The following is a 55,502-nucleotide window of genomic DNA, read 5'->3' as shown; positions in this document are numbered from 1 at the left end:
TCAATCGAGATGTTGTACATCGCGCGGTTGCTTGGCCCAGAATTGAACAGGGCGACTCCAACGCCGGAGACCGATCCAATGTTTCCCACTACTGCTAGACCCGTGACGGTGATGTCGTGCGAATCCGCAGTGTCGGATTGAATGATGAAAACATCATCGCCGCCACAGTTCAGGCGCAGGTCCGAAAGCGTTCCGAACGAACTATCCGTTATATGCAGAGCGTCGGTCGCACTACGGATGGCGGGATTATAAACCTCGATATTCTGGACGCTGAAAGTGGTCACCAACTGGATTCGCACGGACCATACGACTGATTGTGCGCTGTAGATGTTGTTAATGCTAACCCCGGTGCAATTGTAGAACCAGAGGTTCATCCCCAGGGCCTGAGTGGCAATAGCGGCCTGGTTGCCGTCGAGGCCAAAATCGGCAACCGAAATATTCGATGAAGCCGCTGCAAAACTCGTGGTGACGAGAACGCCGGTGCTGGCGTCCTTGGTCTTCAGCTTCGACACGTACATGCCGCAGCCAGTGAGATTCACATTGCTTTGGAGCAAGATGCCATAGGCGTTGCCGCCGCTCGTTCCTCCATTTCCAATGATCGATGTACCGGCCGCCAGTTTGACCTCGCCGCCCCCCAGGAAATTGGCCAGGGAAATCGCAGCGTTGATCGCGGCTTGGTCGTCGGTAACGCCGTCTGCGACCTGTCCAAACCACTTTGCCTGCAAAGGTCCGGTGTAGGTTCTGACCCAGGCTCCAGCCGTCGCAGCTATCGCAGTGGCCTTCACATAGACGCCCTGCCGCGTATCGGTCGCTATCTGGGTTGAGAAGTTGCCCGAGGTCCAAATGAAGGTGCCGCCTACACCGGCCGCATTCACGATTGCTACGGTGTCCTTTGTCGTATCGAGCGCCTGAAGCGCGGCGATATTGGCGACATAAACCGGAAGCGAGAAGTTAAGGCGCCCAGACCCGGCGTTGTTCGCGTTCCACCCGCCATTTGCAATCGGAAGGATGCCGGTGCCGGCGAACGTATCGAAGCCCGAGGCGCGCGTCACACTGGCCCAAGAGGTCAGGTCACTGTCAAGCGGCTGATAGGCGGCAGCGGCGGCGGCAGTCGTCAGGTAGGAGGATGGGACAACTGCCGACCACAATGCCAGATTGGCGCTATAGGCTTGCACCGATACGCCGATCGCCGCCGACACTCGCGCATCGGCCGCAGTCGAGAAATCCGAGATTGTGGCGGCAAGCTGGGTGCCAGTATGGTTTGCCCGGCTGAGCAGATAGGCGTCTGAACTGTTCGCGGTCGCGCCGTTCGCGACATTGATCAGCGTTCTGACCTGTGAAGCTGACAATTCCTCTGTTACGCCGTCGCCAGCAGATACGCGGCCAAGCATGGTTGCCGTGGCCTGCACAAGCGCATGCTCATCGTTCCAGTTCGACGGCTGGACAATAGTCGGGTCGCCGACATCGGGGATGGCCGACTGAAATTTGTGTTTTAGCGATATCGTCATTGTGCCGGCACCGCCGTCTGCGAGGTGAACGTGCGACCGTCAGGAGCCGTGATGGTCTTGGGTGCGGTGAGCGCCTGGGTTACGCCCTGCATGAACTGCGCCAGCTGACCGACCAGCGCCTGGTTCTGCTTCGTCATCTCTCCGACAATATCGGCATCAGACACGGGCGGAGCGGCAGCCGGCTCGATGTCAGGAAGGCCGACCTTGATGCGCGCCAACGTGCGATCATCACGGCGGGACGCTGCTTCAGCCGCATACTTCGCGTTGTCAGCCCGCAGCTTTGCCGCCGCGTCGAGCTGCCGGCTCTGAATGTCCGCCGATTTCTCCTGCATCGTGAGAGCGTGCTCTTGAGTCTTCATTTGAAGGTGCTGCGCATGCGACTGCGCTTCAGCTTGTGATTTGGCCTCCAATGCCTGTATCTCGGCTTGCGCCTTGACCATGGCCGGATCTGGGGGCGGTGGCGGCTTCGGCTGCTGGGCCATTACCTTCATGTTGTCGGCAAACTCATCAATCGCGGCGTCCATCGTGCGACCGACACGGAACGGAGCGATTGCGAACTTGAGCAATTCGGCAGCGAAAGGAGCTGTCTCTGGCCTTGCCTGCACCATTGGGCCGAGCTGGGCCAGGACGCCGGCCAGAGCTGTCAGAAATTCCGCCCGGCTCTGCTTTTCAGCCTGTTCGTCGGGCTGGATGGTGCTGTCGGTCTCGATGTCGAGACTGAACGACCGGATACGCTGGTCGCGTAGGAATTCCATCACCTGATCGATCGTGACCGTCGCCTTCAGGTCGTCGATCTGCTTGCTGAAGCCTTGGACCTGCTGCTGCGCCTGGTCCATGACCTGCTTGGCAGCATCGGGGTTCTGTCGCGCCATCTGCTGGACTTCGGGGTCCGTTTGCGCATGTTGCAGTTCGGCGACCACCTGCCTGGCCTGGTTCTCCAGCCCCTTGACCGCTTTCGCCACCTCCGCGTCGGTCTGCAATTCCATCAGGCTCATTTCCAACAAGGTCTTTTGCTGGAAATTCTCGGCCATGATCTCGGCGACGATGCGCACCGTGTCGAGCGCGATGCGGACGAGCTCATTCTGCCGATCGCGGATTCGGACGGAGCCGTACTGTGTCTTGATCTGCTGCGCGCCCAAGGTCTCGTTGGGGTTGGTGGTACCCCGCATGATGTCGGAAAGGCCGCTGATCTGATAGATATCGTCGATCAACTGCTTTCGAAGCTGAATGAGCTGGGTGATGGTCTGCACCACCATATCCAGCGGTAGCCACAGAACCATGTCCTTCGCCGACCCGTTGCCGGTGGCGGCCCAATTGCTCACCGGCACCATGGTCTGGCGGTCGTTCGTCGACTTCAGCGCCGCCTCTACTGCATCGCCGATTTCGCCCGCGCCGGCAGGATAGAAGCCACGAACCCGCAAGGCATCGGTCAAAGCCGAAATGCGGTTCGTGATCTCGTTCACTTCCTCGATTTGGTCCTTGTAGAACAGGTAATCGGGAACTGGGATCAGGCTATTGCGCTGCACCGTGCCGAAGGCTGGGCGCGGGCACGGAAAGAAGCCTTCAAGCGTCAGGTGAGGCGCGCCCTCGTCCAACACGACGTCGACGCCAGGCGAGATCCACACGACCTTGTTTTCAGACTTTGACCAAAGCTCCCAGACGCGCGCCTTCAGCTTGCCGTCGCTATTGTTCTTGTCGTCCTTTCGCCTAGCGAATTCGGCATCCTGATATGCCTTGCCTGACGTCGCGCTGAAGCGCTTGCGCATCTCTTTGCGCGTCATCCAGGCGCCGCCGGCCACCCAGTCGACTTCCTTCCATTCGCGCGCCGGATCGTGCACGAAGTCGCGGCGGTTCTTGTGCTCGATACACACCTTTTCGGTGTAATCGTTGTCCTTGCTCTTCGTCTCGTACCGGACCCACATGCAGCCACGGGCGAGGATGGCGAGGTCATCGCGGACCTGCCGCATAACGCTGTCGATGTCCTCACGCTGAAGTGCGACAGATGCCGCACGCTCGAGCATTTCCGACGACGTGCGCGGAATCGGGCTGCGATCCTGAAACCGGGGCACGATCACCGGGACAGGAGGCCGGGAATACATGGTCGGCTTCAGGACTTCGACATTGGCCCAGAATATCTGAAACTGCCGATCGCGCGTGGCGCTGGCCAGCCTCGCCATGTCGGCATACTGCTTTTCGATGTTGGTGCAGCGCTCCTGATAGTCGGAATAGCCGGCCTTTTCCTGATCGGTGATGAGCTTCAGCCAGCCCTTTGACGACTTCAGCTTGGTAGAAGGGTCGAAATCGTCGCCGTCGCCGGCTTCGATCTCGTCGCTGTTGTCGGCGGCATCGGTCATATGGATATCCTTCGGGAGCCGCTGGACGGCTCAGGAGGCGTGGGAAGAGCAATCTGGCCTTGCGGCACCTGCGGAGGCGGAACCTTCGTCTTGCTCGCCCATGGCCGTGACGTGCACGCATATCGGGTCTCATCGGCAGCGTGGTCTTCCTGCTTGGTGTCCAGATCTTCCGGGTTCGTCTCGTCGTGCTGAAGCGCCGGCAGCGTCCGGATGGTGTGAATGCAGTTTTCGAAGATCACCAGCATTGGCCGGCCGTCTTCATCACCTGTCAGCCGGCCGCGAAGCTGATCCCAGCCGCCCATTGCACCACGGCGCGCCACGCGCGCGTTATCAGCCCGCCTGAACGTGGACCCATTGGAGCCGGTGGTGCCTCTTGCCATCCGCTCGGCGATCGATGGGCCGCCGTCCTGGCTGAAGGCTGCAGGATCCAGCACGCCGTAAACGATGATGTCGTCGTGATCCTTTTCACGGACACCCGCGCCGACCGCCTCGGCATGCATCTTCAGCCCGACATCGGGCATGAACTTGCCGTTGACGTCGACCTTGACCCCATACCATTCGCGATACTTGACCAGCGCACCACGGGGCAGGACAAGGCCAGGAGCGATGATCGTGTCATCGGAGGCCACCGCATACCAGCCGAAGGCGAAAGGCTTTGCGCTGCCCCAGTCCCCTGCCCTGAACCTTATCCAGTGGTCAGGAATCGCAAACGGCTTCACCACATGCCGCCGACGCTCGAAATTGTCAAAATATGCGCCCTCGACGATATCCCAGTCGCCATGACGCATGGCCTTGACCAAGCTGGCAGAGCCGAGACCATGCAGGCGATCCTCATACAGTGGATCGTTGTCGTTCATGCTCGGGTTGTCTTCCAGCCTGGCCGGAATGAACTGCCGCAGCATGCCACCTTCCTCACGGGATGCGCGGTAGATCTCGAATTCGGTGGCCCCCTCAATGAACGTCGTCTTGACGAACTGGTGGCCAACACCGCCCGGATTGGCGCCGCACAAGATGCGCGGGAACTTGCCCTTGTACTTCGCCGGCACCGATATGCCGACCATGCGGACGCGACCGCGCAAATACCGATAAATCTTCTCGGTAAAGTGCGTCAGTTCGTCGATCAGCAGCACATGGATTTCAGCGCCCTGATATTTGAACCGGTCCTTCTCGTTGAAGCAGTGGCAGAGATAGATTTTCGAGCCGTTCCAGAACCGAATTTCATTCTCGATGATGGTGACGAACCCGCATTGCACCCAGCCGGCCAGCAGTTCGCGAAAGCCGCTCGGGCCTTCCATGTGGTTCTTGATCAGATCCTCATGGATGCGCCGGAAGAGATAGACCTGAAGGCCAGGGATTTCGGAGCACCAGAGGATGGCAGCGGCGCGCATCAGATGCGATTTGCCGCCACCGGCCGCGCCACCGAATAGGGCTTCGGTTGCCTCAGTATTGAACGCTATGCCCTGCTTGGCATGCAGGTCGAGGTCAAGAACCGCTGCGGATCGTGACATTGACCACGGGGGTGAGAGGCAGCGGTTCGCCGTCCTTGCCTGTCAGTTCGTTCTTGTCGGCCAAGCCCAGTTCACGGGCGATGATGTTGGCGTTCAGCAGGTCAGCCGATGCACCTTCGAACTTCTGGGTGCGGATGATTTCCTCAACCTGAGACGTGATGTACTGGAAATCTTCGCGCTTGCAGTACTCTGCCCACGTCATCCGGCCGATATCTAGGAAGATGCAGAGCCCGGAAATGGTCATCGCGCGCATCTTGGCGATGTCCTTGACCGTCACGTCGCCCTGGTAGGCGAAGGGCTTGGCCTCATAGAGCGGATTGGCGTCCACCCATTCGAAATACTCGCAACAGGCCGTCCATAGCTTTTCCGGATCAATGAAGATCGGGGAGCGCCCATGTGAGCTGCGGACCTTCCAGAACTGGTTTCCCTTTGGTGCTGGCATCGGTGGTCTCCCCGGTCTGAGCGGGTGCGAGAATTTAACAATCGTGCTGCGCTTTCAAAAAATTGCGCAAATGTGAAAGCAGGTGCCGCGTGAACTGGCCGACTGTTCTGTTTCGGACATGCACTTGCGAGACCTGCGCTTCAGTGATTTGGTGCTGGCTTTCACGGGGGAAGCGATGGCAAATCCGGAAACAACCTGCGAGATGACCGTCCTTCACCGAGAGGAAGGGGGACGAGGGGTGCCGGTGCATTCTCGGCTGTTTTACAAACCCGACGAATTCCTCATGGCAGCACAGCTTTGGGTCGATCTCGGCTACGATGTGCACGTCCACTGGACGCAAGTCCCGGAAGATGACGCCATCCTTGCTCAGCTGAAAGGGATCGGTGTGGTTACGCGCCCTTGATCGCCGGACGCTTCTAGACTTGCGCTACCGTCGTCAGCACAGAAGCGAGGGCGTTATTGTTCGCGGTCTGCTTCGTGGCAAGATCCGCGACTTGGCTCTGAGCCGTGGCGAGGTCATTGGTCGCCGTCTGAAGCTGGGCGGTCAGCGCGGCGTTGTCGGCCGTGAGCTTTTCCACCTGCGCCGCGAGCGTGACCGACGAGCCAAATTCAGAGACGGCCTCTTGGGCGAGCGTGGCACTGAGATCGATCTGCTTCGAAAGCGTGGCAAGGTCATCGACGATGGACATGAGGGATTTCCTTCTCTTGGGACCGAGGCGGTGGAAGAGGTTCGAGAGTATCGACATGGGGCAACGCCCTTCTGTTGTCGGACTTGCCGCCGGTTGGCGTTGGTGATCTGGTGGCCCCTTCAAACTTGGAGGGAAGCATGCCACTCGTGATCGTAGACGGGCCGCCATTCGAGTTGCCGGTGGCCCAAAGCGCTGAGGCAAGGGCGGTAGATACTTGCGTCGAGTTGACGTTTCGGGTCGTCTACGGCGGAGATCCGCACCCTGTGCCTGTCAGAGTCCGAATGACGCCGGGGATAGCTCGAGGACTGGCCGCCCAAATTGCGCCTTGTGCTACTACCGCTGAGGTTTGGGCAAGAAGCCGCGATAGCTAAATCATCACCCCTGTCCGCTGTGAAATCCGCAGACGGCCACTTGGCTCAACAAAAAACCCGCCTGATTTGGCGGGTTCCCGACGCATTTCTGCGAGTGACAATCTATTAGGGTGTTTCGCGTTGAAAGTCAACGCCGATTGCCGCCCAAAAAATTGAAGTGCTGCGCACAAGCGCGAAGATCGGAATTCAGCACCGGGGCCATTTCCCGTTCCTTGGCGCCGTGCTTCATGGCGATTTCTGCCGTGGTCAATCCGGCCACGCAGTAATCGATCAGCCGTCCCGCCGGCACTCGCCCCATTTCCTTCACGAATCCATCCAGCTTGTCGATCGCCGCGACACGACCGTCCGAAATGCTGGTGGCGTAGCCTGAACCGGTGCCGCGAAGGAAATCCGCCGAGCTGGCCAGCGCCACGCCCGCGCGTTCCCACAACACGGCAAGGTGACTGCCGGCATGGAACAGCGCATCCTGACGCTTGCGCCCATATCGCCATTCGAAGGTGCCAGGACGCGACCGGATGGCTTGTGTTTCTGAACGCCCGGCAGAAATGCGGATTTTGACCGCCGTTACCCTGGCGCCGGCCTTGCCGCCGTCGGCACGGCTGAGTTTGGCTATCGCACCGCTTTGCGATTTCCTTCCCGCCTGCCGCTCTTCCGGCGTCGTCCGATATGATGGCGGCTTTCTGCGCTTCGCGTGAAATGGCACTTCGTCGAAGAGCTTCATCTTTCGCGCCATCTAGACCCTCGCTGAATAGTCGAGTTGTTGACGGATCAGGTCGAGAGAGGTGACCGGGACCGCCTCTGCGCGCCCCATACCGGCCAATTCGTCGGCGCGCTCGTTACCTACAGTGCCGGCGTGGCCTTTCACCCATTTGACCTTGACGAACGGCAGTTCGTCCCGGGTCTTGTCGATCAACTTCCACAGATCGAGATTGGCTATCGCCTTGTTCTTCTCGCTGGCATTCTCGCCCTTGCGATTCCAGCCCTTCGCCTTCCAGCCAGGCACCCACTGGTTAAGACCCGTGACTGCATATTGGCTATCGCAGAAGATGACCACCCGTTCGACCGTGGCCGAGGCGGTGACCCAGGCAAGCGCCATCAGCAGACCCGTCAATTCCATCTGATTATTTGTGGCAGTGGCCGTGCCGCCGAACCGGGCATCAATCTCAACGCCGTCTCGATAAACTGCGTATCCCCAACCGCCGACACCTGGGTTTGGTTCACAGCAGCCGTCGCAATAGATCACCAGGGCGTCGGGGGGGGACATCGTGCTGCGCTTCCGGTCTCGTTTGATCCGGCTTCGCCTTCCCTTCTTTTTCGACTGAAAAGGTTGGCCTCGCGTTGGCACCGGGCGCGATGTCGAGGCGCCCGCGCAGATGATGTCTTGCAACCGCTTCAACAAAGGGAATAGCGGCGCCGATCGATCCGCGGGGAATTTGAAACGCTGGTCGCTAAGCTTCTGGACATAAAATGCGGCCTGGCGCTCGCTAACGATCGACTTGACGTCGACGCCTTGAACCTTCAGCCAGTTACGCAGCGGTTCTAGGCCCGCCGGCCAGACGTAGCTCACCCTTTCCGTCCCTGTTTCAAGGAATCTAGTTCGCGCTGGATTGCCTCGATCACACGATAGGCAGCCCCCGGCGTCGAAAGGAAGATCACCATGTCCTCATCCTCATCCCAACCACGCTCTTGCCGAATGACAATCCCATTTGCCGTGTTCGTATAGACTGCAATTGCCCATTGTTCCTGAATGACAACCTCCCTACCGTTCGACCAATCCATTTCCCATTTGGGCTCCTCGGACGCATGAGGCCCATCATTGACAGGCATACGGACACCCGGCGCATCTTTGCCCAAGACCAACACCATCTGCTCTTTTGTTTCGTCCTTCACGCTGCATCTCCATCGTGTTGAGCCGTCGACGATGAGCGCAGCGCGTCGAACACCACCAAGGCGAACTTTTCAATTTGGTCGTTGATGACGTTGCGGTCATGAATGCCCCCGACCTGCAACCGCCCGATTTGCTGGCGAACTGTTGACCGCCAGAAACGGTCGGCCGCAGCTCCGTTTCGCTTTCCCAGAATGTCGATCGTTTCACGCACCAACCGCGCGTTGCGGCACAGGGGAAACGGAACGAGCGATGCCGTTTTGTCTCGGTTGTGTTCCATTTAGCTCGCAACTCCCATCTGGCTGAGTACTTCGTCCCCGTCGCACTGTTCGGCGTCGCCGTTGGCGCTTACGGCACCGTGTCTGCTTTGGACGGAAGGAAGGGATTTCGACGGGAGCGCCACAACGACGCCCGCCGCGCTATTCACCCCCGACAAAATACCGGAAGATTTTTCTGCGAGCGTGAGCGAGCTTGGACCCCGTGAGGGGGCCTCTTGCGACGGGTCGACTGGCACCGATGAGACAAGTGTGTCGCTTTTGGTAGATATACCTACTAGCGACGGACCCGTCTCACGAAAGCGCCGATACCATTGGGCACGCGAAATCCCCTCGGCATCCCACGGGCGACCTTTTGACAGTGAATTTTTGGCCAGCCAGCTTTCGCGAGGTTCAACACCCCGCGCGCGGCGCTTTGCCGTCTGCCTTGCCCTATCACCCGACCGCTTCACGTCCTTGGCAACGCCCTTGCGGACGCGGGCAGAAAAATCGCATGCCCCCATCGTTTTGATTTCGAGCGCCGTCCGTTCCAGCAGGGTCAGGCAAATCTTGCGCGCCGCTTCGTCGGCTTTCATCTGGTAGCGGCGACCGACCAGCATATTGAGAATCGGGCGGATGATGGTTCCCGCCCGCTGCAACGCCCAGGGCGCCCACCGGTGGCACCAGTCGGCCAAGACCTTGTCCAGATCTACCCCAATAGTCAGGCAGTGCGCATTGAGCGAATAGGCGGCAACCTCGATGAAAAGGTCCGCGTCGTCTGTCTCGGGAAGGACCGCGCCGTAACGGGTCGTGATGACCCGTTCTAGCTCGCGAAGCCTGGCGTTGGTGACCATGAACGGCGCGGTTGGCTTTGGCTTGTCGGCCAGGATGCAGCGGCCGACTTTCATCTTGCCCGTTCGGTTGGCGCTGTGCCGCGCCTTGGCTGCGGTAACCTGCATCTAGTGCGCCCTCGCCTTCACGAGGTTCGCTTCCCGCATCGCCTGAACGGCTTGCAAGGCGGTGAGGCCGAAACGTTCTTTGAGTTGAGGCACGACCGGCTTAGAGCGGTCCGCCGAGCCAGTCGCCAGCCAGCTTGCGGCAGCGGCAACCGACGACACGTCAGCCGCCGCGCTCATGCGGCGAGCCCAGCTTCTTCGAGGACGGTCAGGTCCATCTCGCAGCGGTAGACCGAATGGATCCCAGCGAAGGGGCCGCCGTGCGAAACGCGATCCGATGAAATGATGATGCCTCGTTTTCGCAAACAGAGGACAAAATGTGAAACCCTGACACCTGCTGGAAGATCAGCTGTAGTGATGCCCTTTTTGCCGGCATCGATCAGTTTGCGCAGCATCCAGGCATTGCGCCCGTCAAACCGCATTGTCCGACCATCGGGTTCAATGCGTACGGTAAGTGTTGATTTCGCCGGCGCCGAAACAGGATTTGATTGGGCCGGGGGCAAATGGTTTGCTAAGGGGGGCATGTTCAGTCCTTGTGAAATTCTCTTAGGGGAGGATAATTCGAGCGGTTGGACACAGGCTTGGGCGGTGGTCGGCAAACCACCGCTCAAGCCGTTTTACTGCGCAGGCCGAGCCGTTCGGCTATTGGCGCCACCGGAACAACCTTCTTGCCACCTATCTGGATTGTTGCGATGTCGCCCCGCCGCGCCGCGTCGTAACTCGCATTACGAGCAAGGCCGAAAAAGACCTTACCCGCGACGGGGACGGAGACTGTCGCCTGGGTCAAAGCTTCCTGAAGTGTCATGTCTTACCTCATGTTAAACGGCGCGATTTGCACCGAATACTATTGTACGTACTCGAAATGTTTCCTGCAAGAGTTCCGCCGTGGCCTCTTGTGCCTTTTGTGCCGATTTTGTATGTGATTTCTGGGGACGAAGGAAAAATCATGGTCGAAGCACGCGAAAATCGAATACCGATAATGATGTCAGGCGCCGAGTTGAACGCCATTGACGATTGGCGATATGCCAACAGGGTGGCTACCCGCGCCGATGCTGTCCGCCGACTTATGTCAGTGGGGTTGCTCGCGCTCGGAGGGCTTGAAGCTTTTATGGCCAAGGCCAACGCGACAATGGATGATGTTGTCATCGCCGAGCAGGAGATTGAATCATTTCTGAAGCGGCTCCCAGAGGAGCAATCGATATCCAAAGAGCAGGCCTTGGAATTGGCCTATTTCTATTCCGACCTCATCGGCAGAGCCGGCTATGATCAAATCTGGGCACTCTATCGAGCCGGGGCAGATATCTATGAAAAGGTCGACCGTGACTTCACACCCCGGCCACGTAGGTTGCTGTCACGGAATAGCGTCCATGAAATGGTGAGCGGCCTGCTCCGTCGCATGATGGGCAAGCGAACGATGGAGCCAAAACAATGAAGGGCCATATCCGCGAGCGCAGCCCAGGCCATTGGGCAATCATCCTCGATGTCGGCGAGCCGGACCCGAAGACCGGCAAGAAGAAACGGAAATGGCACAGCTTCAAGGGCACGAAGCGCGAGGCTCAAAACGAATGCTCACGGCTGATCACCGCTCTTACGCAGGGCCAGTATGTCGAGCCGACGAAGCAGACCGTCGCTGAATTTCTTGAGGAGTGGTTGACGTTCATCAAGCCCAGTGTCGCGCCAAAGACGCATGAGCGCTACGCCGAGATATGCCGGAAGGGCCTGTCTCCGATCATTGGCACCGTGATCCTTTCCAAGCTGAAGACGGACAGGATTGATGCCGCGTTCAGCACAGCGTTGACCAAGCCGCGCGCGGATCACCGCGTGAAGAAGGGCGCCGAGGCGAGCGAGCCGCTTCCCCCACTGTCGCCCCGCACCGTGCATCATTACCGCCGCGTATTGATCAAGGCGCTGAGCCAGGCCGTTACCTGGGAGCGGTTGACGCGTAATCCCGCCGTAGCGACGACACCGCCCAAGGTCGAGCGTCAAAAGATGTTGGCTTATGACGTTGCTCAGACGGCTACCCTGCTAGAAACCCTTCGTCCTACCCGCATGTTCGTCCCCATCCTACTCGCGGTAACCTGCGGGTTGAGGCGCGGCGAGATCCTTGCGTTGCGCTGGCGTCATGTGGAACTTGGGCACAACCTTCGCCGGTTGTCGATCGTCGAGAGCGCCGAGCAGACCAAGGACGGCATCCGCTACAAAGAGCCGAAGTCAGGCCGAGGCCGCACCGTGGCTTTGTCTGCCAGCACCGTGGCCGAGCTGAAGGCACACAGAGCGCGGCAGGCTGAAGAACAGCTACGCCTTGGACTACGGCCAGACGGTGACAGCTTCGTTGTTGCGCAGGTTGATGGTCAGCCGCTTCAGCCCAGGTCGCTAACGCACGAATGGGTCCGCGTCCTTGGTAAGACAACCCTGCCCCGCATCCGCTTTCACGATCTACGCCACACGCACGCCTCGCAGATGCTATCGGCCGGCATTCACCCAAAGGTTGCCAGCGAGCGCCTGGGGCATTCCTCCATCGGGATCACGCTCGACCTATACTCCCATGTGATGCCAGGAATGCAGGCCGACGCCGCAGAGCAAGTTGACGTGGCGTTGCAGGCGGCTATAAGCAGCGAGCGAAAAGCCAAATAGTTGCAAAGCGCGTAGCAACGGCATTTTCATGCCTTAGCACAATGAGAGATAGCGCTTTGAAATCAATTAGATGGAGGGATGGCCGAGCGGTTTAAGGCACCGGTCTTGAAAACCGGCGTGGGCGCAAGTTCACCGTGGGTTCGAATCCCACTCCCTCCGCCACAACTCTAGTAAAATCAAAAGCTTGAGCCTGTTTTTCAGGTCTTGCCATAACCCATGACACACCGCAAAATCGCCCGCGCTGTCGTGCGTTTGACGAATGCGGGACCGAATGTCTACCGATCGGTCTATGTCGATTGCGCGTTCATGGACGCAGCAGGGAAAGCTGTCCAAGTGGGTAGCGCCCTTGTGTCCAATCTCAGTCCCGGCGAAAAGGCCTTTGGGCACGCAGATGCAGACGCCTCAGCCGTGAGGATTGCGAGTGTCGCGTGCCGGGTCGACCAGACGCAGCCCTAGCAGGCGTGTTGCGTTAAGCTCCTGAAAGGGAGCCGGCTTGCTTGCCCCGTGGATGGAGAGCAATTCGAAACCAGCCCATGTTGCCAAATTACAACCTGTTCGGGGAAAGTGCGCACTTCACCGCTCGCTTACATTCCGTTGCGGCGTTTGTCTGATATATTCAGCCTTCAATGAAGCGTCTACGCGGGGACGGGCAATGAAATACATTTTGGCAGCGGCGTTTCTCAGTGCCACTCTCACGTCGGCAATGGCGGCTGATATTGTGAATGAGCTTCCAGTCGCTTCCACGTATGACTGGACCGGTGCCTATATCGGCGGCCAAATTGGTTATGCGTGGGGCCGTGATCATATTCAGGACGAAATTCTCGGGGGCGGGCTTTCGGATTATTCGGATAGCTTTAGGCTCCGTGGCGTTACCGGAGGTGTTTTTGCCGGCTACAATATGCAGTGGGGCAACATCGTCGGTGGCATCGAAGGCGATATCGAGGCCTCCGGTATTGTCGGCCACAATCCCGACTGGCCGTTCGGCACTGATGACAATACTCATATCGACGCCCAAGGCTCATTGCGCGGCCGCTTGGGCTATGCCTTCGACAATTGGCTACCCTACGTGACCGGCGGTCTGGCCCTCGGGGATATTCACACTAAGTTCGAAGACGGGGCGGCAACGGATTCCCAGTCAAAAGTCAAGGCTGGCTGGACGGTTGGTGCTGGCGTCGCCTATGCCTTTAACAAAAACTGGGTCGGTCAGGTCGAATATCGTTATACCGATTTCGGCAAGGTTACGACGGCCACCACCAACACTGACTCGTCCTTTGTAGAGCACGAAAAACTCAAAACCAACGAGGTCCGAATCGGGATCGCCTACAAGTTCTGAATTGTGCGACGCCCTTCGCACAGCCGCAGCTATTTTCGCTCCTGCTCCGTGCCTTGTCCGTAGCCTCCAGGCCAAGCTCTGCCCGCTTGCCGCCGCGCTTATAGATGAAGAACCATTGACGGCTGCCGCCCTTGCGAACGCGCAGGAAAAGACCGTCGCTGTAGATGCCAGGGTCAACTAGCCGCTTCAAACTGGTGTCGGTGAACTTATGCCGCGCTATTTTCGTGTCCCGTTGCCATAACCGCATACGTGACATTGTTGATTTTATCGGCGTTTACAATGGGTTATGGCCAGTAAAATCAACAGAAGCGGCGGAGAGGCAGCCACTCCCTCCGCCATTTATGCCACCACTCCAGCACAGCTCAGGGCACGCCAGTCACCGCCGATGCCGCACTGATGTCTTGTTTGACGGAGATCGGCCGTTCAAAGCATTCACGCCCGGAAGCGCAGTGTCTCCACAAAATGGGTGAAGGCAGACGAAGCGTGCCGTCGGTGCGGATAATAGAGGTGATAGCCCGGCAGATCGGGCGTAAACCGGCTCAGCACACGTACCAGCCGGCCTCCATCCAAATGATGCTGCACCTGGTCGAGTGGTAAATAGGCGAGGCCGTGACCGTCGAGCGCGGCATCAAGGATCAGGTCGATGGTATTGAAGACGAGCGGCCCGTCGACCTTCACCCGCGTTTCGCGGCCGCCGCGCATCAATCGCCATTTATTCAGTGTGCCGGAAGTCGGCAGCCGCAAATTGATCGCACGATGATCAGTCAGTTGCGCCGGCGAACTCGGAACGGCGTGCGTGCGGAAATAATCCGGCGAGCCGACGATCGCCATCGGGATGTCAGGCCCGATACGCACCGCTATCATGTCTTTCGCCATCTCCCCGCCGAGCCGGACACCAGCGTCGAAGCGATCAGCCACGACATCGGCAAGGCCGTAGTCGACTGTGAGATCCACCGCGATGTCCGGGTTATCCGGCAGCAGCCGCTTCATGGCCGGGACAATGATGGTCTTCGCCGCGTGCTCGACGGTGGTGATACGGATTGTTCCGGTCGGGCGGTCGCGCAATTCGCCTAGCGAGGCGATGGCGGCGTCCAGGTCGTGCAGCATGGGACCAAGCGTCGCGATCAGTCGCTCGCCCGCCTCTGTGGGCGCCATGCTGCGCGTCGTACGCGACAGTAGCCGCATTCCCAGCCGTTCCTCGATCCGCCGCACGATCTGGCTGAGCGCGGATTGCGCCATGCCGAGGCGTTGAGCCGCCTTGGTGAAACTACGTTCCTCGGCAACTACTACAAAGGCCGCCAGATCGGCAATCTCATCCCGCCGCATTCATCATCTCAGTGATAGACCCGATAAGAATTAACCGCCTATTTCATGCAATCTTTCTGCGCTAGATTCTGTTCATTCACAAGGGCGTTCAAAGCAAACGTACCGTTCGCGTTCAACGCGGCGAGCCGCGCGCGCTTCAACGGAAGGAGACTGGAAATGGACAAGATCAGCTTCGCCAATTCGAACAACAAGACGATCACCATGTCGGCGGTGATCAATTTCCCCGCAGGCTTCGACGAGAAACGCAGCTATCCCGCTATCGTCATCTCGCATCCCGGCGGCGGCGTAAAGGAGCAGACGGCTGGCACCTATGCCAAGAAGCTGGCGGAACGAGGGTTCGTCACCATTGCTTTCGACCGCTCCTACCAGGGCGAAAGCGGCGGCGAGCCGCGCCAGCTCGAAAATCCCTACATCAGCACCGAGGACGTCAGCGCCGTCATCGACCACCTGACCACGCTGCCTTACATCGACAAGGACCGCATAGGTGCGATGGGCATCTGCGCTGGTGCGGGTTACACGGCGAACGCCGCGATCCAGGATCGCCGCATCAAGGCCATCGGCACCGTCAGCGCCGTCAACATCGGCTCGATGTTCCGGAACGGCTGGCAGAATACCGTCCGGTCGATCGACGCCTTGCCGCTGGTCGAGGCCGGCTCGAACGCCCGCACCTCGGATGCCAGTGGCGCTGCGGTTGCCACCATGCCGCTCGCGCCGTTGAAAGCAGAGGACGCGCCAAACGAGGAACTGCGTCAGGCCTGGGAGTACTACCACACGCCGCGAGCCGAATGCGCAACCGCACCTGGTTTCGCGACGCTGCGCAGCCTGAATCAGATCATCACTTACGATGCCTACCATATGGCGGATGTCTACCTGACCCAGCCCATACAGATCGTGGCCGGAAGCCTGGCGGGTTCGAAGTGGATGAGCGACGACCTGTTCGACCGCGCCGCCAGCACGGACAAGTCCTTCCATGTCGTCGAGGGCGCCAATCACATGGAACTCTATGACGGCCAGAAATACATCGACGAGGCTGTGTCGGTGCTCGCGCCGTTCTTCCAGCAGAAGCTGAACGCCGCGGATGCCGCGAAGGCCGCAGCGGAGTAACACCGCAAATCCGAACCCCAATCGCCGGGCTGTGCCAGTGCCGAAGCGGCTCCCCGCGGATGAGCGGACAGCCCAGTATTCAGCTAGGAGAGCACTCCATGAAATCCGTCCAAGTCCAAAATCCCGACATGGCCTGGCACATCGCGGCGAACATCTTGTTTCCGCCGGGCTTCGACGAATCAAAGGAATTCCCGACAATCATCAGCGTTCATCCATTCGGCAGTTGCAAGGAGCAGACCTCGGGCAATGTCTACGGCAAGGCGCTCGCCGAGCAGGGCTTCGTCGTTATCGCCTATGACGCTAGCTTCCAGGGCGAATCCGGCGGATCGCCGCGTTGGATCGAGGACCCGACGCAGCGGGTCGAGGATGTCAGCCGTGTCATCGACTATGCGGTGACGCTTCCCTATGTCGATGAAAACCGCATCGGCGTGCTCGGCGTCTGCGGCGGCGGGGGCTATGCGGTGAATGCCACCCTGACCGAAAAGCGCATCAAGGCCGTGGTCAGCATCACCGGCGTGAACATCGGCCGGCTGTTCCGTGAGGGCTTCAGCCAATACGATCCGCTCGGCGCGCTCGAAGCGATGGCGGCGCAACGCACCAAGGAGGTTCGCGGCGGCGAGCTTCAAGTCAATGAGTTGCTGCCCGTCAGTCCGGAGCAAGCCACCAAGAACGGCTTGATCGAGCGGGACGTTTTCGAGGCGACGGACTACTACAAGACGCCGCGCGGCCAAAAGCCGGGTGGTGCGACCAAGATGCTATTCTCACATGCGCAGAAGACGCTCGCCTGGGACGCGTTCGGCTTTGCCGAGACGCTCCTCACGCAGCCTGTCATGGTGGTGGTCGGCCAGAAGGTGGGTGCCTTCGGAGCTTATCGCGACGGCATGGAGATATATGGCCGCGCGACCGGCTCGAAGGACCGTCAACTGGTCTCGCTGGAAGGCTGGTCGCATTACGACCTCTACGACAAGCCCGAGCCGGTGGGCATGGCGCTCGAAAAGCTTATTCCGTTCTTCAGGAAGCATCTGAACGAGCCGGTCGCCGCACGCCGACGCGACGCAGCCGAATAAGCATCCTTGATCGAGGATATCAGCCGGCCCTGCTCGTCCGCCCGGCGAATGGATGGGGCCGGAGATGAACTCTGGTGCCAATGAGCACGTCGCATAGGACAGGCGCGATCGGCCTTCGAGCCTGCTCAAGACAGTTTCATGAGGAGAAGAAAAATGACGAAGGTGCTTATTCTCGGCGCAAGCGGACAAATCGCCCGCCATGCCATCGGGATATTGGCCGACGAGGATGATGTGCGGCTGACGCTGTTCGCCCGCAACGCCGCCAAGCTGGTGGAAGTGCCCGCCAATGCTTCCGTCATCCAGGGCGACGTCCTCGATGCCACGCAACTCGGTGCGGCGGTGAAAGGACAAGACATCGTCTATGCCAACCTGACCGGCGAGGACCTCGATGCACAGGCAAAAAGCGTCATCGCCACGATGCAGGCGGCGGGAGTCAATCGGTTGATCTTCATCCTGTCACTGGGAATTTACGATGAGGTTCCCGGCAAGTTCGGCGAATGGAACAATGCAATGATCGGCGAGGACCTGAAACCCTTCCGCCGCGCCGCCGATGCCATCGAGGCATCGGGGCTGGAATACACCATTATCCGCCCCGCCTGGCTGATGGATGAGAATGAAGTGGACTATGAGCTGACACGGCGCAATGAGCCGTTCAAGGGCACGGTCGTCTCGCGCAAGAGCGTGGCCGATCTGATCGTGAAGATCATCCGCGCGCCGGACCTGCATGTGCGCGGCAATGTCGGCGTCAACAAGCCGGGGACCGACGGCGAGAAGCCCTATTTCATGTAAGGTTGCCGCTATTGTTTAGAAGAGGCAGAACGCTCCTTAACCAGTGAGAACAGGCCCGGCGTCGTGAGCTACCGTCTCCGAAACAGTCAGAAGAGCCTGACAGAGCAGGACAAGCCAGCCGAAAACCAGGTGCGATTTCAATGAGTTCCGGCTGATCTTCAGTTGGCATCTTGGAGGGTTAAGGCATAGACGAGTTCTCATCGCCATCCTGCACGGCCCGCCAGCGATCCGCGGCGATAAGGGCGCGGCGATGGCAAGCCCGCGCGACGCACCAGGCGATTGCTCAGTCGGATTGCTGGGTGCGCTCGGCGATCGCGAATGCCTGCAGGTTCTTGGCCTTACCGATATCCTGATCCGCGTTTGCGATGATCGAAAAGAAGGCCGCCCTCGCAATGTCCTTCTTCGAGGCGTTGGGATGCGCTTTCTGAGCTGCCTTGACAAGCTGCTTGGGAGACATGTCGGGCGTGACGATCCTCATGAGGGTGTCGCCGATCGCACTCATTTCACTTGCGTCCATGGCGGGATGTCCTGTGCTGACCGTAAGGCTACAATAGCAAGGACCATTCGCGGCTGCCAAGATGGTACCTGAAATAGAAAACCCCACCGGCAGGGAACCGGAGGGGTTAGTCCTGGGAGGACGCGGGTCGCGCTGCGTTCGCCAACCGCGCGCTCGCCAGATATCGCCCTGTTGCGACACCTATGTGACAGTGGCGTCCGCCGCTCTCGCATTGCCCCGTTAGAAACATAGTCCCAAAGCCCCAATATCAAGCCTTTGGAAAGGAGAGATGTGGTTCTGTTCAGAAGCCTAGGCGCAGGCCGCGTCGGCGACAGACAAGGCGATAGAGGCGGGTGAATGGATATCTTTGGCATCAAGGCGCTGCTGGTCTGCGCATTGATCTTCATTCCGTTCGAACATCTGTTCGCCGAGCGGCCGCAAAAGATCTTTCGCAAGGGCTTCGACGTCGATCTGATCTATCTGATGTTCAACGCCTTCATCATAAAGGTGGCCATGGTCATGATGGCGGCCGTTGTCCTCCACGTCGCCGCAGTCCTTGTCCCTCAATCGGTGACGCGAGCCGTCAGCGGTCAGCCCGTCTGGCTGCAGGTTGCGGAAATCATCCTGATCACCGACATCGGTGTCTATTGGGCACATCGGGCCTTCCACAAAATCCCCGCGCTTTGGAAGTTCCATGCGGTTCACCACGGCATTGAGGAACTGGACTGGCTCGGCGCTTTCCACTCCCACCCGGTCGACGCGATTGCCACAAAGGCGATATCGCTGACGCCGATCTTTCTCCTCGGGTTTTCCGAGGCCTCGATCGCCGTCTTTTCGATGATCTACTTTGGGCACACGATGCTCGTTCATTCGAACCTGCGGGTTCCGTTCGGCCCCTTAAAGTGGCTGATCGCCAGCCCGCAGTTCCATCGCTGGCACCATGCCAACCAGCGCGAAGCCTATGACAAGAATTTCGCTGGGCAACTGCCCCTCCTCGACGTGCTGTTCGGCACCTACAATGCCACCGGCAACAAGGCGCCGGAAAAGTATGGCGTCGATGATCCGATCCCTGCCAGCTATTTCGGACAGATCGGCTATCCGCTCCGGCCCCGCAGGAAGGTTTCGAACCGAGCAGTGCCGAGCGCCGAGGCCTGACGGCTGACGTCGAGAACGCAGGACCCGTTGCCAATCGACATTGGCGGTGTCGGCTGGTGGCAGCAGACGTTGCATCGCGGGTTGGTTTTTGACGGTGCCAGCAATAATTCTAAGCCTCCACATTTGCCTCGGGGCTTTTTCGGCATGTAACAATGGCTGAAGTGAGCGCGCCTGTGCCGATAAAGCCAAGTTTCATTGGGTACCCCGCGGCGTTGTTTCTCAGGATGGTTGCCCGCCGATCAGCGAGCCCCCTGCTCCAGCCGGATCCGGTAGCTCAGCGAACGCTTCACGCCCGGCTCGATCAGCATGAGGCCGGGCTTGTCGCTGAACTCGCCGTCGAACGCCACCGGGCTTGCAGTGCCATGCCACGGTTCGATGCACAGGAACGGGGCACCGCCTGGCTTTGACCAGATGCCCAGTTCCTCAAATCCCTGCCAAGACACTTCGATCGCTGGACCATGCTCGGCGGCATAGCGCACGCTGGTGCCGGCAGGCTGATCCAGGATGACGGCGTCGTCGTCGAACAGCCGTTCGGAGAGCGTTAATGTCTTGCCCTTGATCGGTGTTGGCCACGACTGCGGGAGCAGTAGGCCATCCTTGAGCCGGCGGATCGGCGCCGGTTCGGCCTCGGCAAAGGTCAGCCGGTAGGCATCCTTGGGCAGTTCCGGCAACAGCGGCCAGTTGAATGCCGGGTGCGCGCCGATTGAGGCCGGCAACGGCTCGTCGCCGGTGTTGGTGATCTCGAAGGCCACGCCGAGCTGCTGGCACTCCAGCGTGTAGGTCACAGCCAACCGAAAGGCGAAGGGGTAGTGCGCACGCGTATCGGCGTCGTCGGTGAGGACCAACGTACATGACCGGGGGCCCGTTTCCGCCCACTCGAACGGCTTGTCGCGCGCGAAGCCGTGCTGCGTCATCGGATAGGTCCTGCCGCGATGGCGCAGCTGGTCGCCCTTCAGCCGGCCGACGATAGGAAACAGCACTGGAGAATGGCGGCGCCAGGCTGGTCCGGCCTGCCACAGGAACTCAAACCCCCGCGCATCCCGTAGCGAAACCAGTTCGGCGCCCTGCCCGGCTACAACAACCGAGATGCCGTCGCCATGAAGCGTTTGGCTGTCTGCCACATGTCCTCGCGCGATGTTGAAGGCTGGTGTGGCGCAGACTAGCAAAAGCTCTCGGGGACTCAAGATATAGCCGGGTCTTGCCGGAACGAATTGTGGCCGGAGGAGAAATCCTCCGGCCACCTCTCCGCATCAAGGACGATAATCCTCGCCCTTGCCCACAGCGGACAGTCGTTACTCGCGCTCGCCGGTGAAATTCAGCAGCAGCTGGAAGATGTTGATGAAGTTCAGATAGAGCGAGAAGGCGCCGAAGACGGCTAGCTTCTGCCGAGATTCGGCATCGAAATTCTCGGCATATTGTTCCTTGATCGTCTGCGTGTCCCAGGCGGTCAGGCCGATGAAGACGGCGATGCCGATCACCGAGATGGCGAACTGCAGCGCGGTCGAGCCGAGGAAGATGTTGACGACGCTGGCGATCACCACGCCGATCAGGCCCATGATGAGGAACGACGAGAATTGCGTCAGGTCGCGCCTGGTCGTGTAGCCATAGAGGCTGGTGGCACCGAACATCGTGGAGGCAATGAAGAAGGTGCGCGCGATGCTGGTTCCGGTGAAGACCAGGAATACGGAGGCGAGCGACAGGCCCATCACCGCGCAGAACGCCCAGAACATCGCCTGCGCGCTTGCCGCCGACATGGTCTGCATCTTGAACGAAAACAGCATGACGAAGGCGAGCGGCGCCAGCATCACCACCCACTTCAACGGGCTGGAGAAGATCGGCACATAGAGCGCCGGCGTCGACGACACCATGAAGGCGACCAGGCCGGTGACCACGAGGCCGAGGCCCATATAGTTATAGACGCGCAGCATGTGCTGGCGCAGGCCCTCGTCGTACATGGCACCGGTTTGGGCGCCGGTGCCCACGCGGTATCCCAGATTGGGGGTATTCATTGGGTTCTCCTTTGTGAATCAGTCGGTAAAGCGTGGACCGGTCAGTAAAGCGTTCTGGCGAGCGTCTCGGCGGCGCGGTCGAGATCATGAACCCCGCTGCGCGCGACCACCGCGTAGGCGACCTCGCCGATCTGGAAATAGGCCGCGGAAATATTGCCCGAGGGTGCAACGGTCGGCTTGACCACATCGAAGGTTCCCGGCCGGATCGCAAACAGCGACACCAGGCCCATGTCCGTGGTATCGACCGCCATCTCGACGCTCGGGCCGAAGCGCGACGGATAGATCTGCACGTCGCGCACCTTCCACTCCTTGGGTAGCGACGGCATGACGATCGCGGTTGCCGCACGAATCTCGCCCGCATTGTAATCGGGCGCTTCCGGCTGCGACGGCATGGTTTCGCGCACCAAAGTCGTCCTGTGCGCGCGCACCGCGTCGTCGACATAGGCGGGCGGCTGCGGCGAAGCGATGACCTTGGTTACAGACATTGGACCGATGATGCCGTTCGCCAGCCAACCGGCGGCAACGAAGGCGGCAACGGCGGCAGCGCGCTGCAAGACGCCGAAGATGCGGCCGCGCGCGAGCCCTCTCTCCAGCCGCCGCGCCGCGTCGGCGGTCGGCGGACGTGCCATGCCCTTGGATCCGGCAAGCGCCACGCGCAGTTCATCGCGGGTCCTGAGATCCGACATCACGCGCGCGGCCACCTCCGGTCGCGCCGACAGGAAAGCCTCCACCTCTATGCGGCGCGTGACATCGAGCTGGTCGTCGACATAGGCGTCGAGATCGGTGTCGGTCACGGGGTCGACAAGAGCGGTCATGTGTCGCCTCCCACAATCCTGAGATGATTTTTGCCGCGCGCCGGGGCGGCGTCTTCCATCTGGCGCAAGGCGGCGCGCGCCCTGCCGATGCGCGACATCAGCGTGCCCAGCGGCACGCCGGTGGCATTGGCAGCTTGCTGATAGGAAAGCCCTTCGATGGCGACCAGATGCAACGCCGAACGCTGTTCTTCCGGCAGGTTGAAAAAGGCGTCCCGTACCCGCGCCAAGCGCGCCGAATGCTCCTGCGGCGCCGGCATGCTGGCGTCGGCAAGGTATCCGGCCTGTTCGACGCGCACCGCTTCCGAGCGGCGCGAGCGCATGCGGTCGACAAATGCGTTGTGGACGATCGACAGCAGCCATGCCCGCAGATTTCCGCCGGAGCGGAAGGTGCCGCGCCGCTCATAGGCGCGCACCAGCGCATCATGCACGAGATCCTCAGCATCCGCGCTGTCGCGCGTCAGCGACTGCGCGTAGCGCCGCAGCGGCCCGAGCTGTCCAACAATATCGAAGCGTGGCATCGACCGTTTCATGCCCTGTTTACGGAGCATGTGGGGATTTTAATCCCATCCGCGCTGTTATTATTCGCAGGGATTGCCGAAGTGGATCGACCGCCTCGCCTCAACCCCGGGGGGGTCGACCCCATCAGGTCTGGAGCGACTTTGCCGGTTTTGGGGCAGTTACCCCGCAGGCGCGCAACACCCACCTGCGGCCGTCGCTGCGAAACTCGGTGATGCTCAGCGGCTCGATGTCGATCTTCCCGCCGGCGGTAAGCGGCGCACCAAGCACATGCAGGATCGCGGCGCGGATGATGCTGGCGTGCGTCACCGCGATTGTGTGCCCATGCTCGGCGATCAGTCGGCCCATCAGACCCGAGGCCCTGCCTGCGACATCGGCAAGCGACTCGCCACCGTGCGGCGCCGCATTGGGGTCCGTGAGCCAGGCGGTGATGTCCGCGGGCTGCTCGGCCTGCACGTGCGCGAAGCGCCGGCCGGCCCAGCGGCCGTGGTCCTGATCGGCCAGAAGCGGTTCAACCGATGCGTCCAACGCCAGCGCCTCGGCGGTCTGCCGGGCACGAAGCGCCGGGGCTGTCCACACGCGGTCGGCACGGCGCAATGTTCCGCGCATAGCCTTCGCCAGCGTCAGCGATCGCGGCTCCAGCGGCTCATCCTCCGGGAACGCACCTTGCCGGGTCGCGGCCGTGGCACCGTTGCAGATCATCGTCAGCCTTACGAGCATAGAGCGTGCGTTCCCTGGAGCCGTTGAAAGCGGCACGGTCAGGTGCCGGTTTTTGCCTTGATGTAACCAAAACCGCTGGTGAAGCGCGTTCGATTTGCGTATCACTCCGCCGCGCCAACGGAACCATAGCGATGTTCGAAGATCTTCAGCCAGCTCCCGCCGACAAGATTCTTGCCCTGATCGGCCTCTATCGCGCGGATCCGCGTCCCAACAAAGTCGACCTCGGCGTCGGCGTCTACAAGGATCGCGACGGCAAGACGCCGGTGATGCGTGCCGTGCGCGAAGCCGAAGAGCGACTGCTGCGGGGTCAGGATACCAAGACCTATCTCGGACTTGCTGGGGACACCGGGTTCAACACGGTGATGGCCAAGCTCGCCTTCGGCCCGGGCGCGGACATGTCGCGCATTCGTGCGGCACAGGCGCCCGGCGGCTCCGGTGCGCTGCGGCTGGTGGCGGAACTGCTCAAGCGGACGCGCGCGGACGCAACCGTCTGGCTGTCGAACCCGACCTGGCCGAACCATATGCCGGTGATGCGCGCCGCCGGGCTGCAGATCCGCGAATACCCCTATTTCGATGCGGCCTCGGGCGCGGTTCGTTTCGACGACATGCTGGCGGTGCTGCGGACGGCCAAGAGCGGCGACGTGGTGCTGCTGCATGGCTGCTGCCATAACCCGACCGGCGCCAACTTGGATGCTGCCCAGTGGGCTGCCGTTGCCGAACTGGTCGTCGAGCACGGCCTGCTGCCGTTTGTCGACATCGCCTATCAGGGCTTCGGTGACGGTCTCGAGGCCGACGCCCTCGGCTTGCGGCTGCTGGCGGCGAAAGTTCCCGAAATGGTTGTCGCGTCGAGCTGCTCGAAGAATTTTGCCGTCTACCGCGATCGTGTCGGCGCGGCAATGGTCCTGGCCAAGGACGGCGCGCAGGCCGATGTGGCGATGAGCCAGATACTGTCGGCGGCACGCGCCATGTATTCGATGCCGCCGGACCATGGGGCGGCAGCGGTGCGCATCGTGCTGGAAGACGCCGCCTTGCGTGCCGACTGGGAAGCAGAGCTGGAAGAGATGCGCCTGCGCATGCTCCGCCTTCGTGTCCAGTTTGCGGAGGCGCTGCGCCGCCAGTCCAACTCCGACCGCTTCGATTTCGTCGCCAACCACCGCGGCATGTTCTCGCGGCTCGGCCTCACCGAGGCGCAAGTCGAGCGATTGCGTGCCGAGCATGGGGTCTACATGGTCGGCGACAGCCGCATCAATGTCGCCGGACTGCCTGAAGACGGCATGAATGACCTCGCCAAGGCCATCGTTTCCGTGCTCGACTGAAGCGGCTGACCTGTGGACAAGGCACCCTCGCCGGCTGACAGCATTGGCCGCACGGCGGCCGCAGGATAGCATCCGTACCATGACGCCATCGAAAGATATTTCGCGCCTGATCGAGATCATGGCGGCGTTGCGCGCGCCGAAGACGGGCTGCCCGTGGGATATCGAGCAGGATTTCTCGACCATCGCCCCCTACACGATCGAGGAAGCCTACGAGGTGGCGGATGCCATCGCGCGCGGCGACCTCGACGATCTGCGCGACGAGCTCGGCGATCTCCTGCTGCAGGTCGTCTACCACGCGCGGATGGCCGAGGAAGCCGGCGAATTCACCTTCGGCGACGTGGTCCAGGCCATCACCACCAAGATGATCCGCCGCCACCCGCACGTCTTCGGCGACGAAAAGGCCCGCAGCGCCGGCATGGCGAAGGGCATGTGGGAGAAGATCAAGGCCGAGGAGAAGGCTGAGAAGCGGCAGGCCCGCCTCGACCGCGGCCTCGACCCCGAAGACAATGGCAAGGGGTTTCTGGACAGCGTTCCAGTTGCCCTGCCCGCCTTGACGCGGGCGCTGAAACTTCAGGAAAAGGCAGCCCGCGTCGGCTTCGACTGGAGCGAGGCGGCCCCCATCCTCGACAAGATCGAGGAAGAGATCGGCGAACTGCGCGAAGCGCTGGCCAAGGGCGATACGGCGTCGATCAAGGATGAGTTCGGCGACATGCTGTTTGCCGTCGTCAACCTCGGCCGGCACCTCAAGCTCGATTCGGAAGCCGCGTTGAGCGGCACCAACGAAAAATTCCGGTCGCGCTTCCACTATGTCGAGCAGGCCCTGGAAAAGTCCGGCAACACGCTGGAAAACGCCGGTCTGGCGGAGATGGAAGCACTCTGGCAGGAAGCGAAGCGTGTAAAATAGACCTATAGGCCAGCAACTCCAGACGGGAAAGCTACAACTTTTCCTGGAATTGCTCTGGGTTACCCGTTGTTTTTGCGGCGCAATCGGCTCTCTATCTCTTCGCGGGCGCTCCGCGTGGCCTTGAGCGAGATGGTGGCGCTGCCGTCGTCATTGTCGGTTCGCGAAACGATATCGCCATTGCGATAAAGCCAATCGACAAGGCCGAATTGGGCTGGCTCGATCGTCACCGTCAGGTCCTCGATCTCGCCCGCCATCCGTGTCTCGATGATCGCCTTCAGCGCTTCGATGCCTTCGCCGGTCACCGCCGATACGGCGATCGGCGGCCCCTTGATGCCATCGGCCGCATCGGCAAGCAGCCGGCTCCTGTTGCCTTCGTCGAGCCGGTCGATCTTGTTCCAGACTTCGATCACACGCTTCGTGTCACTGGCATCGACGCCAAGATCCGCCAGGATGCGCTCGACGTCCTCGGCTTGCGCTGCCGTGTCGGGATCGGAAATATCGCGCAGATGGATGACGAGATCGGCCTCGACCACCTCTTCCAGAGTGGCACGAAAAGCGGCGATCAGATGCGTCGGCAGGTCCGAGATAAAGCCGACAGTATCCGACAGGATGATCGGCGTGCCATGCGGCAGGCGCACGCGGCGAAGGGTCGGATCGAGCGTGGCGAACAGCATGTCCTGCGCCAACACCCCCGCCCCGGTCAGCTTGTTGAACAGCGTCGACTTGCCCGCATTGGTGTAGCCGACAATCGCCACCACCGGGAACGGCACCTTCTTGCGCTTGGCCCGGTGCAGGTCGCGTGTGCGCCGCACTATTTCCAGCTCGTGCTTCAGCTTGATGATCTTTTCCTGCAGCTGCCGCCGGTCGGACTCGATCTGCGTTTCGCCGGGGCCGCCGAGAAACCCGGCGCCGCCGCGCTGGCGTTCAAGGTGGGTCCAGCTGCGCACGAGCCGGCCCTTCTGGTAATTCAGATGCGCCAACTCGACCTGCAGCGTGCCTTCCTTGGTGCGGGCGCGCTCGCCGAAAATTTCCAGGATCAAGCCGGTGCGGTCCAGCACCTTGGCATTGAATTCCTTCTCCAGATTGCGCTGCTGCACCGGGGTCAGCGGATGGTCGACGATGACCAGCTCCGCGTGGTTCTCCTTGACGATTTCGGCGAACTCTTCGACCTTGCCGCTGCCGAGCAAGGTCGCCGGACGCGGGTCGTTGACGGTCACGACAGCCGTATGGACCGGATCGAGATTGATGGCGCTGGCGAGGCCGACCGCCTCGTCATGGCGCGCGTCGGCCGAACGCGTCAGCCGCGGACGATTGGTCTCGTCGTCACCGCGCGGCTGGCGGGTAAGGACCGGCACGATGACAACGGCCCGGGTTGGTCCCTCGGCTTCCGTCCCGGGATGGTGCGCTGGTTTTCCGCGAATCGTGCCGTCCGCGTCTTTCTCACGTGCCAATCAGGCGCCCTGGCTTTCCTCGCCATCGAACATCTGAACCGGCTGGCTCGGCATGATCGTGGAAATGGCGTGCTTGTAGACGAGTTGAGAGTGACCGTCGCGGCGCAAAAGGACACAGAAATTGTCGAACGAAGTGACCACGCCGGTCAGCTTCACGCCGTTGATGAGAAAGATGGTGAGCGGGTTCTTGCTCTTGCGAACTGAATTCAGGAACAGGTCCTGAAGGTTTTGCGATCGTTCCGCCATTGTTCTTGTCTTTCGCCGATCCCCTTCGGTTTGCAAGCCAATGCGCCAAATTGTCGGGCACATGTCAAGCGCGCAAACACCGTCTTGCCGTCAATAACGACAAGCAGAACGAGATATATTGATGTTCATTCCACCTGTGCGGTTATCAGGCTGGACTTTTTTCCGCAATGTCAAAAAAGGCCTGCCGCAACGAAAGTGTTATTGATCCGGGGTGCCCATTGGCGACCGGATCGCCGTCGATGGCCACGACAGGCATCGCAATTGTCGTCGCGGAACTGATGAAGGCTTCCTTTGCCGCCTTGGCTTCGGCGACGGAAAAGCCACGCTCCTCGATCTTCAAGCCGAGCTTGGCCGCCACCTCGAACATGGTGGTGCGGGTGATGCCGCGCAGGATGCCGTGCTCGGCCGGCCTCGTGACCAGGACGCCATCCCTGGTGATGATCCAGGCGTTGGACGAGCCACCTTCCTTGACGTTGCCATCGGCGTCTACGAACCAGGCTTCCTGCGCGCCGGCTTCCTTCGCCTTCTGCTTGGCCAGGACGTTGGGCAATAGGCCGACGCTCTTGATGTCAACGCGATCCCAGCGATTCTCGGGCACGGTGATGACGGCAATGCCAGTTTCGGCGCGTTTGGTGCCTGCGGCGGGATCGGCCTTCCTCGCGGTCACCACCAGGGACGGCTTGGTGTCCGCCGAAGGGAAGACGAAGTCGCGGCTGGCGACGCCGCGCGTCACCTGGACATAGACCAGGCCATTCACGACATTGTTGCGGTTCACCACCTCGCGCAGGATGAGCGGCAGCACGTTGCGTGTGACCGGCCAGGCGATCGACAGTTCGGTCAGCGAGCGGTTGAGCCGGGCAAGGTGGCGCGGCATGTCGACGATGAAGCCGCGGGCCACCTCGCAGACCTCATAGACGCCATCGGCGAACTGGTAGCCGCGGTCCTCGATGTGCACGGCGGCGTCCGCATGAGCGACGTAGCGCCCGTTGACATAGGCAATGCGTGGCATCGGCGACCCCTGGAAAACTCTCGGGCTTTCTTATGTGATTCCGCCTTTGCCGTAACTGGCAAATGCTTGGCCCAGGCGCGGCTGATTTGACGAGGCGCGTGTCAGACGCCCAGCGACTTCAGCTTGCGATGCAGTGCTGAGCGTTCCATGCCGATGAATTCGGCGGTTTTGGAGATGTTGCCGCCAAACCGGTTGATCTGGGCGATCAGATAGTCCTTCTCGAACTGTTCACGCGCCTCGCGCAGCGGCAGCGCCATGATGTGCTGGTCGGACTGATTCGGCGTGCGCGGCATGACATCGCCGATCTCGGAAGGCAGAAGGTCAGCGGTGATCGGCGCATCGACATCGTCGCCACGCGCCAGGATCATCAGGCGCTCGACATTGTTGCGCAACTGGCGGACGTTGCCCGGCCAGTTATGCGCCTGCAGTACGGCCAGCGCGTCATCGCCGATGCGGCGCGGTTTTATGCCGGCCTGGCGGGCGATCTGCTTCATGAAATTGTCGACGAGATAGGGAATATCCTCGCGCCGCTCGGCCAGTCCCGGCACCATGACCGGCACCACGGCCAGACGGTGGTAAAGATCCTCCCGGAAACGGCCATCGGCAATCATCGCTTCCAGGTTCTGAGAGGTCGAGGAAATGATGCGAACGTCGACCTTTACCCGTTTGGTGCCCCCTACCCGCTCGAACTGCTGTTCGACAAGGACGCGCAGGATCTTGTTCTGCGTTTCGCGCGGCATGTCGGCCACTTCGTCGATATAGAGAATGCCGCGGTGGGCCTCCTCGAGCGCGCCGACCTTGCGCTCGGTGCCGTTCGATTCAGTACCGAACAGCTCGATCTCCATGCGTTCGGGCGTGATGTTGGCGGCGCTCAGCGTCACGAACGGTGCGCCCTTGCGCGCCGACAGCGTATGGATGGCGCGTGCCGCCAGTTCCTTGCCCGAACCGGAAGGGCCAACGATCATCACGCGGCTGTTGGTCGGCGCGACGCGCTCGATGGTCTGGCGCAGCTGGCTCATCGCCGATGACATGCCGATCAGGTCGAAGGTCTCGCCGCTGCGCTGCTTGAGATCGGAAACCTCGCGCCGCAACTTCGAGGTCTCGAGCGCACGCTCGGCGATAAGGATCAGCCTGTCGGCCTTGAACGGCTTCTCGATGAAGTCATAGGCGCCGCGCCGGATGGCGGAGACCGCTGTTTCGATGTTGCCGTGGCCGGAGATCATCACCACCGGCAGGTTCGGGTGCATGGTCTTGATCTCGTCGAGCAAGGCCAGTCCGTCCAGACGCGAGCCCTGCAGCCAGATGTCGAGGAAAATCAGCCTCGGCGCCCGATCGGCGATCGCCGCCAGCGCGCTGTCGGCATCGAATGCCGTACGGGTTTCGTGACCTTCGTCGCTCAGGATGCCTGCGACGAGCTCGCGGATGTCTTCCTCGTCGTCGACGATGAGAATATCAGACGCCATTACCGACCTTTTCAGTTTCTCTTTCGTGTTCCGCTCTGCTTTCGCCGCGCGGTGGCGCGCCGGCCGCAGGCGGCAGGATGATGCTGATCATCGCGCCGCGACCGCCATGGAAATCCGCGGGCGCATCATGGAGTTCCAGCCTGCCGCCATGGTCTTCCACGATCTTCTTGACGATAGCGAGACCAAGCCCGGTCCCCTTCTCGCGTGTGGTCATATAAGGCTCGAGCAGCCGTTGGCGATTCTCGCGCGGCAGGCCCTTGCCATTGTCGATGACGTCGATTCGAATTGCGCCATTCTGACGGCCGGCTTGAATCCGGATTATGCCGTGCGAACCGTCCTTTTGTTCCAGTCCGTCGATTGCCTCGGCGGCGTTCTTGATCACATTGCCGAAGGCTTGCGCCATCAGCCGGCTGTCGAAAGTGCCCTTGAGCGGTTCGTTGCCGAATATCCGTTCGAAGGTGATGTCCGCGCGGCTGACTTCGACCAGGAACGAAGCCTCGCGCAGCGCTTCGCGCAGGTCTATGGCCTTCATCTCGGGTTTGGGCATGCGTGCGAAAGCCGAGAATTCATCGACCATGCGGCCGATGTCCTCGACCTGCCGGATGATCGTGTCTGTACACTGGTCGAAAACCTCGCGATCCTCGGTGATGACCTTGCCGTAGCGCCGCTTGATGCGTTCGGCCGATAGCTGGATCGGCGTCAGCGGATTCTTGATCTCGTGGGCAATGCGGCGCGCCACGTCGGCCCAGGCGGAAGAGCGCTGGGCCTGGACAAGGTCGGTAATGTCGTCGACCGTCACGACATAGGATTTTTCCTCGGAGCCGTCGTCGCCAGCCTCGATGGTGATCTGGACATTGAAGGTCCGCTCGGCGCCGGCGCGATAGAAGGTCACCTGCTCGCGGTAGACCGGCTTGCCGGATTTGCGGCCGATCTCGAAGACGCGGCCGACATGAGGCAAAATGGTGGAAAGGTTCTGGCCGAGCGCGGCACTGGCGGAGATGGCCAGCATCGATTCGGCCGAACGGTTGACGATGGTGATGATGCCGTAGGGATCGACGCCGATGACGCCCGCAGTGACGCCCGCGAGCACGGCCTCTGAAAAGCGCCGCCGCTCGTCGATCAGATCCTTTGCCGACAGGATTTCGTTGCGCTGCGATTTCAGCTCCAGCAGCATCTTGTTGAACGTGTCGCCGAGCGAGGCGACATCGCCGTCCGAAGGCCTGACGGGTACCGCGACGTCGAGATTGCCGGTCGCGACCTCGTCGGCGGCACCGATGAGCTGGCGGATGGGGCGCACAAGACGGTCGGCGACGGCAATGCCGGTCCAGATCGCCGACAGGATGATGATCAACGTCAGCGACAGGTAGGGCAGCGCGAACGCCACCTGCGAGGTGCGCCTGTTATCTTCAAGATTGCGATACTCGTCCGTGTTGGACCTGACGATCTGCCGCGCCTTGATCACCTCGGGATCGACAAGGCGGATGGTGTAGAGATAGAGCCCCTCGATCTCGCGCAACTTGACGATGGCGCCCATGATGTTGCGGGTGCGCGGTTCGATCAGAACCGGCTTGCCGTCGCTGGCGCTGCTGACCGCACCTTCGGGCGGTTCCGGCATGGCGAAATCGGCATCGGTCTTGGCGCTCATGACGAAAGAACCGTCGGGCTTGATCAGCGCGGCATGCGCCAGTCCGCGCCCCACGGATTCCTTGTTCATCAGATCGAGAAAACCAGTCCGATCAAGACCATACAACGTGCGGGACGCATCGAGGTCATAAGCCATCGATAATGTCGTGCCCTGCAGGTTGCGGGCGTTTTCCTGCACATAGGCGTCGGCGATCGACAGCGAGGAATTGACGATCGTCTTGGTTCGAATCTCGAACCAGCGATCGAGGCCGATATCGAGCGTGATCGAGGCGATGATCGCCACCATGATGGCGGGAATGGCTGCAACCAGCGCGAACATGGCGACGATGCGCACATGCAGTCGCGAGGCCGCCTTGCCATGACGGCGCGCCATGAGGATGCGATGCACCTCGCGTCCGACCAGCGCGATGAGAACGAGGACGAAAGCGGCATTAAGCCCGATCAGCGCCCAGGTCGTTTTGGCATCAGGCGCGATCGGCGTTGCGCCGACCAGGATGGCGAATGAAATGGCAGCCATGACCAACGCGCCGACGACCGCAACCACGCCGGGCAGCGCCAGCAAGCGGCGCCCGTCGCGCGCGCCGGGTTCACTGAAAAGCTGTTGGTTAAGGGTCGGTGCCTGGGGGGCCATGTCGCCGTGTAGAGCCAATGATTGCGTCCGATCTATGCAATGCATTGTGGCGATTATGCAACAAGTGTGACAGCGACGGAAATCTTTCGCCGCTTAGTCCCCCGAAAAGAGGCGATGTCGCAGCGCTCAGCCGGGCCGCGATGATTTGTAGACGTTGACGCCCAGCTCGCGAATCTTCTTGCGCAGCGTATTGCGGTTCAGCCCCAGCAGTTCCGCGGCCTTGATCTGGTTGCCCCGGGTTGCCGTCATCGAGGCCAGCACCAGCGGATATTCGACCTCGGACAGGATGCGCTGGTAGAGGCCAGCGGGTGGCAATTCGCTGGCGAACGAGGCGAAATAGCGCTGCAGGAAGTGCTCCACCGCCTGGCCGATCGACAGGTCGTCGGGAATGAGGTTGCCGCCGCCGGGCACCACGGGGCGCTCGCCGGTCTTCAGCTCCGCCTCGATGATTTCGGCGGAGATCTCATCCTGCGAATAGAGCGCGGCGAGCCGGCGAACGAGATTTTCCAGTTCGCGCACATTGCCCGGCCATGGATAGCGCTTCATCAGCTCGATGCCGCCGGACGAGATGCGCTTGGTCTGCAGCCCTTCCGTCTCGCCAAGTTTGAAAAAATGGCGCACGAGATCGGGCACGTCTTCGGAACGTTCGCGCAACGCCGGCAACCTGAGTGGCACGACGTTGAGGCGATAGAACAGATCCTCGCGAAACAGCCCTTGGTTGATCAGCGTGCGCAGATCCTTGTTCGTGGCCGCCACGATACGCACGTCGGTCTTGATCGGTGTACGGCCGCCAACCGTCGTGTACTCGCCCTGTTGCAGCACGCGCAATAGGCGCGTCTGCGCCTCCATCGGCATGTCGCCGATCTCGTCGAGGAACAGCGTGCCGCCCTCGGCCTGCTCGAACCGGCCGGTGGAGCGGTTCTGAGCACCGGTGAAAGCGCCCTTCTCGTGCCCAAACAGCTCCGATTCGATGAGATCGCGCGGGATTGCCGCCATGTTGATGGCAACGAACGGGCCGCCACGACGGCGGCCATATTCATGCAACGCGCGCGCCACCAGTTCCTTGCCGGTGCCGGATTCGCCCGAGATCATCACCGTCAGGTCGGTCTGCATCATGCGCGCCAGCATGCGGTAGATATCCTGCATGGCCGCCGAGCGGCCGACCAGCGGCATCGTTTCGGGCTGCTCTTCCGGCCGCGCATCGATCTTCGGCCGCCGCGGCTCCGACAGCGCCCGGTTGACGATGGTGAGGAGCTCGGTCAGATCGAAAGGTTTTGGCAGATATTCGTAGGCGCCGGTTTCGGAGGCGCGGATCGCCGTCATGAAGGTGTTTTGCGCACTCATGATGATAACGGGCAGTTCCGGCCGCGCTTTCTTGATGCGCGGCAGCATGTCGAAGGCGTTCTCGTCCGGCATCACCACGTCGGTGATGACGAGGTCGCCCTCGCCAGCCGCCACCCAACGCCACAATGTCGAGGCATTGGAGGTGACGCGCACCTCGTGGCCGACGCGGGAGAGCGCCTGATTGAGCACCGTGCGGATCGCCGCGTCGTCGTCGGCGACGAGAATATTGCCGCGTGCGCTCATTTGCGGTCTCCTTCAGCGTCTTGATCGACGCCATGCGCCGTTTCCTTCCAGGCCGGCATCAGGACGCGGAAGGTCGTCGCGCGCGGGGTCGAATCGCATTCGATGATGCCGCCATGCTCGCCGACGATCTTGGCGACGAGCGCCAGCCCCAGCCCCGAGCCGTTCGGCTTGGTGGTGATGAAGGGATCGAACAGGATCGGCAGGATATCCTCCGAGACGCCGGAGCCGTTGTCGCGCACGCAGAACTCCAGCGGCAGCGACACGCGGTCCTGTGTGCCTGGAACGGAAACGCGAATACCTGGCCTGAAGGCGGTTGACAGTACGATCTCGCCCTGTGGGTCGCTGCCGATCGCCTCGGCGGCATTCTTGATCAGGTTGAGGAACACCTGGATGAGTTGGTCACGGTTGGCGAATACCGGAGGCAATGATGGATCATAGTCCTCGAGAATCTTGATTTTCTTTGCAAAACCATTCTTGGCGATCGCCTTCACATGGTCGAGCACGACATGGATGTTGACAGGGTAGCGGTCGATCGGCCGCTCGTCGGAAAATACCTCCATGCGATCGACCAGCGACACGATGCGGTCCGTCTCGTCGGTGATCAGCCGGGTCAGCGCGCGGTCCTCGTCGGAAGCGGACAGTTCCAGCAACTGGGCGGCGCCTCGGATGCCAGAGAGCGGGTTCTTGATTTCGTGCGCCAGCATCGCCGCCAGGCCGGTCACCGAACGCGCGGCACCGCGATGCGTCATCTGCCGGTCGATCTTGTCGGCCATCGACCGTTCCTGAAACATCACCACGACGGAGCCCGGGAATTCCGGCACCGGCGCGGCGTAGAGATCGACCACCTTCTCGATGCCGAGGCGCGGCGACGACACGTCGACCCGGTACTCGTTGACTGGAGCCCGCCGCTCGCGCACCTGGTCGACCAGCGTCAGCAATGGGCTGCCGAAGGGAATGAGCTTGGACAGGGTATTGCGCGCCAGCATGGTCGCGCTCGAGCGAAAGAAATCCTCGGCATCGGCGTTGGCGAAGGTGATGAATCCTTCCTCGCTGATCATGATCACCGGGCGACGGATGGTGTTGAGGACGATCTGAGCGGCATTCGTCCTATCAGCTCCCTGGGCAGCGGTGGCGTTCATGCGGCGCTCCGCAGCTTCAAGGGTTGCGGATCGCGCGAAAACACATCGCGCAGCAGGGCGATGACGCGGGCCGGTTCGAACGCGGTCAGGATCGCTTTGCGGCTGTCGTCGGCGACGCCACCAGCATGGCGATCGAGATACCAGCCCAGATGCTTGCGCGCCTGGCGCAAGCCGCTTTCGACACCATAAAGCGCCAGCATGTCCTCGTAGTGCGCGACGACATAGTCCGCCAATGCCGCCGGATTCAGCGGCAGGTTGGTCGCCTTTTCGCCTGCGGCCGCGATTGCGATGCCACCGGCAATCCAGGGCGCGCCATAATGCGCTCGGCCGACCATCACCGCATCGGCGCCGGATTGCTCTAGAATGGCGACGGCCTCGGCCGGGGAGCAGACATCGCCATTGGCGACCACCGGAATGGATACGGCCTCTTTGACGCGAGCGATCGCGCGCCAGTCGGCCTTGCCCTGATAGAACTGGCAGCGCGTGCGGCCGTGCACCGTTACCATCTTGACACCAGCCTGTTCGGCGCGTCGCGCAAGCGTGGGCGCGTTGAGGGCATCTTCGTCCCAGCCCAGCCGCATCTTGACCGTCACCGGCACCTTGACCGCTCCGACCACGGCTTCGATCAGCGACAGCGCATGGTCGAGGTCGAGCATCAGCGCCGAGCCGGCATAGCCGCCAGTAACCTTCTTGGCTGGGCAGCCCATGTTGATATCGATGATGTCGGCGCCCTCACCGGCAGCTATACGCGCGCCTTCGGCCATGTGGATCGCCTCGCGGCCGGCAAGCTGCACCATGTGGACCGGCAAGCCTGAATGTCGTATGCGCAGGTCGAAACCCGCCCGGCCCTTGGCGAGCTCGCCGCTGGCCACCATTTCGGACACGACAAGACCCGCGCCATGCGCATGGGCACGGCGCCTGAAGGGCTCATCCGTAATTCCCGACATCGGCGCGAGGAAAACGCGATTGCGGATACTCACGCCGCCGATATCGAGAGGTGCGGCCAGTTTGGTCATATTAACCATGCACAAAAACCAAGCATGTCCATTCGCTGCACATTCACTAGCCAGAACCGCCACGATATGCAACGCGGAATGATGCCGCGTTAAGGCGCAATTGGGAAAATGCTGGCCTTCGGCCTTGGCCACGACTAGGACCAATCGGCATGACGGACGCAAGTGAAAATCACGTTTCGGAGGCGGATGGCGAAGTCGGGGTGGTGATCGTCGCCGCCGGCCGCGGGGCGCGTGCCGGGCAGGCCAATGGACCCAAGCAATACCAAAGCATCGGCGGGCGCGCCGTTATTGCGCACACGCTGGAGATGTTCCTGGCTCACCCCCGAACGGGCCGGATCGTCGTCGCCATCCATGCCGACGATCATGAGCTGTTCCGGCAAGCGGCCGGCGCCGCCGCCGGGCGGGTCACAGCCGTCATGGGCGGCCCGACAAGGCAGGAGTCCGTCCGGCTCGGGTTGCTTGCACTGAAGGAGCATGCGCCAAGCCAGGTTCTGATTCACGACGCCGTCCGGCCGTTCGTTGACGCGGAATTGATCGACCGCACCATCGCCGCCATCACCGAACACGAAGGGGCCTTGCCCGCCCTGCCCGTCGCCGAGACGCTGAAGCGAGAATCAACCTCCGGCGTGGTCGCGGAAACTGTTTCCCGCAGCGGGCTGCACGCTGCGCAAACGCCGCAAGGTTTCCCCTACGGGCCAATCCTCGCCGCGCACAACAAGGCCCATCTGCTGGGCAGACTGGATTTTACCGACGACGCGGCTATCGCCGAATGGGCGCATATTCCAGTCAAGCTCATTCCCGGCTCGCCGGACAATGTCAAACTCACATGGGCACGGGACATCGCCATGGCGCATCAGAGGCTTTCCAACGTGCCGATACACTTTCCCGACATCCGCACCGGTAACGGCTACGACGTCCATAGCTTCGAAGCCGGCGACCACGTCACCCTGTGCGGCGTCGCCATTCCGCATGAGAAGAAGCTATCGGGCCATTCTGACGCCGATGTCGGGTTGCACGCCCTGACCGATGCGCTGCTGGCGACATGCGGCGCCGGCGACATCGGCACGCATTTCCCGCCGTCCGACCCGCAATGGAAAGGTGCCGCGTCCCGGATATTCGTCGAACACGCGGCGAGACTGGTGCGCGAGCGCGGCGGGCGCATCGCCAATGCCGATATCACGCTGATCTGCGAGGCGCCGCGCGTGGGCCCGCACCGCGAGGCGATGACATCAGCCCTTTCACGGATGTTGGGCATTTCCGCCGACCGCATCTCGATCAAGGCGACAACCAACGAGAAGCTCGGCTTCATCGGCCGCGAAGAGGGCATTGCGGCGATCGCCACGGCCAGCGTGGTGTTTCCCGGCGAGGTGCCGGAATGAGCAACAGCGAGCTGGCAATCGCCTTGTTCGAGGCCTGCCGGGAGCGCGGCATCATGGTGGCGACGGCGGAAAGTTGCACCGGCGGCATGATCATCGCCGCGCTGACCGACATCGCCGGCTCCTCCGCGGTGGTCGACCGGGGCTTCATCACCTATTCCAATGAAGCCAAGATGGACATGCTTGGTGTTCGCGCCGCCACACTCGACGCGCATGGCGCGGTATCGCGCGAGACAGCGGTCGAGATGGCAGCCGGTGCGCTTGCCCGATCGCGCGCCGGGCTAACCCTGGCAGTCACCGGCATCGCCGGGCCTGGAGGTGGTTCAGTGGAAAAGCCCGTCGGCCTAGTGTGGTTCGGCGTCGGCCTGGACGGCAAGATGGTCACTGCCGAACGGATGCTCTTTGCCGACAAGGGCCGCGATTTCATTCGCCGCGAAACGGTCAGGCACGCACTGGAACTCGGGCTGAAAGCTCTCGGCCGGCATTAAAGCGCCACGGCGCGCTTGGTACCTTGTTTTTTGTGCATGTCGCCGTTCCCAATACCGCTGCGCACTTTGGGCGACATGCATCAGGCTGAGGGCGTGACACCATAGATGACGTCGGCGCGCTTTTCGAACGCCTCGGCGAACATGCGGAAGGCACGGTCGAACATGGTGCCCATCAGCGCGCCCAGAATGCGGCTCTTGAATTCATAATCGATGAAGAAACGGACGACGCACCCGTCGCCATCGGGCTCGAAACGCCAGACATTGCTCAAATATTTGAACGGGCCGTCAATGTACTTCACGTCGATGGCGTTCTCGTCGGGCTTCAGCAACACCTGCGTGGTGAAGGTCTCACGGATCGCCTTGTAGCCGATGCTCATGTCGGCGACGAGGATGGTCCGTCCGTCACGCTCCTTGCGCGAGCGCACCGTCAACGCTTCGCAGAGCGGCAGGAATTGCGGATAGGCCTCGATGTCGGCGACCAGCGCGAACATCTGCTGCGGCGTATGGGCGACGCGGCGGGTGGCTTCGAATTTCGGCATGAAACCGGCTCTAGAGCACTTCGCGTCGAAACAGCTTCATGCGACGCGCTTTAGATTCGTTGTTTTCATGCATGTCGTTCTTCCAAAATCGAGGTCACTTTTGGGCGACATGCATTTAGAGTGATTTCTCGAGCTGGGCTTCGCGCGTCGCGCGCAGCCTGGCGAAATCGTCGCCGGCATGGTGCGATGAACGCGTCAGCGGGCTCGACGCCATCAGCAGAAAACCCTTGGTCCGGCCGATCGTCTCAAAGGACTTGAACTCCTCCGGCGTGACGAAGCGGATCACCGGATGGTGCTTCTTCGACGGCTGCAGATACTGACCGATCGTCATGAAGTCGACATTGGCCGAACGCAGATCGTCCATCAGCTGCAGGATTTCGTTCCGCTCCTCGCCCAGGCCGACCATGATGCCGGACTTGGTGAAGATCGACGGATCGAGTTCCTTGACCCGCTGCAACAGCCTGATCGAGTGGAAATAGCGGGCGCCCGGCCTGACCTTCAGATAGTTCGACGGCACGGTTTCCAGATTGTGATTGAAAACGTCGGGCCTGGCCGCCACGACGATCTCCAGCGCGCCGTCCTTGCGCAGGAAATCGGGCGTCAGGATTTCAATCGTGGTCGATGGCGTTGCGGCGCGGATGGCCCGAATAACATCGGCGAAGTGCTGCGCGCCGCCATCGGCGAGGTCGTCGCGGTCGACCGAGGTGATGACGACGTGGCTAAGACCCATCTGCTTGACGGCATGCGCGACGCGGGCCGGCTCATCGGGATCGAGCGCGGTCGGAATGCCGGTGGCGACGTTGCAGAAGGCGCAGGCGCGCGTGCAGATCTCGCCCATGATCATGAAGGTGGCGTGCTTCTTTTCCCAACACTCGCCAATATTCGGGCAACCGGCCTCTTCGCAGACGGTCACCAGCTTGTGGGATTTCACGATCTCCCGCGTCTCGGCATAGCCCTTGGAGACCGGCGCCTTGACGCGGATCCAGTCGGGCTTGCGCAACACCTCCTGGTCGGGCTTGTGCGCCTTCTCGGGATGCCGCAGCCGCGGCGCGTTGGCGATCGTATCGAGGACCGTGACCATCTTAACCCTGGTTTTCTTCGCGACCGCCGCCGGCGATCGTCACTTGCACGTCATCTAGGACTTTTCAACACAAAGAAAAAGGCTGCGGCGGCACATGCCGCCACAACCGTTTTCGCATAGCGGAATGGTATCGACTAGCGGCGCACCAGGCGCCCTACCCAGATCAGCAGGCAGGCGCCAATGAAGCCTGTGATCAGATAGGCGGTCCAGCCGACCCCGAAGACGCCGATGTTCAGGGCCTGCAGGATCGCGTTCAGCACGATTGCGCCCACGATGCCGAGAATAATGTTCATGAAAATGCCAGTGTTGCTCTTCATGACCATTTCGGCGAGCCACCCCGCCAAGCCTCCGATGATGATCGCTGCTATCCAGCCGACGCCATTCAAGTGCATATGCCCTCTCCTTGAGTGATGGGTGAAAATGCATTCGGAAATGAACTACTTTGCCAGCGAGCTCCTGCGGCCTGCGCATCTGAGTCTCGTGCAGGCAATTTATCATGCGTTCAGCGCGCGGCCATAGGCATCGAGCACGCTTTCCTTCATCACCTCCGACAGCGTCGGATGCGGGAAGATGGTGTGCATCAGTTCTTCCTCGGTCGTTTCGAGGTTCATCGCCACGACAAAACCCTGGATCAGTTCGGTCACCTCGGCACCGACCATGTGCGCGCCGAGCAACTGACCCGTCTTCTTGTCGAAGATGGTCTTGATGAACCCCTGATCCTCGCCGAGCGCGATCGCCTTGCCATTGGCGGCGAACTGGAAACGGCCGACGCGGATATCCTTGCCTTCGGCCTTGGCCCTTGCTTCCGTGAGACCAACGGAGGCGACCTGCGGATTGCAGTAGGTGCAGCCGGGAATCTTGAGCTTGTCAATGGCATGCACGCCGGGAAAGTTGGCGATCTTCTCGACGCACACCACGCCTTCATGCTCGGCCTTGTGGGCCAGCATCGGCGGGCCGGCGACATCGCCGATGGCGTAGATGCCGGGTACGTTCGTCTTGCCGTAACCGTCGACAACGACGCAGCCGCGATCCGTCTTCACGCCAAGCGCTTCAAGGCCGAGATTCTCGATGTTGCCCTGCACGCCGACGGCCGAGATCATGCGGTCGGCGGTGATCTTCTCGACCTTGCCATCCTTCATCTCGACATGCGCGGTGACCGAGTTGGCAGCCTTCTCGACCTTGGTCACCTTGGCTTCGAGGATGATCTTCATGCCTTGTTTCTCGAACTGCTTTTGCGCGAACTTCGACACTTCGGCGTCCTCCACCGGCACTACCGCCGGCAGCAATTCGACCACCGTCACCTCGGCACCCATGGTGCGATAGAAGGAGGCGAATTCGATGCCGATGGCGCCCGAACCCATGACCAGCAGCGACTTCGGCATTTCCTTCGGCACCATGGCCTCGAAGTAGGTCCAGATCAGCTTACCGTCCGGTTCAATGCCGGGCAGCGCGCGCGGCCTGGCGCCGGTCGCCAGGATGATATGCTTGGCGCTGTAGGTGCCCTCACCCTTGACGCCCTTCGGCACTGGCGGCTGCGGTTCCATCGGCTTCTTGGCCGTCTTGGACACGACGATCTCGCCCGGCTTGGAAAGCTTGGCCTCACCCCAGATGACGTCGACCTTGTTCTTCTTCATCAGGAAGGCAACGCCGCCATTGAGTCGCAGCGACACCTTGCGGGACCGATCGACCACGGCCGCTGTGTCGGCGCTCACTTTGCCGTCGAGCTTCAACCCATAGTCCTTCAGGTGATCCGAATAGTGCATGATCTCGGCCGAGCGCAGCAGCGCCTTGGTCGGAATGCAGCCCCAGTTGAGACAGATCCCGCCGAGATGCTCGCGCTCGACGATCGCCGTCTTGAAGCCAAGCTGGGCGGAACGCACCGCCGCGACATAGCCGCCGGGACCGGAGCCGATGATGATGACGTCGTAGTTCTCAGCCACGGTTTTTCTCCTTCACAATTCCAGCATCACGCGCACGACCGGCGTCAGCGCCTTGCCGATGTTCCGTGTGTTTTCGGCGTCGAGATGGACGCCATCGAGCGGCGTGGTTTGCGCTACGGTAGCTGCATCGAAGAAACCGCAACCGGCCTCGTCGGCAAGCGCCTCATACTGCGATGCCAGATACTTCGAAGCGTCATCGCCGCCGGCATACATTTCCCTGAAGTCGGCATTTTCGGTGCGGCTGACAACAGGAGGCGAGACGACCAGTATCTGCGGCGCTTCCCAGTCGAACGGGTAGTCGTGGCCGCGCACGATGTCGATAAGCCGCCGCATGCCTTGCTTGGCCGCGACCGGATTGCCATGGATCCACGGCTTCATGTCGTTGGCACCGAGCAGGATGATTATCAGGTCGATAGGCGCATGCGTGGTCAGAGCCGTCGGCAGCAGCCTGGCGCCGTTGCGATCGGCACCAGCCAGATGATCATCGAAGGCCGTGGTGCGGCCATTGAGGCCGTCGGCGATGACCTGAACGCCTCCGCCAAGGCCAGCCTGCAGCACGCTTGGCCAGCGATCCTCAAACGCGTGACGGCCGCCCTCGGCATTGTAGCCCCAGGTCAGCGAGTCACCGTAGCAAAGCACCGTCTTCATCCGTTCAACCCACCCTTCCACCAGTCAAGCCGCGCTTCACACGCCAGCTTACAAACTGGCGTCGGTGACGGCGGCCAGCTTCCCGCGCGAGAAGGCCGCCGGCGAATCCGGAGAGGATGAAGGCGAAAAGGCTGGTGAAGAATTTCCGCACCGCCTTCTCCTTTACCTAGACCAGCATGCCCATCGGGTTTTCGATCAGCCGCTTGAAGGCGACGAGCAGTTCCGCACCCAGCGCTCCATCGACGGCGCGATGGTCGGTCGACAGCGTCACCGACATCACGGTGGCGATTTTGATCTCGCCATTCCTGACCACCGCCCGCTCCTCGCCGGCACCCACCGCCAGGATCGTCGCATGCGGCGGGTTGATGACGGCGGCGAAGTCCTTGATGCCGAACATGCCGAGGTTGGACACCGCCGTGGTGCCGCCCTGATATTCTTCCGGCTTCAGCTTGCGGCTGCGGGCCCGGCTGGCCAGATCCTTCATCTCGTTGGAGATGGTCGACAGCGTCTTTTCATCGGCCTTGCGGATGATCGGCGTGATCAGGCCGCCGGGGATCGAGACGGCGACGCCGACATCGGCATGCCTGTGCTTGACCATGGCGCTTTCGGTCCAGGAGGCGTTGGCATCCGGCACCGCCTTCAGCGCCATGGCCATGGCCTTGATCACCATGTCGTTGACCGACAGCTTGTAGGCCGGGGCTTCACCCTTGTCGGTCTTCTTTGTCGGCGCTGCCGCATTGAGCTGCGAGCGCAGCGCCAGAAGCGCGTCGAGCTCGCAATCGAGCGTCAGGTAGAAATGCGGGATGGTGGTCTTGGCCTCGACCAAGCGCCGCGCGATGGTCTTGCGCATATTGTCGTGCGGGACGAGATCGTAGGAGCCTTCCTCGAACAGCTTCAGCACCTGATCGTCCGACATCGCTTTCACTGCCGGAGCAGCGGCTGAAGCGGCAGGCGCGCCAGCCGGAGCCTTGGCCGCGGGCGCCGTCTTGGCACCACCGGCAATCGCGGCATCGACGTCAGCCTTCACCACACGGCCATGCGGGCCGGTGCCGGTGACGGCCGAGACATCGACGCCAGCCTCCTTGGCGATACGGCGGGCAAGCGGCGATGCAAAGGTGCGCTCGCCGGCCGCATGACCATTGCCGGCCGGAGCCGCCTTTGGTGGGGTAACGGCAGGTTCAGACTTCGGGGCCTCGGCCTTTGGTGCGTCTGCCTTGGGAGAATCCGCCTTCGCTGCTTCGGCTTTCACTGGCGCGGTACCATCACCGCTCTTGGCGGCAGCGCTTGCATCCTCGCCCTCGGCGGCGAGCACCGCGATCAGCGCGTTGACCTTGACGCCTTCCGTGCCGGCGGGGACGACAAGCTTTGCAACCGTCCCCTCATCGACGGCTTCGACTTCCATCGTTGCCTTGTCGGTCTCGATCTCCGCAATGACATCGCCGGGCGAAACCTTGTCGCCCTCCTTGACCAGCCATTTCGAAAGGTTGCCCTCTTCCATCGTGGGCGAGAGCGCCGGCATGGTGATGTTGATTGGCATTTTGTCCTCCCGCCCGGTTCAGCGATATGCGACGGCTTTGACGGCCTCGATGACCTCGCCGACATTTGGCAACGCCAGCTTCTCAAGGTTCGCCGCATAGGGCATCGGCACATCCTTGCCGGCAACTGTGATCACGGGCGCGTCCAGGAAATCAAAGGCGCGCTGCGACACCTGGTTGGCGATATGGTCGCCGACGGAGTTCTGCGGGAAGCCTTCTTCCACCACGACCAGCCGGTTGGTCTTCTTGACCGAGGCGATGACGGTGTCGAGATCGAGTGGACGGATGGTGCGCAAGTCGATGATCTCGGCGTCGATGCCCATGCCGCGCAGTTCAGCTTCCGCCTTGACCGCATAGGTCATGCCGATGCCGAACGAGACGATGGTGACATCCTTGCCTGATTTGTGGATGCGCGCCTTGCCGATCGGCAGGACGAAGTCATCCAGCTTCGGCACGTCGAAGGAGTGGCCGTAGAGGATTTCATTCTCGAGGAAAATGACCGGGTTCGGGTCGCGGATCGCGGCCTTCAGCAACCCCTTGGCGTCGGCAGCGGTGTAAGGCATCACCACTTTCAGGCCCGGTATGTGGCTGTACCAGGCGGCGTAGCACTGCGAATGCTGGGCGGCGACGCGGGCAGCCGCGCCGTTCGGCCCGCGGAATACGATCGGCGCCCCCATCTGACCGCCGGACATATAGAGGGTCTTGGCGGCCGAATTGATGATCTGGTCGATCGCCTGCATGGCGAAGTTGAACGTCATGAACTCGACGATCGGCTTCAGCCCGGCCATCGCCGCTCCGACGCCAACACCGGCAAAGCCGTGCTCGGTGATCGGCGTGTCGACGACGCGCCGGGGTCCGAATTCCTGCAGCAACCCTTGTGTGATCTTGTAGGCGCCCTGGTATTCGGCGACCTCCTCGCCCATGACGAAGACGTCGCCGTCGCGGCGCATTTCCTCGGCCATGGCGTCGCGCAGCGCTTCGCGCACCGTGGTCGAGACCATCTCGGTGCCGGCTGGAATATCCGGATCGGCGGCGATTTCAGTCCTGGGCGCCGCAGCGACAGGGGCCGCCGCCTCACTCTTGGCGGCAACCGGCGCGGGCGCGGCTGCTTCAGCCCTGGCTGGCTCTTCTTCTTCACCGATGCCTTCGCCGGCCTTGTCGACGTCTTCGCCATCAACCGCAAGCACGGCGATCACGGCGTTGACCTTGACGCCTTCGGTGCCGGCAGGAACCACGATCTTGGCAAGCGTGCCTTCGTCGACGGCTTCGACTTCCATCGTCGCCTTGTCGGTCTCGATCTCGGCGATGACGTCGCCGGCGACGACCTTGTCGCCCTCGTTCTTCAACCACTTGGAAAGATTGCCCTCTTCCATGGTCGGCGAGAGAGCGGGCATGAGAATTTCGATCGGCATGTCCTGGCCCCCTTACAATACGATATCGGTCCAGAGCTCGGACGGATCCGGCTCCGCATCGTTCTGGGCAAATTCGGCGGCGTCGGCGACGATGTCGCGAACCTCCTTGTCGACGGTCTTCAACTCGTCCTCGGTCGCCCACTTCTTCTCGATCAGCCGCGCCTTGACCTGCTCGATCGGGTCATGCTCGGAGCGCATCTTCTGCACTTCTTCCTTCGAGCGATACTTCGCCGGGTCGGACATGGAGTGGCCGCGATAGCGATAGGTCTGCATTTCGAGGATCAGCGGGCCGTTGCCGGCACGGCACCATTCGGCGGCGAGGTCGCCGGCGGCCTTGACGGCGCGCACATCCATGCCGTCGACCTGGATGCCAGGAATCTTGAAGGAAGCGCCGCGATGCGAAAAATCCGTCTCGGCTGAAGAGCGCGAGACCGAGGTACCCATGGCGTAGCGGTTGTTCTCGATGATGTAGATCACCGGCAGCTTCCACAGCGAGGCCATGTTGAAACTCTCATAGACCTGGCCCTGGTTGGCGGCACCGTCGCCGAAATAGGTCAACGACACGTTCTTGTTGTCGCGGTAGCGGTTGGCGAAGGCGAGACCGGTGCCGAGCGAGACCTGCGCGCCGACAATGCCGTGGCCGCCATAGAAATGCTTGTCCTTGGAGAACATGTGCATGGAGCCGCCCTTGCCTTTCGACAAGCCACCGCGGCGTCCAGTCAACTCGGCCATGACGCCACGCGGCGACAGCTCCATGGCCAGCATATGGCCGTGATCGCGATAGGCGGTGATCATCTGATCGCCCTCGATCAGCGCCATCTTCATCCCGGTGACGACAGCTTCCTGGCCGATATAGAGATGACAGAAGCCACCGATGAAGCCCATGCCGTAGAGCTGGCCGGCCTTTTCCTCAAAGCGGCGGATGAGCAGCATGTGCCGGTAAGCGGCAAGCTCTTCGTCCTTGGTGAATTCAACCGGCTTGGGCGCTGAAAGCCCCGATTTGCCGTCGGATTTCGATCTGGCAGGCGCTTTTTTGGCTGCGGTGGCCATGCATCACTCCCTGTTGGCGTCTCTTTGCGGACATCAGGGCAGGATGAAATCCGCCCCCGGGAAGATCAGCTCTTCCCACCGATTTATGCAAGGCTAACACGTGAGAAGGCGTTCCGCCATGTCGAAATTGCATAGCTGGCATGCAGCTAAGCGACTAAAATCATTGAAAATATTGGGGATTAACTGAAATTCAGTTACTTTGCCGAGACCGGCAACATGATGGTGATTTCATCAGCCTGGGACAGATTGAGCGCCTTGCGCGCCTGCTCGTCAAGCATGTCCTTCTCCAGGGTGCCGTCATGCATGAGCCGAACGCGCCGTTCGAGTTCCATCCGGCGCGCCTTGATGGCGTCGAGCTGGGCTTGCAGCGCAACTGTTTGCGCTTCCAGCTGATATTTCGAGTTGATGCCGAATTCACCGTGATAGGCATGAAAGCCGAAATAGGCCAGGAACACCACACAAAGCGAGGGGATGATGAGCCGGCCGGTATTTCTCTGCTTGTGCTGACGCGTCCACATCGCCCGTTCCCTCGCGGCCGCGAACTCAAGCGGCTCGCGATCTTTCTCGCCCGATTGTGCTTAACGGACGGTTACGGATGCCCGGCCAGCGACACTGAAATGAAAAAGGGCGGGAATGACCCCGCCCTTGACATCCGCTGTTCGAACTCGCTTGCCGCGGCTCAGCCCTTAATGACCGACTTGCCGGCATAACGCGCCTGCTTGCCGAGCTCTTCCTCGATTCGGATAAGCTGGTTGTACTTGGCCATCCGGTCGGAGCGCGACAGCGAACCCGTCTTGATCTGTCCGCAATTGGTGGCGACGGCGAGATCGGCGATCGTCGAATCCTCGGTCTCGCCGGAGCGGTGTGACATGACGGCGGTGTAGCCGGCCTTGTGCGCGGTTTCGACGGCGTCGAGCGTTTCGGTCAACGAGCCGATCTGGTTGACCTTGACCAGGATCGAATTGGCGACGCCCATGCGGATGCCGTCGCGCAAGCGCGCCGTATTGGTCACGAACAGGTCGTCGCCGACCAGTTGTGTCTTGTTGCCGATCATGTCGGTCAGGTATTTCCAGCCTTCCCAGTCATCTTCGGCCAGGCCGTCCTCGATCGAGATGATCGGATAGTCAGCGGCGAGCTTGGCGAGGTACTTGGCTTGCGCCTTTGGATCACGCGTCTTCTTCTCACCCTCATAGACGTAGTTGCCGTCCTTGAAGAACTCGGTCGCTGCGCAATCGAGGCCGAGCGCGATCTCCTCGCCCGGCTTGAAGCCGGCCTTCTCGATCGATTCCATGATGAAATCGAGCGCCACCGGCGCACTCTTCAGGTTTGGGGCAAAGCCGCCCTCGTCGCCGACATTGGTGTTGTGGCCGGCATCCTTCAGCTTCCTCCTCAGCGTGTGGAAGACCTCCGAACCCCAGCGCACGCCTTCGCGCAAAGTGGGTGCGCCAACCGGCAGGATCATGAACTCCTGGAAGTCGATCGGATTGTCGGCATGCGCGCCGCCATTGATGATGTTCATCATCGGCACCGGCAGGATGTGCGCCTTGGTGCCGCCGACATAGCGGTAGAGCGGCAGCCCTGCCGCATCGGCCGCGGCCTTGGCAACGGCCAGCGAAACACCGAGGATCGCGTTGGCGCCGAGCCGGCTCTTGTTGGGCGTGCCGTCGAGTTCGATCATGGTCTGGTCGATATGGATCTGGTTTTCGGCTTCCATGCCACCGATCGCCTCGAACAGCTCGCCATTGACCGCCTCCACGGCCTTGAGCACGCCCTTGCCGAGATAACGGGCGCCGCCATCGCGAAGCTCGACGGCCTCATGCGCCCCGGTCGAGGCGCCCGACGGCACCGCGGCGCGGCCCATCGAACCGTCTTCGAGCACGACATCGACCTCGACGGTCGGGTTTCCACGGCTGTCCAGGATTTCACGCCCGACAATATCGATGATGGCGGTCATTGCGATGTCCCCGATTGATCTGACGAAAGGTCGCGCCCGTCTTAGCCAAAGCGACGCAAAAGGCAATCGGGCCATGGCCAAATAGTGCCGCCCGTCGGATTCACGAAGCGCAAATTTCTGTCATCATAAGTCATGCCATCAGACGCGCATTCCGGGCTATGGCTGTTGTCGCGCGGGGCGAAACAGGAGGAGTTTCGCCATGTCTGAGTTGAGCGGTATTGTCAGTCTGTTTCTGATCGCGGCTGCATTCCTGACGTCGTGCGACAATCAGCAGTCACAGCCGAAGGCCGGTGCTTTGCCGGCCTTGCACATCAGCGAATAGGCGTTGCGTTGAAACAAGAAAGGGCTCCGTCGAAACGGAGCCCTTTCTATATGTGCGGTCAATGCCAATAGGGCGCGACCTTGTAATACTCATAGGATGCGTCGCGTGCACGTTCCCCATCAGCTCCGGCGAGTTCATTAATCGAATAGGCAGGCGCCGCCTTCAGCTGCTCCTTGGAGAAGGGCACCACATAGCCGCCCATGTCCTCGTCGTAGTCGAGACTCGCCCAGGGGATCGCGTGATACTTCTCGCTAATGCCGAGAAAGCCGCCGAACCCGATCACCGCGAACATGATGCCATTCGACGTCTTGTCGAGCATGATGTCCTCGATACTGCCGATGCTCTTGCCCTCGGTATTGTAAACCGATGTGCCGATGACTCGTGAAGCCGCGATGGCTTCGGTATGGCCTGTCTGGGTCGTCATTATCATGCTCCTCGTTGTCGTTGATTTCTGCTTGACAATGAGGGGCGAGAGCGAAAGTTCCCGACTTTTTTCGGCTGCGGCCCGGTCACTCCGCCAGGATGAAAGTCACCTTCATATTGACGCGATAGGCTGAAATGTTGCCGCCCGCGACGACGATCTTTTGATCCTGAATCCAGGCACCTTCGACGTTCTTCAGGGTTTTCGAGGCGCGGGCGATTCCCTTCTCGATGGCGTCTTGAAAACTCTTCTTCGACGATGAGGTGATTTCGGTGACACGGGCGACGGACATGGCTTTCCTCCTGCCAGGACGCTCATTTGCCGGCCAAGCGTACAACCGGCCCCTCTCAACCACAAGCACCGCCGGGAAGCGCCGGCTCAGCGGCCCTTCGCCACCCGATCGAATGCGATCAGTCTTTCCAGAAGCGCCGGCATGTCCTTGAGCGGCACCATGTTCGGCCCATCGGAAGAGGTCGAATTGTCGGGATCCTGGTGGGTCTCGATGAAGACACCGGCAACGCCGACGGCGACGGCCGCGCGGGCCAGCGTCTCGACGAAGCGGCGCTCTCCGCCAGACGATCCGCCCTGCCCGCCCGGCTGCTGGACCGAATGCGTGGCGTCGAAGATCACCGGAGCGCCGATCTCGGCCATGATCGGCAAAGCGCGCATGTCCGACACCAGCGTGTTATAGCCAAAGGACGCGCCGCGTTCAGTGGTCAAGACATTGGGGTTGCCGGAACCGGTGATCTTGCCAACCACGTTCTTCATGTCCCAGGGCGCAAGGAACTGCCCCTTCTTCACATTGATCACCTTGCCCGTCCTGGCGGCGGCGACCAGCATGTCGGTCTGACGCGACAGGAAAGCCGGTATCTGCAGCACATCGACATGCGGCGCGACGATCGCGCACTGCTCCTCGGTGTGGACATCGGTCAGCACCGGAAGCGAAAATTCCTTGCGCAGCTCGTCGAAGACGGGAAGTGCGGCATCGATGCCGGCGCCGCGCGTCGCCGAAAGCGACGTGCGGTTGGCCTTGTCGTAGCTGGTCTTGTAGACGAGGCCGATGCCGAGCCTGCCGGTCAGTTCCTTCAGCGCGCCGGCCATGTCGAAGGCATGCTGGCGCGATTCGAATTGGCAGGGGCCGGCGATCAGCGCCAGGGCTGCCTTGTTGTCGAACACGACATCGCCGACGGTTACCGACGAATTGGGCGCCAGGGGGTTGCTCATTGGATCTCCCGGAAAACGAAAGCGGCGCCCTGCCCGGACGCCGGCTGCACGACAATGTCAGTGCCCGCTATATCGTGCTGGATGGCACCGGCCGCAAGCAGCCTCGACGTGGCATCCGCGCTGCGGACAGCAAAGACGACCGCGGCAAAGCGAAGCTTTGTGGGTGAACCGGCCGAAACACCAAAGCGCGCGGTGAAGGACGAGGGATCGAGTACGCTCAGGGTTGCATTAGGCAAGTGATACGTGCTGCCCTGCCCACTGGCGGCAGGACTCCCCACCGCCACGGAAATCAGCCGATTCTGTTCGGCGGGTTGGTCGCTGATCGCCACCACTTCCACAATGCCAATGGCACCATTGGCGTGGGCCTGCAAAGCGCTGCGGTCCACATCAGGCGCATTGATCCGCTGGCAGGCGAAAAGAAAAGCGTCCGTTTGGCCTTGGGCCGCGGTAAAGGCCAGCTTGAACGATGCGGTATCGCTTCGGCCCGCCGTGTCGATAAAAGCGCGCGAAAAGCTCAGCGTGTCCCCCGCTGACAGTCCGGCCTCGACATAGCGCGCATGATCGGCATCGGCACTGTCGGTACGCAGAACCACAGCGGAAAATCCCTCATCGCCGCGGCTGTCGCGATAGAGGCGGTCGCGCGCGACGAAGACATTGCCCGCGGCAACCGCATCAATCGCTGCCATTTCACTGCCAATCGCCAGCGGCTCCAGATAGGTGCCGTCGGCCAGGAAAACGCAGCAGTTTTCCGTGCCAAAGGGATGGATACCGTTCGGAGCGACGACGAAGCCAAGTGAACCGAGCCGGGCTCGCGCCACATCGAGGCTCTGCGTCGGCAGCACCAGATGATCGAGCGGATGAATGCCGGCTGCTGTTGTTTGGGTCATGCAGGCGCGATGTGCATCATTCCGCAAAACGGTTCAAGACGTGATTGCAGTCCCCGCCGTGGCGGCGCCAGACATAGCCTCTCCTCTGCCGCCCCTGGGGATTGACGTCCAGGATGCCCCATGAGCGCCGCAAACGGCATCTGTCGAGGCACGCGCTCGATCAGCCGCCGGCCACGACATCAGCGGAATAGCGCAGTTCGCGCAATGGTTTCACCTTGCTGGTGGTGTGCGCATAGAGCGGGTGCGCCTTGTAGGCGGCGAGCGCTGCGTCGTCGGCGAACTCGGCATAGACGACGACGTCAACTTCATCCGACAACGGATCGACCTTGGTGTTCAAAGTGACCTCGAAGAGACTGGAATGCGGAATATTGCCGAGGGCCAACAGCCCGGTGCGCACTGTCTCCACATCTTCCTTGCGCCTCGCGCTGAAGAAAACGATATGCCGGATCAACCCCGCCTCCTCGATCTGAATGCCGGGGTCTTTTGTGACGGCGGTCTCTCCGCGTCAACCGTTCGTGGCGCCACGCGTCCTTGCGACGCGCCCCGGACAGGCGGAGAACATCATCTCACGGCGACGGACACCTCGGGTGAAGCACCTGGCTGCTATCCTTGGAGGGAATACTAGGCCTTGCCGGTGACGTAGCGCGCCACATGGGAAATCTCCCTGACCGTAATGTCGAGATACCGGCCTTGATTGTAGAGACCGTCCCAGATCAGGAAAAACGCGATTGCCGCAATGACGATTACGTAACGCATGGCTAAAGCTATCGCACAGGCACCGCGGCAGACATAGACTTTTTTGATCTATCCAATCGCCGACGGCACGAATCCTGCACTCCAAACATGCTGCGGACAGGAGCCGTTCAGCACGCCCTGACGGTGTCTGCAGCCTGGCGGCAACAAGTCGATGCAAGGCGATCAGATGCCAGGCGCCGCCACGTGGCACAGCCCAGCTCGCGGCCTGCCTCTTGAAGTTCCCCTTCCTGACGTGGAAGATTATCGCGGGAATTCACTGGAAGCGCTGAAGCTCTGGTCTAAAAGGGCATGCGCTTTTGTTTGGGCCCGCAGGTGACCGATCCGGTGAGCTGCCGGGATCAGGCAACAGCGTTCGAACCTGGCGAATGAACTGCGAGAGACGGAGCCGGCGACCGTCAACAGGCGCCGCGAAGGGGTGGGACATGGCTCACAAGAAACATCCTGGCACGGGGCCGGACGAAGCGGTCAAGCTCGACGAGTTTAATTTCGCCGAGATCGTCAAGGGCCTGCCGGCCAAGGCACGGATGGTGCTGTCTGCCGCGATGAATCTGCCGCGCGGTTCGCTGAAGGTCAGGATGCCGGACGGCCGTGCCGTTCTTGTCGAAGGCAAGGCGCCAGGCCCCGATGCCGAGCTGGTGCTCAAGAACTGGCGCCTGCCGGGCCGGGCCTTTTCCGGCGGCACGATTGGCGTTGCCGAATCCTACATGGACGGCGACTGGGAAAGCCCTGACGTGACCAGTTTCCTGGAATTGTTCGTGGTCAATTCCGCCCTCGGCGAGAAGGTTGCCGGCGGGGCGAACTGGCTGATCAACACGGTTCATCGCATTCGCCACTGGTTCAACGACAACACACGTTCGGGCTCGAAGCGCAATATCTCGGCGCACTACGATCTCGGCAACGCCTTCTACAAGCAATGGCTCGACCCGAGCATGACCTATTCTTCGGCGCTTTACGCGAACGGCGCCAACGATTTGGAAAGCGCCCAGGCAGCCAAATATCGGGAGCTGGCAAGGGATACAGGTATCGGCAGGAAAGATCATGTGCTGGAGATCGGCTGCGGATGGGGCGGCTTTGCCGAATTCGCGGCACGCGAGATCGGCTGCCGCGTAACCGGGCTGACGATCAGCCATGAGCAGCACGACTTCGCCAAGGCGCGCATTGCCAAGGCCGGGCTTGCCGACAGGGTCGACATCAAATTGCAGGATTACCGCGACGAAACGGGCACTTACGACCGCATCGCATCGATCGAAATGTTCGAGGCGGTCGGTGAGAAATATTGGCCCGTGTTCTTCTCCAAGATGAAGGCCTGCCTCAAACCAGGCGGCACTGCGGGCCTGCAGATCATCACCATCAACGAAGCCGCCTACGACACCTACCGTGCCAGGCCGGATTTCATCCAGCGCTACGTATTTCCAGGCGGCATGCTGCCGACGCCGTCGATCCTGAAGGCGCTCGGCAAGGATCATGGCCTTGCGCATCTGCGCGAACGCGTGTTTCCCGACGACTATGCGCGCACGCTCGCCGAATGGCGGCATCGCTTCCGGGCGTCATGGGAAAAGATCGTGCCGCTCGGCTTCGACGATCGCTTCAAGAAGCTCTGGGAATTCTACCTACATTATTGCGAAGCCGGTTTTCGCGCCAGCTACATCGATGTGCGCCAGGTGGTCTACAAGGCGTAGGTCCGCGCTCGTCGCCAATGGCTGCAGACAACCGTGCTGCCGGGGAACAGGGCCCGCATCCCTGCCGCGATGCGGTCTTATTTATGGGGTCCGTGTCAGCGTACCAGCAGCTACCCCACAGGACGCACTCACAACACTCCGAGTGCCATCGCGCAAGCGGCGAGGTCATCTCCCGCGCGGCGGACTCGGGCAAAGACAGGTCCCTATCCGGCCGCCGGATCAGAGCAGGATGCGATATCTAGCAAAACCGGCGTCCCCCTCGCCCGCCGGTTCGATCTTCAGCGACTTCAGATCGGCAATGAAATCCTTTGCCTTGACGGCTGTCTCGAACATGACGCTGGTTCCCGGCAGCGGGGCGAACGACCAGTTGCCGTCCGCCGACGGGTTGATCGTGCCTTGGCTTACGATGTAGCGAACGATGACGTCGCGGTTGGTGTCCGGCGCCTCGTAGATGATCTTCGAGGCATTGATGTCAGGGAAATTGCCGCCGCCACCGGCCCGGTAATTGTTGGTTGCGACGACGAATTTCGCCACCGGATCAATCGGTTTTCCATCGAATTTCAGTTCGACGATGCGATTGGAGCCGGCATTCGCCACCCCACCCTTGGCATCATATTTCGGCGGCTGGGACAGATCGATCTTGTATGAGACGCCGTCGATGACATCAAAATTATAGGACGGAAATTCAGTGTTGATCAGCGCCTGGTCGGCCTTGCCAGCTTCTATCCTGTTGAAGATGCCGGCCGACATTTCCAGCCATTCCTTCACTTGCGCCCCGGTGATTTCGACTGCCCGTACCGTATTCGGATAGAGGTAGAGGTCGGCGACGTTCTTGATGGCGATGTCGCCCGCCGGCACGTCGGTATAGTAGTCGGCGCCGCTGCGTCCGCCAGCCTTGAAGGGAGCGGCGGCCGACAGCAGCGGCACATCCTTCCATTGCGTGCTCTTGAGAATATCCTTGAGGTACCAGGTCTGCGCCTGGCTGACGACCTGCACTGATGGATCGTCGGCGACCAGCGCGAAATAGGAATAGAGCGGCGCGGAGGTCTTGCCGACGGGGCGGCGCACATAGGCGAGCGTCGCCTGATGGTCCTGTTCGAGTGCCGCGATGATACGCCTGTCGTCGGCGACGGTCGGCTTGTTCTTGTTGTCGACGCGCTCGAAGATCGGCCGCGCCTCCGATGTAGCGGAAACAACCTTCCATTTCGAACCGTCGCGCTCCAGCATCAGATCGATGAGCCCCATATGCGAGCCCCAGAAACCGCCCATCACGGCGGGCTTGCCTTGCAGCGTGCCCCTTCTCGTGTCGACGCCCTCGAGCGACTGGAAATCCTTCTTGCCGGGAAACACCAGATGCTGGTGGCCCGTGAACACCGCATCGATGCCATCGACGCCGGCAACAAAGAACGAAGCGTTCTCCATCATGTCGCCCTGCTTCACATCGATGCCAGAATGCGAGAGCGCGATGACGATGTCGGCGCCCTCTTCCTTCATCTGCGGCACCCAGGCCTTGGCCGCCTCGACGATGTCGCGCGTCTTGACGTTGCCTTCGAGGTTCTTGAGGTCCCAGACCATGATCTGCGGCGGCACGAAGCCGATGATGCCGATCCTGATTGGCTGGTCGGCGCCCGACCCGTCCTTGATTTTCTTGTCGAGGATTATGTAGGGCTTGAGGTAGAGCTTGTCGTCGCGCGGGTTGGCGGCAAGCTTGGTGCCCCGGATCAGGTTCGCGCACACGAACGGGAAATTGGCGCCGGCCAGCACCTTGTCCAGAAAGGACAGGCCGTAGTTGAATTCGTGGTTGCCGAGTGTCGAGCACTCGTAACCCAGCAGATTCATGCCTTTCATGATCG

General features: G+C 61.3%; 59 protein-coding genes and 1 tRNA gene (2 of these 60 only partly in view). 16 read left to right on the top strand and 44 right to left on the bottom strand.

Features of this window, described 5'->3' with window-relative positions; translation table 11 throughout:
• The 3 genes in view from FJ930_RS19710 to FJ930_RS19700 are tightly spaced (each overlapping or abutting the next) and all read right to left on the bottom strand, a layout consistent with a single transcriptional unit that may run on beyond the window.
• Positions 1-1,508, bottom strand: partial view of a glycosyl hydrolase family 28-related protein gene (locus FJ930_RS19710; protein ID WP_141839753.1) — the 5' portion only. 835 nt of this gene lie to the left of the window's left edge; 1,508 of the gene's 2,343 nt are visible here — the first part of the coding sequence; it begins with the start codon at positions 1,506-1,508; its stop codon lies beyond the left edge, outside the window.
• Entirely contained in the window at positions 1,505-3,862 is a 2,358-nt protein-coding gene (locus tag FJ930_RS19705; RefSeq protein ID WP_141839752.1) for a hypothetical protein, read from the bottom strand. Before FJ930_RS19705 ends, FJ930_RS19710 begins: the two co-directional genes overlap by 4 nt.
• A complete protein-coding gene (locus FJ930_RS19700; RefSeq protein ID WP_348642736.1) occupies positions 3,859-4,992 on the bottom strand; it encodes a terminase in 1,134 nt (377 codons plus the stop codon). The genes FJ930_RS19705 and FJ930_RS19700 overlap by 4 nt, the downstream gene beginning before the upstream one ends.
• Between FJ930_RS19700 and FJ930_RS30835 the strand changes: the two genes are divergently transcribed.
• Positions 4,993-5,289, top strand: a complete 297-nt coding sequence (locus tag FJ930_RS30835; protein WP_348642735.1) for a hypothetical protein — start codon at positions 4,993-4,995, stop codon at positions 5,287-5,289.
• 55 nt (positions 5,290-5,344) lie between these two features.
• On the opposite strand, the gene FJ930_RS19695 is transcribed toward FJ930_RS30835, so the two are convergent.
• Positions 5,345-5,812 (bottom strand): DNA-packaging protein, encoded by a 468-nt coding sequence (locus tag FJ930_RS19695; RefSeq protein ID WP_141839751.1) that lies wholly within the window; start codon positions 5,810-5,812, stop codon positions 5,345-5,347.
• 82 nt (positions 5,813-5,894) lie between these two features.
• Between FJ930_RS19695 and FJ930_RS19690 the strand changes: the two genes are divergently transcribed.
• Positions 5,895-6,215, top strand: a complete 321-nt coding sequence (locus tag FJ930_RS19690) for a hypothetical protein (protein ID WP_141839750.1) — start codon at positions 5,895-5,897, stop codon at positions 6,213-6,215.
• A gap of 13 nt (positions 6,216-6,228) precedes the next feature.
• Here the strand turns inward: FJ930_RS19690 and FJ930_RS19685 are convergent, their stop codons facing one another.
• The 8 genes from FJ930_RS19685 to FJ930_RS19650 form a co-directional block, all read right to left on the bottom strand.
• The gene (locus FJ930_RS19685; RefSeq protein ID WP_141839749.1) at positions 6,229-6,501 is read right to left on the bottom strand and encodes a hypothetical protein; all 273 of its coding nucleotides are present in this window, start codon (positions 6,499-6,501) and stop codon (positions 6,229-6,231) included.
• A 498-nt stretch (positions 6,502-6,999) separates the two neighbouring features.
• Positions 7,000-7,593: a hypothetical protein gene (locus FJ930_RS19680; RefSeq protein WP_141839748.1), complete on the bottom strand. Its 594-nt coding sequence runs from the start codon at positions 7,591-7,593 to the stop codon at positions 7,000-7,002.
• Positions 7,594-7,605: 12 nt separating this feature from the next.
• Complete coding sequence (locus FJ930_RS19675; RefSeq protein WP_141839747.1) at positions 7,606-8,439, bottom strand: ribonuclease H; 834 nt, start codon at positions 8,437-8,439, stop codon at positions 7,606-7,608.
• On the bottom strand, positions 8,436-8,762 hold the full coding sequence (locus FJ930_RS19670; RefSeq protein WP_141839746.1) for a hypothetical protein: 327 nt from the start codon (positions 8,760-8,762) through the stop codon (positions 8,436-8,438). The genes FJ930_RS19675 and FJ930_RS19670 overlap by 4 nt, the downstream gene beginning before the upstream one ends.
• On the bottom strand, positions 8,759-9,037 hold the full coding sequence (locus tag FJ930_RS19665) for a DUF6074 family protein (protein WP_141839745.1): 279 nt from the start codon (positions 9,035-9,037) through the stop codon (positions 8,759-8,761). Before FJ930_RS19665 ends, FJ930_RS19670 begins: the two co-directional genes overlap by 4 nt.
• Complete coding sequence (locus FJ930_RS19660) at positions 9,038-9,970, bottom strand: hypothetical protein (protein WP_141839744.1); 933 nt, start codon at positions 9,968-9,970, stop codon at positions 9,038-9,040.
• Positions 9,971-10,143: 173 nt separating this feature from the next.
• Entirely contained in the window at positions 10,144-10,362 is a 219-nt protein-coding gene (locus FJ930_RS19655; RefSeq protein ID WP_246676960.1) for a hypothetical protein, read from the bottom strand.
• A gap of 212 nt (positions 10,363-10,574) precedes the next feature.
• Entirely contained in the window at positions 10,575-10,772 is a 198-nt protein-coding gene (locus FJ930_RS19650) for a hypothetical protein (protein WP_141839743.1), read from the bottom strand.
• Positions 10,773-10,913: 141 nt separating this feature from the next.
• Here FJ930_RS19650 and FJ930_RS19645 point away from each other — a divergent pair, with 141 nt between their 5' ends.
• From FJ930_RS19645 to FJ930_RS19630, 4 genes are all read left to right on the top strand, one after another.
• Positions 10,914-11,399 (top strand): hypothetical protein, encoded by a 486-nt coding sequence (locus FJ930_RS19645; RefSeq protein WP_141839742.1) that lies wholly within the window; start codon positions 10,914-10,916, stop codon positions 11,397-11,399.
• Positions 11,396-12,601 (top strand): tyrosine-type recombinase/integrase, encoded by a 1,206-nt coding sequence (locus tag FJ930_RS19640; RefSeq protein WP_141839741.1) that lies wholly within the window; start codon positions 11,396-11,398, stop codon positions 12,599-12,601. The genes FJ930_RS19645 and FJ930_RS19640 overlap by 4 nt, the downstream gene beginning before the upstream one ends.
• 72 nt (positions 12,602-12,673) lie before the next feature.
• Positions 12,674-12,763: transfer RNA gene (locus FJ930_RS19635), tRNA-Ser, on the top strand.
• Between the two features lie 490 nt (positions 12,764-13,253).
• Positions 13,254-13,934 carry an outer membrane protein gene (locus FJ930_RS19630; protein WP_181763423.1) on the top strand — a complete coding sequence of 227 codons (681 nt, stop codon included), beginning with the start codon at positions 13,254-13,256 and terminating at the stop codon, positions 13,932-13,934.
• Positions 13,935-14,366: 432 nt separating this feature from the next.
• Here FJ930_RS19630 and FJ930_RS19625 read toward each other — a convergent pair whose 3' ends face one another.
• A complete protein-coding gene (locus tag FJ930_RS19625) occupies positions 14,367-15,260 on the bottom strand; it encodes a LysR family transcriptional regulator (RefSeq protein ID WP_141839739.1) in 894 nt (297 codons plus the stop codon).
• A gap of 156 nt (positions 15,261-15,416) precedes the next feature.
• Here FJ930_RS19625 and FJ930_RS19620 point away from each other — a divergent pair, with 156 nt between their 5' ends.
• From FJ930_RS19620 to FJ930_RS19610, 3 genes are all read left to right on the top strand, one after another.
• Positions 15,417-16,364 carry an alpha/beta hydrolase gene (locus tag FJ930_RS19620; RefSeq protein ID WP_210245366.1) on the top strand — a complete coding sequence of 316 codons (948 nt, stop codon included), beginning with the start codon at positions 15,417-15,419 and terminating at the stop codon, positions 16,362-16,364.
• 98 nt (positions 16,365-16,462) lie between these two features.
• Positions 16,463-17,431 (top strand): alpha/beta hydrolase, encoded by a 969-nt coding sequence (locus tag FJ930_RS19615; RefSeq protein WP_141839738.1) that lies wholly within the window; start codon positions 16,463-16,465, stop codon positions 17,429-17,431.
• A gap of 153 nt (positions 17,432-17,584) precedes the next feature.
• Entirely contained in the window at positions 17,585-18,220 is a 636-nt protein-coding gene (locus tag FJ930_RS19610) for an SDR family oxidoreductase (RefSeq protein WP_141839737.1), read from the top strand.
• A gap of 283 nt (positions 18,221-18,503) precedes the next feature.
• Here the strand turns inward: FJ930_RS19610 and FJ930_RS19605 are convergent, their stop codons facing one another.
• A complete protein-coding gene (locus FJ930_RS19605) occupies positions 18,504-18,737 on the bottom strand; it encodes a hypothetical protein (RefSeq protein WP_140606901.1) in 234 nt (77 codons plus the stop codon).
• Positions 18,738-19,073: 336 nt separating this feature from the next.
• Between FJ930_RS19605 and FJ930_RS19600 the strand changes: the two genes are divergently transcribed.
• On the top strand, positions 19,074-19,871 hold the full coding sequence (locus tag FJ930_RS19600; protein WP_141839736.1) for a sterol desaturase family protein: 798 nt from the start codon (positions 19,074-19,076) through the stop codon (positions 19,869-19,871).
• 239 nt (positions 19,872-20,110) lie between these two features.
• Here the strand turns inward: FJ930_RS19600 and FJ930_RS19595 are convergent, their stop codons facing one another.
• The 5 genes from FJ930_RS19595 to FJ930_RS19575 form a co-directional block, all read right to left on the bottom strand.
• Complete coding sequence (locus FJ930_RS19595) at positions 20,111-20,992, bottom strand: aldose 1-epimerase family protein (RefSeq protein WP_141839735.1); 882 nt, start codon at positions 20,990-20,992, stop codon at positions 20,111-20,113.
• Between the two features lie 171 nt (positions 20,993-21,163).
• On the bottom strand, positions 21,164-21,880 hold the full coding sequence (locus FJ930_RS19590; protein WP_141839734.1) for a Bax inhibitor-1/YccA family protein: 717 nt from the start codon (positions 21,878-21,880) through the stop codon (positions 21,164-21,166).
• Between the two features lie 41 nt (positions 21,881-21,921).
• Positions 21,922-22,695 (bottom strand): anti-sigma factor, encoded by a 774-nt coding sequence (locus FJ930_RS19585; RefSeq protein ID WP_141839733.1) that lies wholly within the window; start codon positions 22,693-22,695, stop codon positions 21,922-21,924.
• A complete protein-coding gene (locus FJ930_RS19580; protein WP_246676959.1) occupies positions 22,692-23,213 on the bottom strand; it encodes a sigma-70 family RNA polymerase sigma factor in 522 nt (173 codons plus the stop codon). Before FJ930_RS19580 ends, FJ930_RS19585 begins: the two co-directional genes overlap by 4 nt.
• 124 nt (positions 23,214-23,337) lie before the next feature.
• A complete protein-coding gene (locus FJ930_RS19575; protein ID WP_141839731.1) occupies positions 23,338-23,931 on the bottom strand; it encodes a histidine phosphatase family protein in 594 nt (197 codons plus the stop codon).
• A gap of 131 nt (positions 23,932-24,062) precedes the next feature.
• On the opposite strand from FJ930_RS19575, the gene FJ930_RS19570 reads away from it, so the two are divergent.
• Together FJ930_RS19570 and mazG are read left to right on the top strand one after the other, a co-directional pair.
• Positions 24,063-25,247: an amino acid aminotransferase gene (locus FJ930_RS19570; RefSeq protein WP_141839730.1), complete on the top strand. Its 1,185-nt coding sequence runs from the start codon at positions 24,063-24,065 to the stop codon at positions 25,245-25,247.
• Positions 25,248-25,326: 79 nt separating this feature from the next.
• Positions 25,327-26,151 (top strand): nucleoside triphosphate pyrophosphohydrolase, encoded by an 825-nt coding sequence (gene mazG / locus FJ930_RS19565; RefSeq protein ID WP_141839729.1) that lies wholly within the window; start codon positions 25,327-25,329, stop codon positions 26,149-26,151.
• 59 nt (positions 26,152-26,210) lie between these two features.
• Here mazG and hflX read toward each other — a convergent pair whose 3' ends face one another.
• From hflX to dusB, 8 genes are all read right to left on the bottom strand, one after another.
• Positions 26,211-27,602 carry a GTPase HflX gene (gene hflX / locus FJ930_RS19560; RefSeq protein WP_141839728.1) on the bottom strand — a complete coding sequence of 464 codons (1,392 nt, stop codon included), beginning with the start codon at positions 27,600-27,602 and terminating at the stop codon, positions 26,211-26,213.
• Positions 27,603-27,848, bottom strand: coding sequence for an RNA chaperone Hfq (hfq, locus tag FJ930_RS19555; RefSeq protein ID WP_006202172.1), 246 nt, complete (start codon positions 27,846-27,848; stop codon positions 27,603-27,605). It abuts the gene before it with no gap.
• A gap of 145 nt (positions 27,849-27,993) precedes the next feature.
• Positions 27,994-28,857, bottom strand: a complete 864-nt coding sequence (locus tag FJ930_RS19550) for a D-amino-acid transaminase (protein WP_140739365.1) — start codon at positions 28,855-28,857, stop codon at positions 27,994-27,996.
• Between the two features lie 101 nt (positions 28,858-28,958).
• Positions 28,959-30,320, bottom strand: a complete 1,362-nt coding sequence (locus FJ930_RS19545) for a sigma-54 dependent transcriptional regulator (protein ID WP_140606866.1) — start codon at positions 30,318-30,320, stop codon at positions 28,959-28,961.
• Positions 30,310-32,595 carry a PAS domain-containing sensor histidine kinase gene (locus FJ930_RS19540; RefSeq protein WP_181176265.1) on the bottom strand — a complete coding sequence of 762 codons (2,286 nt, stop codon included), beginning with the start codon at positions 32,593-32,595 and terminating at the stop codon, positions 30,310-30,312. The genes FJ930_RS19545 and FJ930_RS19540 overlap by 11 nt, the downstream gene beginning before the upstream one ends.
• 126 nt (positions 32,596-32,721) lie before the next feature.
• Positions 32,722-34,182 carry a nitrogen regulation protein NR(I) gene (ntrC, locus tag FJ930_RS19535; RefSeq protein WP_140739361.1) on the bottom strand — a complete coding sequence of 487 codons (1,461 nt, stop codon included), beginning with the start codon at positions 34,180-34,182 and terminating at the stop codon, positions 32,722-32,724.
• The gene (locus FJ930_RS19530; RefSeq protein ID WP_140739358.1) at positions 34,179-35,321 is read right to left on the bottom strand and encodes a nitrogen regulation protein NR(II); all 1,143 of its coding nucleotides are present in this window, start codon (positions 35,319-35,321) and stop codon (positions 34,179-34,181) included. The genes ntrC and FJ930_RS19530 overlap by 4 nt, the downstream gene beginning before the upstream one ends.
• Positions 35,318-36,346, bottom strand: a complete 1,029-nt coding sequence (dusB, locus tag FJ930_RS19525) for a tRNA dihydrouridine synthase DusB (protein ID WP_141839727.1) — start codon at positions 36,344-36,346, stop codon at positions 35,318-35,320. Before dusB ends, FJ930_RS19530 begins: the two co-directional genes overlap by 4 nt.
• 140 nt (positions 36,347-36,486) lie before the next feature.
• Between dusB and FJ930_RS19520 the strand changes: the two genes are divergently transcribed.
• Both FJ930_RS19520 and FJ930_RS19515 read left to right on the top strand, forming a co-directional pair.
• A complete protein-coding gene (locus FJ930_RS19520) occupies positions 36,487-37,716 on the top strand; it encodes a bifunctional 2-C-methyl-D-erythritol 4-phosphate cytidylyltransferase/2-C-methyl-D-erythritol 2,4-cyclodiphosphate synthase (protein ID WP_141839726.1) in 1,230 nt (409 codons plus the stop codon).
• Positions 37,713-38,201: a CinA family protein gene (locus tag FJ930_RS19515; protein ID WP_141839725.1), complete on the top strand. Its 489-nt coding sequence runs from the start codon at positions 37,713-37,715 to the stop codon at positions 38,199-38,201. Before FJ930_RS19520 ends, FJ930_RS19515 begins: the two co-directional genes overlap by 4 nt.
• A gap of 80 nt (positions 38,202-38,281) precedes the next feature.
• Here FJ930_RS19515 and FJ930_RS19510 read toward each other — a convergent pair whose 3' ends face one another.
• From FJ930_RS19510 to eno, 10 genes are all read right to left on the bottom strand, one after another.
• Positions 38,282-38,740, bottom strand: coding sequence for a type II toxin-antitoxin system RatA family toxin (locus tag FJ930_RS19510; protein ID WP_141839724.1), 459 nt, complete (start codon positions 38,738-38,740; stop codon positions 38,282-38,284).
• Positions 38,741-38,855: 115 nt separating this feature from the next.
• A complete protein-coding gene (gene lipA, locus FJ930_RS19505) occupies positions 38,856-39,821 on the bottom strand; it encodes a lipoyl synthase (RefSeq protein ID WP_141839723.1) in 966 nt (321 codons plus the stop codon).
• Between the two features lie 134 nt (positions 39,822-39,955).
• Positions 39,956-40,213, bottom strand: a complete 258-nt coding sequence (locus FJ930_RS19500; RefSeq protein WP_141839722.1) for a GlsB/YeaQ/YmgE family stress response membrane protein — start codon at positions 40,211-40,213, stop codon at positions 39,956-39,958.
• Positions 40,214-40,315: 102 nt separating this feature from the next.
• Positions 40,316-41,761, bottom strand: coding sequence for a dihydrolipoyl dehydrogenase (lpdA, locus tag FJ930_RS19495; protein WP_141839721.1), 1,446 nt, complete (start codon positions 41,759-41,761; stop codon positions 40,316-40,318).
• Between the two features lie 12 nt (positions 41,762-41,773).
• The gene (locus tag FJ930_RS19490; protein WP_141839720.1) at positions 41,774-42,409 is read right to left on the bottom strand and encodes an SGNH/GDSL hydrolase family protein; all 636 of its coding nucleotides are present in this window, start codon (positions 42,407-42,409) and stop codon (positions 41,774-41,776) included.
• A 166-nt stretch (positions 42,410-42,575) separates the two neighbouring features.
• Positions 42,576-43,946 (bottom strand): pyruvate dehydrogenase complex dihydrolipoamide acetyltransferase, encoded by a 1,371-nt coding sequence (locus tag FJ930_RS19485; protein ID WP_141839719.1) that lies wholly within the window; start codon positions 43,944-43,946, stop codon positions 42,576-42,578.
• 18 nt (positions 43,947-43,964) lie between these two features.
• Positions 43,965-45,356: a pyruvate dehydrogenase complex E1 component subunit beta gene (locus tag FJ930_RS19480; protein WP_141839718.1), complete on the bottom strand. Its 1,392-nt coding sequence runs from the start codon at positions 45,354-45,356 to the stop codon at positions 43,965-43,967.
• 12 nt (positions 45,357-45,368) lie between these two features.
• On the bottom strand, positions 45,369-46,406 hold the full coding sequence (gene pdhA, locus FJ930_RS19475; RefSeq protein WP_141839717.1) for a pyruvate dehydrogenase (acetyl-transferring) E1 component subunit alpha: 1,038 nt from the start codon (positions 46,404-46,406) through the stop codon (positions 45,369-45,371).
• Positions 46,407-46,600: 194 nt separating this feature from the next.
• Positions 46,601-46,924 (bottom strand): septum formation initiator family protein, encoded by a 324-nt coding sequence (locus FJ930_RS19470; RefSeq protein ID WP_140739330.1) that lies wholly within the window; start codon positions 46,922-46,924, stop codon positions 46,601-46,603.
• A gap of 161 nt (positions 46,925-47,085) precedes the next feature.
• A complete protein-coding gene (gene eno / locus FJ930_RS19465) occupies positions 47,086-48,360 on the bottom strand; it encodes a phosphopyruvate hydratase (RefSeq protein ID WP_141839716.1) in 1,275 nt (424 codons plus the stop codon).
• A gap of 199 nt (positions 48,361-48,559) precedes the next feature.
• Between eno and FJ930_RS30760 the strand changes: the two genes are divergently transcribed.
• Positions 48,560-48,682, top strand: coding sequence for a hypothetical protein (locus FJ930_RS30760; protein WP_140739325.1), 123 nt, complete (start codon positions 48,560-48,562; stop codon positions 48,680-48,682).
• Positions 48,683-48,740: 58 nt separating this feature from the next.
• Here FJ930_RS30760 and FJ930_RS19455 read toward each other — a convergent pair whose 3' ends face one another.
• The 6 genes from FJ930_RS19455 to FJ930_RS30755 all read right to left on the bottom strand — a co-directional run bounded on the left by FJ930_RS19455 (position 48,741) and on the right by FJ930_RS30755 (position 51,970).
• Positions 48,741-49,106: a PRC-barrel domain-containing protein gene (locus FJ930_RS19455; RefSeq protein ID WP_140697745.1), complete on the bottom strand. Its 366-nt coding sequence runs from the start codon at positions 49,104-49,106 to the stop codon at positions 48,741-48,743.
• An 85-nt stretch (positions 49,107-49,191) separates the two neighbouring features.
• Entirely contained in the window at positions 49,192-49,395 is a 204-nt protein-coding gene (locus FJ930_RS19450) for a dodecin family protein (RefSeq protein WP_140611609.1), read from the bottom strand.
• Positions 49,396-49,481: 86 nt separating this feature from the next.
• Positions 49,482-50,327, bottom strand: coding sequence for a 3-deoxy-8-phosphooctulonate synthase (gene kdsA / locus FJ930_RS19445; protein WP_140739322.1), 846 nt, complete (start codon positions 50,325-50,327; stop codon positions 49,482-49,484).
• Entirely contained in the window at positions 50,324-51,214 is an 891-nt protein-coding gene (locus tag FJ930_RS19440; protein WP_141839715.1) for a VOC family protein, read from the bottom strand. The genes kdsA and FJ930_RS19440 overlap by 4 nt, the downstream gene beginning before the upstream one ends.
• 160 nt (positions 51,215-51,374) lie before the next feature.
• Complete coding sequence (locus FJ930_RS19435) at positions 51,375-51,665, bottom strand: Dabb family protein (RefSeq protein ID WP_140739317.1); 291 nt, start codon at positions 51,663-51,665, stop codon at positions 51,375-51,377.
• A gap of 170 nt (positions 51,666-51,835) precedes the next feature.
• Complete coding sequence (locus tag FJ930_RS30755; RefSeq protein ID WP_281408914.1) at positions 51,836-51,970, bottom strand: hypothetical protein; 135 nt, start codon at positions 51,968-51,970, stop codon at positions 51,836-51,838.
• 422 nt (positions 51,971-52,392) lie between these two features.
• Here FJ930_RS30755 and FJ930_RS19430 point away from each other — a divergent pair, with 422 nt between their 5' ends.
• Positions 52,393-53,649 (top strand): cyclopropane-fatty-acyl-phospholipid synthase family protein, encoded by a 1,257-nt coding sequence (locus tag FJ930_RS19430; protein ID WP_141839714.1) that lies wholly within the window; start codon positions 52,393-52,395, stop codon positions 53,647-53,649.
• A 219-nt stretch (positions 53,650-53,868) separates the two neighbouring features.
• On the opposite strand, the gene FJ930_RS19425 is transcribed toward FJ930_RS19430, so the two are convergent.
• Positions 53,869-55,502, bottom strand: the 3' portion of a protein-coding gene (locus FJ930_RS19425; protein ID WP_141839713.1) for a bifunctional 2',3'-cyclic-nucleotide 2'-phosphodiesterase/3'-nucleotidase. Its footprint extends 346 nt past the window's final position; 1,634 of the gene's 1,980 nt are visible here — the last part of the coding sequence; the start codon falls outside the window, past its right edge; its stop codon occupies positions 53,869-53,871.

The sequence above is a fragment of the Mesorhizobium sp. B2-4-15 genome (assembly GCF_006658505.1).
In the GTDB taxonomy this organism is placed as follows: Bacteria; Pseudomonadota; Alphaproteobacteria; order Rhizobiales; family Rhizobiaceae; genus Mesorhizobium.
This window is presented reverse-complemented; position numbering and strand designations above follow the sequence as displayed.

Excerpts from the sequence above, each read along its gene's own strand:
- FJ930_RS19705 (WP_141839752.1), bottom strand. The coding sequence starts at position 3,862 with ATGACCGATGCCGCCGACAACAGCGACGAGATCGAAGCCGGCGACGGC.
- FJ930_RS30835 (WP_348642735.1), top strand. The coding sequence starts at position 4,993 with ATGGATTTCAGCGCCCTGATATTTGAACCGGTCCTTCTCGTTGAAGCA.
- FJ930_RS19695 (WP_141839751.1), bottom strand. The coding sequence starts at position 5,812 with ATGCCAGCACCAAAGGGAAACCAGTTCTGGAAGGTCCGCAGCTCACAT.
- FJ930_RS19685 (WP_141839749.1), bottom strand. The coding sequence starts at position 6,501 with ATGTCCATCGTCGATGACCTTGCCACGCTTTCGAAGCAGATCGATCTC.
- FJ930_RS19680 (WP_141839748.1), bottom strand. The coding sequence starts at position 7,593 with ATGAAGCTCTTCGACGAAGTGCCATTTCACGCGAAGCGCAGAAAGCCG.
- FJ930_RS19665 (WP_141839745.1), bottom strand. The coding sequence starts at position 9,037 with ATGGAACACAACCGAGACAAAACGGCATCGCTCGTTCCGTTTCCCCTG.
- FJ930_RS19660 (WP_141839744.1), bottom strand. The coding sequence starts at position 9,970 with ATGCAGGTTACCGCAGCCAAGGCGCGGCACAGCGCCAACCGAACGGGC.
- FJ930_RS19655 (WP_246676960.1), bottom strand. The coding sequence starts at position 10,362 with ATGCTGCGCAAACTGATCGATGCCGGCAAAAAGGGCATCACTACAGCT.
- FJ930_RS19650 (WP_141839743.1), bottom strand. The coding sequence starts at position 10,772 with ATGACACTTCAGGAAGCTTTGACCCAGGCGACAGTCTCCGTCCCCGTC.
- FJ930_RS19645 (WP_141839742.1), top strand. The coding sequence starts at position 10,914 with ATGGTCGAAGCACGCGAAAATCGAATACCGATAATGATGTCAGGCGCC.
- FJ930_RS19640 (WP_141839741.1), top strand. The coding sequence starts at position 11,396 with ATGAAGGGCCATATCCGCGAGCGCAGCCCAGGCCATTGGGCAATCATC.
- FJ930_RS19630 (WP_181763423.1), top strand. The coding sequence starts at position 13,254 with ATGAAATACATTTTGGCAGCGGCGTTTCTCAGTGCCACTCTCACGTCG.
- FJ930_RS19625 (WP_141839739.1), bottom strand. The coding sequence starts at position 15,260 with ATGCGGCGGGATGAGATTGCCGATCTGGCGGCCTTTGTAGTAGTTGCC.
- FJ930_RS19620 (WP_210245366.1), top strand. The coding sequence starts at position 15,417 with ATGGACAAGATCAGCTTCGCCAATTCGAACAACAAGACGATCACCATG.
- FJ930_RS19615 (WP_141839738.1), top strand. The coding sequence starts at position 16,463 with ATGAAATCCGTCCAAGTCCAAAATCCCGACATGGCCTGGCACATCGCG.
- FJ930_RS19610 (WP_141839737.1), top strand. The coding sequence starts at position 17,585 with ATGACGAAGGTGCTTATTCTCGGCGCAAGCGGACAAATCGCCCGCCAT.
- FJ930_RS19605 (WP_140606901.1), bottom strand. The coding sequence starts at position 18,737 with ATGGACGCAAGTGAAATGAGTGCGATCGGCGACACCCTCATGAGGATC.
- FJ930_RS19600 (WP_141839736.1), top strand. The coding sequence starts at position 19,074 with ATGGATATCTTTGGCATCAAGGCGCTGCTGGTCTGCGCATTGATCTTC.
- FJ930_RS19590 (WP_141839734.1), bottom strand. The coding sequence starts at position 21,880 with ATGAATACCCCCAATCTGGGATACCGCGTGGGCACCGGCGCCCAAACC.
- FJ930_RS19585 (WP_141839733.1), bottom strand. The coding sequence starts at position 22,695 with ATGACCGCTCTTGTCGACCCCGTGACCGACACCGATCTCGACGCCTAT.
- FJ930_RS19580 (WP_246676959.1), bottom strand. The coding sequence starts at position 23,213 with ATGCCACGCTTCGATATTGTTGGACAGCTCGGGCCGCTGCGGCGCTAC.
- FJ930_RS19575 (WP_141839731.1), bottom strand. The coding sequence starts at position 23,931 with ATGCTCGTAAGGCTGACGATGATCTGCAACGGTGCCACGGCCGCGACC.
- FJ930_RS19570 (WP_141839730.1), top strand. The coding sequence starts at position 24,063 with ATGTTCGAAGATCTTCAGCCAGCTCCCGCCGACAAGATTCTTGCCCTG.
- mazG (WP_141839729.1), top strand. The coding sequence starts at position 25,327 with ATGACGCCATCGAAAGATATTTCGCGCCTGATCGAGATCATGGCGGCG.
- hfq (WP_006202172.1), bottom strand. The coding sequence starts at position 27,848 with ATGGCGGAACGATCGCAAAACCTTCAGGACCTGTTCCTGAATTCAGTT.
- FJ930_RS19550 (WP_140739365.1), bottom strand. The coding sequence starts at position 28,857 with ATGCCACGCATTGCCTATGTCAACGGGCGCTACGTCGCTCATGCGGAC.
- FJ930_RS19545 (WP_140606866.1), bottom strand. The coding sequence starts at position 30,320 with ATGGCGTCTGATATTCTCATCGTCGACGACGAGGAAGACATCCGCGAG.
- FJ930_RS19540 (WP_181176265.1), bottom strand. The coding sequence starts at position 32,595 with ATGGCCCCCCAGGCACCGACCCTTAACCAACAGCTTTTCAGTGAACCC.
- ntrC (WP_140739361.1), bottom strand. The coding sequence starts at position 34,182 with ATGAGCGCACGCGGCAATATTCTCGTCGCCGACGACGACGCGGCGATC.
- FJ930_RS19530 (WP_140739358.1), bottom strand. The coding sequence starts at position 35,321 with ATGAACGCCACCGCTGCCCAGGGAGCTGATAGGACGAATGCCGCTCAG.
- dusB (WP_141839727.1), bottom strand. The coding sequence starts at position 36,346 with ATGGTTAATATGACCAAACTGGCCGCACCTCTCGATATCGGCGGCGTG.
- FJ930_RS19520 (WP_141839726.1), top strand. The coding sequence starts at position 36,487 with ATGACGGACGCAAGTGAAAATCACGTTTCGGAGGCGGATGGCGAAGTC.
- FJ930_RS19515 (WP_141839725.1), top strand. The coding sequence starts at position 37,713 with ATGAGCAACAGCGAGCTGGCAATCGCCTTGTTCGAGGCCTGCCGGGAG.
- FJ930_RS19510 (WP_141839724.1), bottom strand. The coding sequence starts at position 38,740 with ATGCCGAAATTCGAAGCCACCCGCCGCGTCGCCCATACGCCGCAGCAG.
- lipA (WP_141839723.1), bottom strand. The coding sequence starts at position 39,821 with ATGGTCACGGTCCTCGATACGATCGCCAACGCGCCGCGGCTGCGGCAT.
- FJ930_RS19500 (WP_141839722.1), bottom strand. The coding sequence starts at position 40,213 with ATGCACTTGAATGGCGTCGGCTGGATAGCAGCGATCATCATCGGAGGC.
- FJ930_RS19490 (WP_141839720.1), bottom strand. The coding sequence starts at position 42,409 with ATGAAGACGGTGCTTTGCTACGGTGACTCGCTGACCTGGGGCTACAAT.
- FJ930_RS19485 (WP_141839719.1), bottom strand. The coding sequence starts at position 43,946 with ATGCCAATCAACATCACCATGCCGGCGCTCTCGCCCACGATGGAAGAG.
- FJ930_RS19480 (WP_141839718.1), bottom strand. The coding sequence starts at position 45,356 with ATGCCGATCGAAATTCTCATGCCCGCTCTCTCGCCGACCATGGAAGAG.
- pdhA (WP_141839717.1), bottom strand. The coding sequence starts at position 46,406 with ATGGCCACCGCAGCCAAAAAAGCGCCTGCCAGATCGAAATCCGACGGC.
- FJ930_RS19470 (WP_140739330.1), bottom strand. The coding sequence starts at position 46,924 with ATGTGGACGCGTCAGCACAAGCAGAGAAATACCGGCCGGCTCATCATC.
- eno (WP_141839716.1), bottom strand. The coding sequence starts at position 48,360 with ATGACCGCCATCATCGATATTGTCGGGCGTGAAATCCTGGACAGCCGT.
- FJ930_RS30760 (WP_140739325.1), top strand. The coding sequence starts at position 48,560 with ATGTCTGAGTTGAGCGGTATTGTCAGTCTGTTTCTGATCGCGGCTGCA.
- FJ930_RS19455 (WP_140697745.1), bottom strand. The coding sequence starts at position 49,106 with ATGACGACCCAGACAGGCCATACCGAAGCCATCGCGGCTTCACGAGTC.
- FJ930_RS19450 (WP_140611609.1), bottom strand. The coding sequence starts at position 49,395 with ATGTCCGTCGCCCGTGTCACCGAAATCACCTCATCGTCGAAGAAGAGT.
- kdsA (WP_140739322.1), bottom strand. The coding sequence starts at position 50,327 with ATGAGCAACCCCCTGGCGCCCAATTCGTCGGTAACCGTCGGCGATGTC.
- FJ930_RS19440 (WP_141839715.1), bottom strand. The coding sequence starts at position 51,214 with ATGACCCAAACAACAGCAGCCGGCATTCATCCGCTCGATCATCTGGTG.
- FJ930_RS30755 (WP_281408914.1), bottom strand. The coding sequence starts at position 51,970 with ATGCGTTACGTAATCGTCATTGCGGCAATCGCGTTTTTCCTGATCTGG.
- FJ930_RS19430 (WP_141839714.1), top strand. The coding sequence starts at position 52,393 with ATGGCTCACAAGAAACATCCTGGCACGGGGCCGGACGAAGCGGTCAAG.